Source organism: Winogradskyella sp. ABM4_392, from assembly GCF_056160445.1.
Map to the genome: position 1 here is coordinate 1 of NZ_JBSWXE010000010.1, position 57,671 is coordinate 57,671.

Annotated in this window: 51 protein-coding genes and 2 tRNA genes (1 of these 53 running past the window's edge); 31 read left to right on the forward strand and 22 right to left on the reverse strand. The window is 33.1% G+C overall.

Features of this window, described 5'->3' with window-relative positions:
- Positions 1–116: 116 nt before the first annotated feature.
- The gene (locus tag ACXAFS_RS14895) at positions 117–1,130 is read left to right on the forward strand and encodes a PorP/SprF family type IX secretion system membrane protein (protein ID WP_475307954.1); all 1,014 of its coding nucleotides are present in this window, start codon (positions 117–119) and stop codon (positions 1,128–1,130) included.
- Between the two features lie 44 nt (positions 1,131–1,174).
- Here the strand turns inward: ACXAFS_RS14895 and ACXAFS_RS14900 are convergent, their stop codons facing one another.
- Both ACXAFS_RS14900 and ACXAFS_RS14905 read right to left on the reverse strand, forming a co-directional pair.
- Positions 1,175–2,341, reverse strand: coding sequence for a vWA domain-containing protein (locus ACXAFS_RS14900; protein WP_475307955.1), 1,167 nt, complete (start codon positions 2,339–2,341; stop codon positions 1,175–1,177).
- Positions 2,342–2,346: 5 nt separating this feature from the next.
- Positions 2,347–3,378, reverse strand: coding sequence for an SIMPL domain-containing protein (locus ACXAFS_RS14905; RefSeq protein WP_475307957.1), 1,032 nt, complete (start codon positions 3,376–3,378; stop codon positions 2,347–2,349).
- Between the two features lie 213 nt (positions 3,379–3,591).
- Here ACXAFS_RS14905 and ACXAFS_RS14910 point away from each other — a divergent pair, with 213 nt between their 5' ends.
- The 3 genes from ACXAFS_RS14910 to ACXAFS_RS14920 all read left to right on the forward strand — a co-directional run bounded on the left by ACXAFS_RS14910 (position 3,592) and on the right by ACXAFS_RS14920 (position 7,229).
- Positions 3,592–5,763: a histidine kinase gene (locus ACXAFS_RS14910; RefSeq protein WP_475307958.1), complete on the forward strand. Its 2,172-nt coding sequence runs from the start codon at positions 3,592–3,594 to the stop codon at positions 5,761–5,763.
- Positions 5,764–5,838: 75 nt separating this feature from the next.
- Entirely contained in the window at positions 5,839–6,573 is a 735-nt protein-coding gene (locus ACXAFS_RS14915) for a LytR/AlgR family response regulator transcription factor (RefSeq protein WP_475307960.1), read from the forward strand.
- The gene (locus ACXAFS_RS14920; RefSeq protein ID WP_475307961.1) at positions 6,573–7,229 is read left to right on the forward strand and encodes a class I SAM-dependent methyltransferase; all 657 of its coding nucleotides are present in this window, start codon (positions 6,573–6,575) and stop codon (positions 7,227–7,229) included. Before ACXAFS_RS14915 ends, ACXAFS_RS14920 begins: the two co-directional genes overlap by 1 nt.
- 45 nt (positions 7,230–7,274) lie before the next feature.
- On the opposite strand, the gene folK is transcribed toward ACXAFS_RS14920, so the two are convergent.
- The gene (folK, locus tag ACXAFS_RS14925; protein WP_475307962.1) at positions 7,275–8,402 is read right to left on the reverse strand and encodes a 2-amino-4-hydroxy-6-hydroxymethyldihydropteridine diphosphokinase; all 1,128 of its coding nucleotides are present in this window, start codon (positions 8,400–8,402) and stop codon (positions 7,275–7,277) included.
- Between the two features lie 71 nt (positions 8,403–8,473).
- Here folK and ACXAFS_RS14930 point away from each other — a divergent pair, with 71 nt between their 5' ends.
- From ACXAFS_RS14930 to rpsU, 4 genes are all read left to right on the forward strand, one after another.
- Positions 8,474–9,178 carry a queuosine precursor transporter gene (locus ACXAFS_RS14930; RefSeq protein ID WP_475307964.1) on the forward strand — a complete coding sequence of 235 codons (705 nt, stop codon included), beginning with the start codon at positions 8,474–8,476 and terminating at the stop codon, positions 9,176–9,178.
- A 96-nt stretch (positions 9,179–9,274) separates the two neighbouring features.
- Positions 9,275–11,935 (forward strand): AsmA family protein, encoded by a 2,661-nt coding sequence (locus ACXAFS_RS14935; protein WP_475307965.1) that lies wholly within the window; start codon positions 9,275–9,277, stop codon positions 11,933–11,935.
- Between the two features lie 114 nt (positions 11,936–12,049).
- Positions 12,050–12,913 carry a sigma-70 family RNA polymerase sigma factor gene (locus ACXAFS_RS14940; protein ID WP_426431534.1) on the forward strand — a complete coding sequence of 288 codons (864 nt, stop codon included), beginning with the start codon at positions 12,050–12,052 and terminating at the stop codon, positions 12,911–12,913.
- A 149-nt stretch (positions 12,914–13,062) separates the two neighbouring features.
- Positions 13,063–13,257 carry a 30S ribosomal protein S21 gene (gene rpsU, locus ACXAFS_RS14945; protein ID WP_076619898.1) on the forward strand — a complete coding sequence of 65 codons (195 nt, stop codon included), beginning with the start codon at positions 13,063–13,065 and terminating at the stop codon, positions 13,255–13,257.
- An 82-nt stretch (positions 13,258–13,339) separates the two neighbouring features.
- Here rpsU and ACXAFS_RS14950 read toward each other — a convergent pair whose 3' ends face one another.
- Positions 13,340–13,591 carry a hypothetical protein gene (locus tag ACXAFS_RS14950; protein WP_475307966.1) on the reverse strand — a complete coding sequence of 84 codons (252 nt, stop codon included), beginning with the start codon at positions 13,589–13,591 and terminating at the stop codon, positions 13,340–13,342.
- A gap of 71 nt (positions 13,592–13,662) precedes the next feature.
- Positions 13,663–14,457: a DUF2797 domain-containing protein gene (locus ACXAFS_RS14955; protein WP_475307968.1), complete on the reverse strand. Its 795-nt coding sequence runs from the start codon at positions 14,455–14,457 to the stop codon at positions 13,663–13,665.
- A 103-nt stretch (positions 14,458–14,560) separates the two neighbouring features.
- On the opposite strand from ACXAFS_RS14955, the gene ACXAFS_RS14960 reads away from it, so the two are divergent.
- On the forward strand, positions 14,561–16,078 hold the full coding sequence (locus ACXAFS_RS14960; protein WP_475307969.1) for a GH3 auxin-responsive promoter family protein: 1,518 nt from the start codon (positions 14,561–14,563) through the stop codon (positions 16,076–16,078).
- A gap of 144 nt (positions 16,079–16,222) precedes the next feature.
- Positions 16,223–17,413, forward strand: a complete 1,191-nt coding sequence (locus ACXAFS_RS14965; RefSeq protein WP_475307970.1) for a hypothetical protein — start codon at positions 16,223–16,225, stop codon at positions 17,411–17,413.
- A 265-nt stretch (positions 17,414–17,678) separates the two neighbouring features.
- On the opposite strand, the gene clpX is transcribed toward ACXAFS_RS14965, so the two are convergent.
- The 6 genes from clpX to ACXAFS_RS14995 all read right to left on the reverse strand — a co-directional run bounded on the left by clpX (position 17,679) and on the right by ACXAFS_RS14995 (position 23,025).
- Positions 17,679–18,908, reverse strand: a complete 1,230-nt coding sequence (gene clpX / locus ACXAFS_RS14970) for an ATP-dependent Clp protease ATP-binding subunit ClpX (protein WP_475307971.1) — start codon at positions 18,906–18,908, stop codon at positions 17,679–17,681.
- A 49-nt stretch (positions 18,909–18,957) separates the two neighbouring features.
- Positions 18,958–19,632, reverse strand: a complete 675-nt coding sequence (gene clpP / locus ACXAFS_RS14975; RefSeq protein WP_475307973.1) for an ATP-dependent Clp endopeptidase proteolytic subunit ClpP — start codon at positions 19,630–19,632, stop codon at positions 18,958–18,960.
- Positions 19,633–19,777: 145 nt separating this feature from the next.
- Positions 19,778–21,100: a trigger factor gene (gene tig / locus ACXAFS_RS14980; RefSeq protein ID WP_475307974.1), complete on the reverse strand. Its 1,323-nt coding sequence runs from the start codon at positions 21,098–21,100 to the stop codon at positions 19,778–19,780.
- Positions 21,101–21,176: 76 nt separating this feature from the next.
- Positions 21,177–21,527, reverse strand: coding sequence for a phage holin family protein (locus tag ACXAFS_RS14985; protein ID WP_475307975.1), 351 nt, complete (start codon positions 21,525–21,527; stop codon positions 21,177–21,179).
- 23 nt (positions 21,528–21,550) lie between these two features.
- A complete protein-coding gene (locus ACXAFS_RS14990) occupies positions 21,551–22,315 on the reverse strand; it encodes an alpha/beta fold hydrolase (protein WP_475307977.1) in 765 nt (254 codons plus the stop codon).
- Positions 22,312–23,025, reverse strand: a complete 714-nt coding sequence (locus ACXAFS_RS14995; protein WP_475307978.1) for a pyridoxine 5'-phosphate synthase — start codon at positions 23,023–23,025, stop codon at positions 22,312–22,314. Before ACXAFS_RS14995 ends, ACXAFS_RS14990 begins: the two co-directional genes overlap by 4 nt.
- Positions 23,026–23,117: 92 nt before the next feature.
- Here ACXAFS_RS14995 and ACXAFS_RS15000 point away from each other — a divergent pair, with 92 nt between their 5' ends.
- The 8 genes from ACXAFS_RS15000 (at position 23,118) to murI (ending at position 31,370) form a co-directional block, all read left to right on the forward strand.
- Positions 23,118–23,774 (forward strand): CBS domain-containing protein, encoded by a 657-nt coding sequence (locus ACXAFS_RS15000; RefSeq protein WP_475307979.1) that lies wholly within the window; start codon positions 23,118–23,120, stop codon positions 23,772–23,774.
- A gap of 2 nt (positions 23,775–23,776) precedes the next feature.
- Positions 23,777–24,655, forward strand: coding sequence for an NAD kinase (locus ACXAFS_RS15005; protein ID WP_475308019.1), 879 nt, complete (start codon positions 23,777–23,779; stop codon positions 24,653–24,655).
- 112 nt (positions 24,656–24,767) lie between these two features.
- Positions 24,768–25,457: a type IX secretion system protein PorG gene (porG, locus tag ACXAFS_RS15010; RefSeq protein WP_475307981.1), complete on the forward strand. Its 690-nt coding sequence runs from the start codon at positions 24,768–24,770 to the stop codon at positions 25,455–25,457.
- Positions 25,458–26,201, forward strand: coding sequence for an isoprenyl transferase (locus tag ACXAFS_RS15015; RefSeq protein ID WP_475307982.1), 744 nt, complete (start codon positions 25,458–25,460; stop codon positions 26,199–26,201).
- Entirely contained in the window at positions 26,170–28,749 is a 2,580-nt protein-coding gene (gene bamA, locus ACXAFS_RS15020) for an outer membrane protein assembly factor BamA (protein WP_475307983.1), read from the forward strand. The genes ACXAFS_RS15015 and bamA overlap by 32 nt, the downstream gene beginning before the upstream one ends.
- 152 nt (positions 28,750–28,901) lie before the next feature.
- On the forward strand, positions 28,902–29,993 hold the full coding sequence (locus ACXAFS_RS15025; RefSeq protein WP_475307985.1) for an OmpH/Skp family outer membrane protein: 1,092 nt from the start codon (positions 28,902–28,904) through the stop codon (positions 29,991–29,993).
- A gap of 32 nt (positions 29,994–30,025) precedes the next feature.
- Positions 30,026–30,526 carry an OmpH/Skp family outer membrane protein gene (locus ACXAFS_RS15030; protein WP_475307986.1) on the forward strand — a complete coding sequence of 167 codons (501 nt, stop codon included), beginning with the start codon at positions 30,026–30,028 and terminating at the stop codon, positions 30,524–30,526.
- A gap of 64 nt (positions 30,527–30,590) precedes the next feature.
- Positions 30,591–31,370, forward strand: a complete 780-nt coding sequence (murI, locus tag ACXAFS_RS15035; RefSeq protein ID WP_475307987.1) for a glutamate racemase — start codon at positions 30,591–30,593, stop codon at positions 31,368–31,370.
- Positions 31,371–31,373: 3 nt separating this feature from the next.
- Here murI and ACXAFS_RS15040 read toward each other — a convergent pair whose 3' ends face one another.
- Both ACXAFS_RS15040 and ACXAFS_RS15045 read right to left on the reverse strand, forming a co-directional pair.
- On the reverse strand, positions 31,374–31,889 hold the full coding sequence (locus ACXAFS_RS15040) for a gamma carbonic anhydrase family protein (RefSeq protein WP_475307989.1): 516 nt from the start codon (positions 31,887–31,889) through the stop codon (positions 31,374–31,376).
- 26 nt (positions 31,890–31,915) lie between these two features.
- Positions 31,916–32,449, reverse strand: a complete 534-nt coding sequence (locus ACXAFS_RS15045; RefSeq protein ID WP_475307990.1) for an RNA methyltransferase — start codon at positions 32,447–32,449, stop codon at positions 31,916–31,918.
- Between the two features lie 134 nt (positions 32,450–32,583).
- Between ACXAFS_RS15045 and mutS the strand changes: the two genes are divergently transcribed.
- The 3 genes from mutS to ACXAFS_RS15060 all read left to right on the forward strand — a co-directional run bounded on the left by mutS (position 32,584) and on the right by ACXAFS_RS15060 (position 35,491).
- Entirely contained in the window at positions 32,584–35,196 is a 2,613-nt protein-coding gene (gene mutS, locus ACXAFS_RS15050; RefSeq protein WP_475308021.1) for a DNA mismatch repair protein MutS, read from the forward strand.
- A 94-nt stretch (positions 35,197–35,290) separates the two neighbouring features.
- Positions 35,291–35,362: transfer RNA gene (locus ACXAFS_RS15055), tRNA-Gly, on the forward strand.
- Between the two features lie 44 nt (positions 35,363–35,406).
- Positions 35,407–35,491 (forward strand) — tRNA-Leu (locus ACXAFS_RS15060).
- Here ACXAFS_RS15060 and ACXAFS_RS15065 read toward each other — a convergent pair.
- Both ACXAFS_RS15065 and ACXAFS_RS15070 read right to left on the reverse strand, forming a co-directional pair.
- A complete protein-coding gene (locus ACXAFS_RS15065; RefSeq protein WP_475307992.1) occupies positions 35,457–36,998 on the reverse strand; it encodes a recombinase family protein in 1,542 nt (513 codons plus the stop codon). The two genes, ACXAFS_RS15060 and ACXAFS_RS15065, sit on opposite strands and share 35 nt — an antisense overlap.
- Positions 36,999–37,238: 240 nt before the next feature.
- Positions 37,239–38,162, reverse strand: coding sequence for a hypothetical protein (locus tag ACXAFS_RS15070; protein WP_475307993.1), 924 nt, complete (start codon positions 38,160–38,162; stop codon positions 37,239–37,241).
- Between the two features lie 199 nt (positions 38,163–38,361).
- Here ACXAFS_RS15070 and ACXAFS_RS15075 point away from each other — a divergent pair, with 199 nt between their 5' ends.
- The gene (locus ACXAFS_RS15075; RefSeq protein WP_475307995.1) at positions 38,362–38,871 is read left to right on the forward strand and encodes a hypothetical protein; all 510 of its coding nucleotides are present in this window, start codon (positions 38,362–38,364) and stop codon (positions 38,869–38,871) included.
- A 112-nt stretch (positions 38,872–38,983) separates the two neighbouring features.
- Here ACXAFS_RS15075 and ACXAFS_RS15080 read toward each other — a convergent pair whose 3' ends face one another.
- Positions 38,984–39,325 (reverse strand): hypothetical protein, encoded by a 342-nt coding sequence (locus tag ACXAFS_RS15080; RefSeq protein ID WP_475307997.1) that lies wholly within the window; start codon positions 39,323–39,325, stop codon positions 38,984–38,986.
- A 423-nt stretch (positions 39,326–39,748) separates the two neighbouring features.
- On the opposite strand from ACXAFS_RS15080, the gene ACXAFS_RS15085 reads away from it, so the two are divergent.
- The 4 genes from ACXAFS_RS15085 (at position 39,749) to ACXAFS_RS15100 (ending at position 44,259) form a co-directional block, all read left to right on the forward strand.
- A complete protein-coding gene (locus tag ACXAFS_RS15085; RefSeq protein WP_475307999.1) occupies positions 39,749–40,939 on the forward strand; it encodes a hypothetical protein in 1,191 nt (396 codons plus the stop codon).
- A complete protein-coding gene (locus ACXAFS_RS15090) occupies positions 40,936–41,643 on the forward strand; it encodes a hypothetical protein (RefSeq protein ID WP_475308001.1) in 708 nt (235 codons plus the stop codon). The genes ACXAFS_RS15085 and ACXAFS_RS15090 overlap by 4 nt, the downstream gene beginning before the upstream one ends.
- Positions 41,630–43,960: an AAA family ATPase gene (locus tag ACXAFS_RS15095; RefSeq protein ID WP_475308002.1), complete on the forward strand. Its 2,331-nt coding sequence runs from the start codon at positions 41,630–41,632 to the stop codon at positions 43,958–43,960. Before ACXAFS_RS15090 ends, ACXAFS_RS15095 begins: the two co-directional genes overlap by 14 nt.
- Positions 43,961–44,046: 86 nt before the next feature.
- Positions 44,047–44,259 (forward strand): DUF7830 domain-containing protein, encoded by a 213-nt coding sequence (locus tag ACXAFS_RS15100; RefSeq protein WP_475308004.1) that lies wholly within the window; start codon positions 44,047–44,049, stop codon positions 44,257–44,259.
- A 221-nt stretch (positions 44,260–44,480) separates the two neighbouring features.
- On the opposite strand, the gene ACXAFS_RS15105 is transcribed toward ACXAFS_RS15100, so the two are convergent.
- The 4 genes from ACXAFS_RS15105 to ACXAFS_RS15120 are packed head-to-tail and all read right to left on the reverse strand — an operon-like array spanning position 44,481 to position 49,799.
- Positions 44,481–44,993: a hypothetical protein gene (locus tag ACXAFS_RS15105; protein ID WP_475308005.1), complete on the reverse strand. Its 513-nt coding sequence runs from the start codon at positions 44,991–44,993 to the stop codon at positions 44,481–44,483.
- The gene (locus ACXAFS_RS15110) at positions 44,983–46,176 is read right to left on the reverse strand and encodes a hypothetical protein (protein ID WP_475308006.1); all 1,194 of its coding nucleotides are present in this window, start codon (positions 46,174–46,176) and stop codon (positions 44,983–44,985) included. The genes ACXAFS_RS15105 and ACXAFS_RS15110 overlap by 11 nt, the downstream gene beginning before the upstream one ends.
- Entirely contained in the window at positions 46,176–48,359 is a 2,184-nt protein-coding gene (locus ACXAFS_RS15115) for a type II secretion system protein GspD (RefSeq protein WP_475308008.1), read from the reverse strand. The genes ACXAFS_RS15110 and ACXAFS_RS15115 overlap by 1 nt, the downstream gene beginning before the upstream one ends.
- A gap of 9 nt (positions 48,360–48,368) precedes the next feature.
- On the reverse strand, positions 48,369–49,799 hold the full coding sequence (locus ACXAFS_RS15120) for a GspE/PulE family protein (RefSeq protein WP_475308022.1): 1,431 nt from the start codon (positions 49,797–49,799) through the stop codon (positions 48,369–48,371).
- A gap of 138 nt (positions 49,800–49,937) precedes the next feature.
- On the opposite strand from ACXAFS_RS15120, the gene ACXAFS_RS15125 reads away from it, so the two are divergent.
- Positions 49,938–50,153 (forward strand): hypothetical protein, encoded by a 216-nt coding sequence (locus tag ACXAFS_RS15125; RefSeq protein ID WP_475308009.1) that lies wholly within the window; start codon positions 49,938–49,940, stop codon positions 50,151–50,153.
- A 121-nt stretch (positions 50,154–50,274) separates the two neighbouring features.
- Here ACXAFS_RS15125 and ACXAFS_RS15130 read toward each other — a convergent pair whose 3' ends face one another.
- A complete protein-coding gene (locus tag ACXAFS_RS15130; RefSeq protein ID WP_475308010.1) occupies positions 50,275–50,667 on the reverse strand; it encodes a prepilin-type N-terminal cleavage/methylation domain-containing protein in 393 nt (130 codons plus the stop codon).
- Positions 50,668–50,772: 105 nt separating this feature from the next.
- Complete coding sequence (locus tag ACXAFS_RS15135; protein WP_475308012.1) at positions 50,773–51,447, reverse strand: response regulator transcription factor; 675 nt, start codon at positions 51,445–51,447, stop codon at positions 50,773–50,775.
- A 191-nt stretch (positions 51,448–51,638) separates the two neighbouring features.
- Between ACXAFS_RS15135 and ACXAFS_RS15140 the strand changes: the two genes are divergently transcribed.
- The 4 genes in view from ACXAFS_RS15140 to ACXAFS_RS15155 are tightly spaced (at most 53 nt apart) and all read left to right on the forward strand, a layout consistent with a single transcriptional unit that may run on beyond the window.
- Positions 51,639–52,175: an OmpH/Skp family outer membrane protein gene (locus ACXAFS_RS15140; protein ID WP_475308013.1), complete on the forward strand. Its 537-nt coding sequence runs from the start codon at positions 51,639–51,641 to the stop codon at positions 52,173–52,175.
- A 31-nt stretch (positions 52,176–52,206) separates the two neighbouring features.
- Positions 52,207–52,791, forward strand: a complete 585-nt coding sequence (locus tag ACXAFS_RS15145) for a hypothetical protein (protein WP_475308014.1) — start codon at positions 52,207–52,209, stop codon at positions 52,789–52,791.
- A 53-nt stretch (positions 52,792–52,844) separates the two neighbouring features.
- Positions 52,845–53,393 carry an outer membrane beta-barrel protein gene (locus ACXAFS_RS15150; protein ID WP_475308015.1) on the forward strand — a complete coding sequence of 183 codons (549 nt, stop codon included), beginning with the start codon at positions 52,845–52,847 and terminating at the stop codon, positions 53,391–53,393.
- Between the two features lie 10 nt (positions 53,394–53,403).
- Positions 53,404–57,671, forward strand: partial view of a hypothetical protein gene (locus ACXAFS_RS15155; protein ID WP_475308017.1) — the 5' portion only. The gene runs 2,008 nt beyond the window's last position; only the first 4,268 of its 6,276 coding nucleotides appear in the window; its start codon is at positions 53,404–53,406; its stop codon lies off the right edge, out of view.

Consider the following 57,671-nt stretch of genomic DNA (forward strand, 5'->3'; position numbering starts at 1 on the left):
AACGGCAACAACATGCCATCGAGCGACTATTGGTTCACCGTAGAGTACCTGGAGCCCCTTACCAACCAAACAAAAGAGTTTAAAGCCCATTTTACCTTGAAACGATAAAAGAAATTATGAAATTAAAAAAGTTTTGTTTAGTAGCATTTACAGTCTTAACTGCAAATTTTAGTTTTGCTCAAGAAGGTGTTCCGATTTATTCAGATTATTTAACAGATAATTATTATCTAATACATCCTTCAATGGCTGGTGTTGCAAATTGTGCTAAAGTTAGATTAACTGCCAGGCAGCAATGGTTTGGAGTAGATGACGCTCCTAGTTTACAAACATTGAGTATTAATGGTAGAGTTGGGGATACACCTGTAGGAATTGGTGGGATTGTATTCAATGATTCTAATGGTTATCATTCTACGTTAGGTGGATATGCTAGTTTTGCATATCATTTAATGTTTTCTAGAAATGAGATAGATCTTAATATGTTATCATTTGGGATAAATGCAGGCTTTTTACAGTATAAAGTAGATGCAAGCACATGGTTAGGGCCTGGTGATGAATTTGATCCATTAGCAACAAGCTCTACAGCTACGAATTTTAATATAGATGCTGGCTTTTCTTATCATTTCTTAGATTTTTATGCGCATTTTACAGCAAAGAATATCTTAGAAAATGATGGTATCAACTGGAATCGTAATGGTGATCAATGGGAATTTAGAAACTTAAGAACATACTTGTTTTCTACTGGTTATACATTTAGTAAGTATGGAAGTGACTGGAGCTATGAGCCTTCTATAATGTACATGTACAGAGATGCTACAGAAGAGTCTTCAATAGATATAAATGCTAAGGTTTATCGCGAAATGGATTTTGGTAAAGTTTGGGGTGGATTATCTTACAGACGTAGTTTAGATGGTGCTGAGTTTGTAGATGGGTCTGGAGTGAGTAGTCAAAAACTACAATATTTCACACCTTTTGTCGGTGTAGATTATAACAATTTTGTGTTTGCTTACACATATTCATATCAAGCAAATACAGTTAACTTTAATAAAGGTGGTTTCCATCAAATAACTTTAGGTTACAACTTTAATTGTAAAAGAGAGAAGTTTGAGTGTAATTGTCCTGCAATTAACTAAAACAAAAAAGGCTCGATTTTTAATCGAGCCTTTTTTGTTATTGCCTATTCCCAGACATAGTTTTTGTTTTTAGCTTGGGTTTTTATTGCATTAACCATAGCATTTTCTAATCCGTTAGTTTCTTCATTAGATTTTTTAGCGATATATGATTTTCGTTTTATGTTGAGTTCGGCAATTTCTTTTTGAAGCTTTTCGCGCTCAACTCTTTTCTTTTCAACATAAGATTTTATTTCATCTTTAGATTTTCCTTTTAATTCTTCAGGTAATTGTTTTTCATCTAAATCTTCATAAGAAAAATCAGCTTCTTTTTCTGCGTCAACTAAATCCCAAGAACTATTCATATAAAGTCTAGAGCTTTTACTCACAGTTCTACTTACTGCATTAGCTTTGTTATAACTCATAGCATTAATGTCTTGTTCTGCTTGCATTTCCATTTTTTGTCTTCCTAAGTATCCATAAGCAACATACGTTTTGTTTAGTTTCTCATTGAGTTCTAAAATCTTATCGTCATAAGGAGATGCTATGTGAACAGTGGCTTTGTTTTGATTAATAGCCATGTAATCTCCGTGTGTAAGATCTGCTCCATCTTTCCAAAAACCTGATATTCCTTGGTTATAGTCTCCACAAAAAATAGTGTTTACCGTAACGTCTTTTTGATGTGCAAGTTTAGAGGCTTCCTTGTAACTAACTGTACCTTGGGTATAAGGCTCATTTCCTGCGATAAAAATTAATTTTAAGTCATCTTCTTTATCTCCCCAATTAAGTTGATCTAAAGCTGTTTTTACAACTTTACCACAGTATTCATTACCACCTTTTGTAGTTAAAGAGAAAAGGGATTTAGAGATTTCGTCCAAATCATCACTAAAGGCAAGTACTTGTCTTAAATACCCTTCATCTGCATTAAGATTATCATTGCCATATTCATAAAGCGCAATTTTAAGATTAGGGTTTTGCTCCTCACATTTGGCATAAGAAAGTTCATTTACAATTTCCCATAATTGCGCCTTAGCTTGGTCGATTAGACCATCCATACTATTACTCGTATCTAGTAATAATGCGACTTTAATTTCAGGTTTATCGGTTTTTAAATTCGTTTCAATCACTGTTTGATTGATGGCAAGGTCTTGCTGATTTTGTTTTGTGTTTGCATTGCAAGTAGTAAGTGATAGTATTCCCATCATTACTACAAATGGTTTTGTTATTGCTTTCATGTTTGTTAATTTTTTGTGTTTAATTCTTTTACATCTATAGTACCATTAGGCGAAATGACATAGTATTTATGATCAATTTCGGTTTTTGTAACTGTTTGTGGCTTTTGCTCTTTAGGCTTTGGTGTGTAGAAAAGTTTTATGTTCATTCCTATTTGAACAACAGGTTCTAATATTGATGGATTTACCACAATATCATACTGTTCATAAGTCAGTGGTTGGTAGTAATAAGACGTTTGCTTTTTTGCACTGGTGACACCTTTGTTAGTTTTTAAAGCTTCAAAAGAAACACTGTTGTAAGCCTGGTAACTTTGGTAGAAATCTTTTGGGAAATAACAGTACTTATCATCTGCAATTTTAACATCATAGTTAGCCATGTCAAAGCCTAGTGTTGTATAGTATGCTTTTTTCTCAGCAATGAGTTTCAATAATTGATCTTGAAGATTTTTATAAACTTCCTGAATGTTTTCAATAAAATAATCAACCTTAACTAAGTTGTAAACTTCACTTTTGGCACAAGCTTCCAGAATGCCTTCAAATTGACTGGTTTTAGTAAATTGGATATGAATGTTCTGTTGCAATTCAAAACCTTTTGGTACTTCAGTGTATGTTTTGCTGAATAGTTTTTTTGTAACTTCTACCTCGTACACAGGTACGAAGGAAATAACATCAATAGCAAAGTCTTTTTCGGTAATTCCGAGAGCGTTTAATCTGGTTTTAATGTTGTCTATTCGCTCTTTCATAAGCGCATTAGTAGATTCTGCAGTTTCACCAATTTGAGACAAATTGAAAATAGCTGTGTACGTTGAAGCGCTCACATTTTGTAATGCTTTTACATCTATGGTAAGCACATCACTCGGATGGAGCGTTTTGTTCATCTGATGTTGAACTGTTGGGTTGTAAATGTTGGCATTTCCTGAAGTTAAAATGTTCTGTCTAGAAATGTCTTGTGTAATTTGGTTGTAATTGCCTTTGTGCTGCGCAATTATAGTATTAGCACATAAAAAAAGAAGTAAAAATGCCAGATTGATTTTTTTCATTTTGAATTTATATTATTGATTAATGAACAGTAAAACTCTGCTGAAAAAAGAGAAATAAAAATCCAGAATGAGTGAAGAAGGCTAGTTAATGAGTGAAGTAAAATCTTAAATGAGTTAACTCTAATATTTTTCTACTTAAATGACTATAAAATTGAAGTGCCCATTTTTCGATACCAAATAAAGTATGTAAGTTAGTCCTGTTAATACCTTATTTTGATAAAAATTAAACACACATATAGCCTTATATTTTTCTTCCTATTTACACTTTTAAGTTTTGGGCAAAGCAATAACACCAAAACTAAAAAGGAAGAAGCATTTTTTACAGTACGAGGTTCGGTCTATCTAAAAGACACACGAGAGCCAATAGACAATGTAAGCATACAAGTAAATGATGGTAGATATACACGTACAGACGTTTTTGGAAAGTTTGTTGTAAAGGCAAGAGTAGGAGATGAACTTACCATAATGCACAACGATTTTGAAACCGTGCATTACACTGTTTTAAGTGATGAGCGAATTACAATATTGGTAGAAGAACAAAACAAAGGACGTTATAGAAGTGTTGGGTCAGATGATGTTATAAGGCAATTTAACCAAATGATAGATTCGGCTGACGCGTACTTAAAAAAAGATGCGGCAAAGAGTATAAAATTTGTTGGAGATGCGCTTAATTATGATGTGTCGTCAAGGCAAAGCGCAGAAGCACACGAGCTTTTGGGAGATGTTTACGTTTACTGGAAGCAATATGACCTTGCTATATCTGCCTACAAAGTTAGTCTTCAAAATTTTGAAATGGCCTCGTCTAAACTGAAATTGGCAGATGCTTATACCAAGAATGAAGAGTATCAAAAAAGTATTGATTCATATAAAAGTCTTAATGAGAAGGATCTGTCTAATTACGAAAAAACGGTGTTGTACGAAGGTCTGGGTGATGCTTACTTAAAACTAAAAAACACACAACAAGCTATAAGTTCTTATGAAAAGGGATTAGAGATTTCCAAGAAACATTTAATAGCACCAAAGGTTACCGATTTAAACTCTAAAATAGCCGAAGCCTATAATCTAAAAGGTGAAGTGGCAAAGGCAAAAGGCTACTACAATAATTCACTAAAATTAGCGCAACAAGAGAACAAGAAACGTGCTGTAGAAGAGCAGGTAAAAGTTGCTGAATTCAATAGTTTAAATAGAGAATACGATAGTGAAATTGAGCTCAGAAAAGATGTTTTGGAAACACTTGAAGACATAGAAAAAGATTCTGTATTACCTAATGAAAGTCCTTTAACACCACAAAAGCAAAATTATAAATTGGGTAATGCTTATTTGCTAAATAATGATTTGGATAATGCCATTCCATCATTTAAAAAGAGTATTGAAGAAGCTGATAAAAAGGAAGACTTGGATGTAAAAAAAGATGCGACCAGAAAACTGTCTGAAGCTTTAATTGATGCTGGTGATGCAGAAGAAGGGCTTAAATGGCTAAATGAATATAAAAATACTGTTGATGAATTGTATGCCAAGAAGGTTCAAGAAATATCTCAAGCAGCTCGTTTTAGCCGAAATATTGCCGAACAACAAAATAGAATTACATCCTTAGAAAGTGATAGAGCCTTATCCAAAAGCAAGTATGAGCTTACTCAAGAGCGCAACAAGCGTCAGCAACTTATTATTTATTCTCTGCTTGGCGGATTGTTATTGCTTTTAATTACAGGATTTTTAATGTACAAATACATAAAGCAACAACGATTAGCTAATAATCTCTTGGCATTAAAATCTTTGAGAAGCCAGATGAATCCACACTTTATTTTCAACGCCTTAAACTCGGTAAATAGTTTTATTGCAACTAACGATGAGCGTACAGCAAACAAATATTTATCTGATTTTTCGCTGTTAATGCGTGCTGTTTTAGAGAATAGTGAAGAAGATTTTATTCCACTAAAAAAAGAAATCGAATTGCTTCAATTGTACACTAAACTAGAACATTTTAGATTTCAAGATAAGTTTGAGTATTCTATAGGTGTAGACGAAAGTGTAAATGTTGATGAATTTCAAATTCCACCAATGCTGCTGCAGCCTTATATCGAAAATGCAGTATGGCATGGTCTGCGTTACAAAAAAGAAAAAGGACATCTAAATATAGCTATAAAACCAAAATCAAAAGACGAAATTACAATTACCATTTCAGATGATGGAATTGGTAGAACACGCTCTAAACAAATGAAGACTGAGAATCAGAAAAAGCAGAATTCTAAAGGGATGAACAACATCAAGAAGCGTGTTGCAATTTTAAACGAAATGTATAAAGACAAGGTAGATGTAACGATTGAAGATTTTCAACAAACTGAAGATGTAGGTACCAAAGTTGTGGTGACTTTAAAGAAGGATTAATAAAGTTTGAAGCTAGACGTAAGAAGTTAGAAGTAACTTCGTGCTTCTTTCTTCTTACTTCCAACTCAGAAAAACATGAAACTAAACGCAATACTAGTAGAAGACGAAGAAACCAGTAGAGCTATTCTACGAAATTATCTCAGTAAATACTGTCCAAATATTTCAATTGTAGGCGAAGCTTCTAATGTTGAAGAAGCTTTGGTACTGATTAGGAATAACGATTTAGACGTAGTCTTTTTAGATGTAGAAATGCCATATGGTAATGCGTTCGATTTGTTAGATAAAGTTGGTCATATAGATTTTGAAACCATTTTTGTTACAGCTTATAATCATTATGCTATTGAAGCTTTAAATGCACATGCATCGTACTACTTAATGAAGCCAATTTCTATAGACGAACTTATAAAAGCGGTTGACTATGTCACAGAAATAAAATCTAAAGAAGAAGCACTGCAAGACCAAGTTTTAGTACCAAAAACCAATGCTGTTAATGGAAAAATAACCTTACCACAACAAGATGGTTTTGAAGTTATAGAAACAGCAGACATTATGTATTGCAAAGCTGACGATAACTACACCGAAATCTACCTAAATAACAATAAGAAAAAGCTGGTAAGTAAGACTTTAAAATATATTGAAGAAAGTTTAAAAGACGGCAATTTCGCCAGAGTCCATAAGAGTTATTTAGTTAATGTAAATGAAGTGGTAAAGTATGTAAAAGGAAAAGGTGGAAGCGTCATTCTAAGTAACGGTAAGGAAATTATGGTGTCTGCATCTAAAAAGGCTGAATTGTTGGCTTATTTTAAATAATGACCTATAAAAAACATAAAACACCATGGCCAACCAAAGCGGTTATGGAGCAGATTTATGAGCAGCATTTTTGGGGAGGAAACGATTCAGATTTCTACTCAGGTGAAGGCTCTCACGATTCCAAAATTATTCAACCTTATATTGATAGTGTAACCGATTTTTTAAAATCATATAAAGGTCAACTAACGGTTTGTGATTTGGGTTGTGGGGATTTTAATATTGGTAAAGCCCTCGTTCCATTTACAAAAGCATATGTCGCTATAGATATCGTAGAAGTTTTAATAGAAAGAAACCAGCGATTATTTAAAGCAGACCATTTAACCTTCAAATGTATGGATATTGCTAAAGATGATTTGCCAAAAGCAGACTGTGTGATTATTAGGCAAGTACTTCAGCATTTATCTAATCAAGAGATTCAACAAATTTTAGAGAAACTAACTGCATATAAATATCTCATACTAACAGAGCATATTCCTGTTGGAGAATTTAAACCAAACATAGATATTATTGCCAATAGCCAAAACCGACTAAAACATAACAGTGGAGTAGATGTGTTGGTGGAGCCTTTTAGTTTAAAGGTTAAAGGAAGCGATGTTTTGAGTGAGGTTATTTTAGATAATGAAAGTCGAATAACCACAACTTTATTTACCTTATAAAATTATATAGGCTAAATATTGAAACGAGTTTGGGAACACAGAACATTAAGCACTAATTTCTCTTAGTAGCCACATGTAGTCTTCTCTGTTTTTTACAAAATCCTTATCAGAAATATCAATAATTTTTACGTTCAGCTCGGTTTGGTTTCTTAAGAAGTTGAGATAACCTGCATTTATTTTTTCGAGATAGTCGTCTTGTATTTCCTTTTCGTATTTACGACCTCTTTTTTTAATGTTGGCTTGTAATCGTTCTGTATTTTGGTAGAGATAAACGTATAAATCTGGTCTGGCAATATCTTTATAGACTTGGTAAAACAATTTTCTGTACAATCTAAACTCATCTTCAGCTAAGGTGACTTTAGAAAATATCAGTGATTTATGCACGTCGTAATCGCTTACCATAAAATCTTTAAAGAGATCTAGCTGCGATAAATCGTCACTAATTTGTTGGTAGCGATCTGCTAAAAAGGACATTTCTAGCGTAAAGGCATAACGCTCTGGCTCTTTGTAAAATTTTGGTAAAAACGGATTGTCAGCAAAACGCTCTAAAATCAATTTAGCATTAAAATCTTCTGCTATTTTATGAGATAAACTGGTTTTGCCTGCACCAATATTACCTTCAATAGCTATAAAATTATAGTTTCCAAAATCAAAGCGCTTCATTGGGTTTTTAAGCCAGATTTTTATAGGTTCAATTTTAGATTCATCTTTACAGTCATCTAGCAATTCACTAACTGTTTTCTGAAAAACAGGATGCTTGATGTCTTTGGCAATATTAGATAATGGAACTAAAACAAACTTACGCAGGTGTAGGGCAGGGTGTGGTATTAACAGAGACTTTTCATTGATGACTTCATCTTCGTAAAACAAGATATCTAAATCAATCTCACGAGACTCATAGGTGTCAGACTTTTTGGTAGTTCTGCCTAAATCAGCTTCAATTTGCTTAAGTACTCTTAGTAGTTTTTTAGGTTTTAATTCGGTTTCAATCTTAATGCAAGCATTGTAAAAATTATCACCTTCAAAACCTAAAGCAGGAGTTTCATAAACTTTAGAGATTTTATGAACTGCACCAACTTTTTCAAAGATAGCGTCTATGGCCAATTGCAAGTATTCTAACTTATTACCTTTGTTACTTCCTAATGCTATGTAAACGGATTTGCCTGCTGTCATGGAATTAGCAAAATAACTAAAACAAAAATTAATAGTTTATCTTTACTACAACAATTTATTAACCATTTTAAATGTCATTAAAAGACAAACTTTTAGCCCAACGCATCTATCTTTTACTCGGAAGTCTTTTTATAACCTCTTTGGTGGTTTCTAATCTTATTTTTCAGAAGTTTTTTTATTGGTATCCTGTAGATGTTGAAGTTTTTGGTAGCAAATTATTCGAAATTTCGGTAGGTATTCTGCCTTATCCAATTACATTTTTAATTACTGATTTAATCAGTGAGATTTACGGTAAAAAACGTGCTAATGATGTTGTCGTAGCAGGTATTTTTGCATCCTTATTCTCGGTTGGTATTATTTTGGTGGCAGATAGCGTGCCTGCATTAGATGACTCTCCATTAAATGATGAAACCTTCAAATTTGTGTTTAGTAAAACCATAATTGCTGTGGGTTCTAGTATGTTTGCCTATTTGTTTGCTCAGTTTATAGATATTCGGATTTATCACTTCTGGAAAAACCTGACAAAAGGAAAACATCTCTGGTTGCGTAATAATTTTTCTACCTGGATCTCACAGTTTGTAGATACATTGTCTATAATAAGTCTGTTGTGCTATTTTGAAGTTTTACCATGGTCTAGCTTTAAAGGATTATTGATTAGCGGATTTTTATTTAAAGTTTTAGTTGCCTTTTTTGATACTCCATTTTTGTATTTGGGAGTGTACCTCTTTAGAAGAAGATTTAAACTCAAGGTTAACGAAGAGATTGATCTCACCTAACTGTTATTAAATCATTAAAGTCTTGCTAAAGTTTCTTAAAAGCACAACTATTCTCCGCAACTTTGCGTATAATAAGTAAAGCTATACACTACAACCATGAAGAAATTTTTAAAGATTATCGGAATCATCTTACTAATATTTATTGCCGTTCTTATAGCAGTACCATTTGTTTTAGAGTCTAAAATAGATGCTATTGTTCAGAATTATGCAGACAAAAATTTAGATGCTGATCTAAGTTTTGATGATGTTAGTTTAAGCCTAATTTCTAGTTTTCCTAGTGCCGAAGTTAGTGTAGAGAATCTTAAAATTGTAAACAGAGCTCCGTTTAAAGGTGAAACGTTAGCGACAGCAAGAGCATTGTCTTTTGAAATGCCAATTGGCGAATTGTTTAAAGGTTCAGATGAACCGTTGATGGTTAACGAAATTATAGCAGATGAGTTATTGTTAACGCTAAAAACCAATAAAAACGGAACCACAAACTACGATATCGTAAAACAAGATGAAGACGCTTCAACAGTATCTAAATCTGAAGAACAATCTTCTGGTTTTAGTTTCGATATTCAAAACTATGAACTGAATAATAGTGCTTTTACTTACATAGACGAAGAATCTAATACCAGCTTATACGCAACAGAAGTTAATCATAATGGTAAGGGCGTTTTTTCTGGGGAAACCTCAGAATTAGATACCAAAACAGAAGCAAAAATTAGCATGTCTGTGGATAGCACGCAATATTTGAGTAATAATAGCATAAAATTAGATGCTTTAATCGGAATGGATTTAGAGCAAAATAAATACACCTTTAAAGAAAATAAAGGCTTTATTAATGCATTGCCATTAGAGTTTGAAGGGTTTGTGCAAATGGTTGAAGAAGGGCAGCAAATTGATATTACGTTTAAGAATCCAGAATCATCATTTAAAGATTTTTTAGCGGTAATACCAGAAGCTTATGCTAAGAATATTGAAAACGTAAATACCACAGGAAATTTTACAGTTAATGGTGTTATAAAAGGTTTAGTGTCTGAAGAAACTATACCAAAATTAGACATTAATATGAAGTCTGATAACGCATCATTTAAATATCCAGATTTACCAAAAAGTGTTAGAAACATCATGATAAATGCTTCTGTGAAGAACACAACAGGAAATGCAGATGATACCTATGTAGACTTAAATCAGTTAGATTTTAAAATAGATGAAGATGTTTTTAAGTCCGAAGCTCACATAAAAAACCTAACAGGTAATATGTTGGTGAATGCTAACTTAGATGGTGTTTTAAATTTGGCGAATATAACAAAAGCCTATCCTGTAGAGTTAGAAAATCAGTTGAGCGGAATTTTAAAAGGAAAGCTCAACACATCTTTTGATATGGATGCTATTGAAACCAACGCGTATCAGAGAATAAAGAATAATGGTAGCGTGTCTGTTTCCGATTTTGTGTTTTCTTCGGAAGATATTGTAAATCCTATTCAAATAAATAAAGCTAACCTTACTTTTAAACCTGGTACTGTAAGTCTTAACAGCTTTGATGCACAGACAGGTAAAAGTGATTTTTCGGCAACAGGTACTATTAATAACCTTCTTGGGTTTTTGTTGAGTGATAAAAAGCTTCAAGGAAACTTTAATGTAAATTCTAATACGTTTGCTATTGCGGACTTTATGGTAGAAGATGAATCTGCTTCAGAAACATCAAATAAAACAACTTCAGATTCAGAATCGCTTAAGATTCCAGACTTTTTAGACTGTACCATAACAGCAAATGCTAAAACTGTTATTTATGATAACTTAAACTTAAAGAACGTCAAAGGTCAATTATCTATCAAAGACCAGAATGCCAATTTAAGCAATATGACCACAGATTTATTCAATGGTCAGTTGGGTATTTCAGGTAATGTAAATACAAAAGAAGCAAAGCCAAAATTTGATATGAAACTGGCAATGCAGCAGTTTGATATTTCACAATCATTCAAAGATTTGGAGATGCTTCAGGCTTTGGCACCAATAGCGAAAGTAGTGCAAGGAAAATTGAATTCTACTATTGATGTGAGTGGTCTTTTAGATGAAAATTTTTCTCCAGATTTAGCCACGATTTCAGGTAATGCCTTGGCAGAAATATTAACCTCTAATGTAGATGTTAGTAAAAGTCCTTTATTGTCTGGCTTAGATAGTAAATTAGATTTTATAGACTTTAATCAGCTTCAAAAAGATATTAAAACCAAATTGAGTTTTGAAAACGGACAGGTTAGCGTAAAACCATTCACCCTAAAATATAAAGACATTCCAATTGAGGTTTCGGGTTCGCATAGTTTTTCAAATGCAATGAATTATAGTGCTGTGTTGCAAGTGCCGGCCAAATATTTGGGTAGCGATGTTAATCGATTAATTGGACAAATTAATGATGATGAGGTTAATAAAATTTCAATTCCTGTTACTGCAAATATTGGAGGTACATTTTCTAACCCAGCAATTACAACGGATTTAACAAGTGGTGTTTCTAACTTAACTAAACAGTTAGTAGAAATTCAAAAGCAAAAATTGATTGGTAAGGGTAAGGATAAAATCAACGATCTTCTAGGTAATGTTTTAGGTGGAAATAATAGTACAAAAACAGATTCAACCACTGTTAAAACAGATAGCACTAAGAAAGACCCTAAAGATGCCATAAAAGAAGGTGTTGGAAATGTATTAGGAAATATTCTAGGTGGAAAAAAGAACCGAAAAGACAAAAAAGTCCAAGATTCTACAAAAAATGATTGATTCTTATGAAGAATTGGTTCATTTCCGCTTTAGTTCTGTTAATTATTCCTCAAAATACTTGTTTATCTAGATTATTTGATTATAATATAGGTTCACAAAATTTCAGAAAACTACATGAGGCAACTTAAGATTACCAAGCAGGTAACTAACAGAGAAGACAAATCCCTAGACAAGTATTTACAAGACATAAGCAAAATTCCTTTAATTACGGCAGATGAAGAGGTGGAGTTGGCACAGCGTATAAAAAAAGGAGATCAAGAAGCTTTAGATAAGTTAACTACGGCTAATCTAAGATTTGTGGTTTCGGTAGCTAAGCAATATCAGAATCAAGGATTAAAGCTTCCAGATTTAATAAATGAAGGTAATGCAGGTTTAGTAAAAGCAGCAAAACGTTTTGATGAAACCAGAGGTTTTAAATTTATTTCTTATGCGGTTTGGTGGATTAGACAAGCTATTTTGCAAGCTTTGGCAGAGCAATCTCGTATTGTACGTTTACCGTTAAACAAGATTGGTACAATAAATAAAATTAACAAGACCTATTCGCACTTAGAGCAAATACATCAGAGACCACCAAATGCTGAAGAAATAGCAAGAGAGTTGGATATAAGTACACGAGAGGTAAAACAATCTATGAAAAATTCTGGTCGTCATTTATCTATGGATGCACCACTCAAAGAAGGCGAAACCTTTAGTCTTTATGATGTGGTAAGTGAGAGCGAATCTCCAAGACCAGACAAAGATTTAATGCAGGCATCTCTTAATACAGAAATTGAGCGTGCTTTAGATACATTGACTCAAAAAGAGAGTGATGTTATTCGTCTAAACTTTGGTATTGGCAATCAACCACCAATGACTTTAGAAGAGATAGGAAGTATCTATGACCTTACAAGAGAACGCGTAAGACAAATTAGAGAAAAAGGAATAAGAAGATTACGCCATGCAAGTAAGAGTAAAATCTTAAAGACTTATTTAGGATAATCTAGCATATTATTGTTTTGTGATAATAGCGAAAAAAAATAGATATATAAAAATCTTAATTATTGAGAAAAATAATTTTTTATTTTCAAATAGTTAGCCTATATTTGCCGACCATTTGCAAGATATAGATAATAAAAAACTAGCGATAGATGATTAAAATCGAAATTAAAGAAGGAGAGAATATAGAAAGAGCTCTTAAGCGTTATAAGCGTAAGCACAGAAATGTACAGATTATGCAAAACTTAAGAGAGTCTCGTTATTTCACTAAACCATCTGTTAAGAGAAGAAGAGAGATTCAAAAAGCAGAATATATTCAGAGTTTAAGAGACGCAGAAAACATCTAGGTCTCTAGCTTTTTATTTTACAATATTAAAAGAGCAACAATTTGTTGCTCTTTTTTCATTTCCGATAATCAAATAAAAGAGATTATCTAAAATTTTCATTTTCTGCTCTAACTTCCAAAGGTTCTATTGGGTGATCTTCATAAAAATGCTCAAAAGTTTTGTCTGTAGAGTAGTTATCTGTCAATACTTTATACACCATAATAACGACTAAAATTTGTCCAATAACCGTAAGGTAAAATACCCAATTAAAAGGAAAATTCATTGAACACATTATAGTGATAGTTATTAATAGTAGTGTAGTAATTGCAATGTAAAGGAATGGTGACTGCTTCATCTTCTTTTTGTTTAAATTTAGCTATTTTAAACTAAACAAAATAAATTTTAACGCAATCCTAACAATCTGTTTTATAGGACGTTTAAGTTTACAACGAGACCTTCATTTGCTCTAATATTAAATACGGTATCATCTTCAAAAATGAGGTATTGTCCTTTGATACCAACAAGTTTTCCAGAGTAAGTAACTTGCTTTTGTATATTTAAACTTTTAGGTTTTTCAGGATAGTGTTCTACTGGAAAATTAAGATGTGTTTCAGCATTATTTTCTATAAAGTAATCTTTAACTTCATCAGGAATGTAAGTTTTTAAGCGTTGTCTCCATTCGGTTAAATCCTCATCTACATTATCATTTCTTAGCATTTTTCGCCAATTAGTTTTATCTGCAACATGATCTTTTAAAGCAACTTCGGTAATACCTGCTAGATAACGATTGGGAACTTCAACAATTTCAATAGCTTCATGAGCGCCTTGATCTATCCAACGTGTAGGAACTTGGCTTTTTCTGGTAACACCAACCTTAACATTGCTAGAGTTAGCAAGGTATACGATATGTGGCTGTAGCTGAACCTTTTTTTCATATTCTAAGTCTCTATCTTCTTTTCCTAAATGTGCTGTACTTAGTTCAGGTCGCATTATCCAATCACCAGCAATAGGTTTATCAAAAAAACAACTCTTACAAAATCCCTGTCTGTAAATAGGTTTGTCTAGTCCACAGCTCAAACATTGATGTCCAACATGTTTAATTTCAAGAGTTTTGTTAATGAGTTGATTCATGTGAATAAAATCATTCTCAAATACCAAATAATATTGAATTGGTTCTAAAAATTCAGTCTGCATTTTAGTGAGGACACCTGTATAAATCATAAAAGAAATTTATTAAATTTAGCTTTTGGATTTTCAAGAAATTAAATCTGAAAATAAACTTATAATAGCTTAATACCGTTTAACGGTTAAAGATAACCAATCCATGCCAATTCCTATCGTAAATTCTATTGCTTCGTGGTTTTTAAAAAAACGATTTCATCAAATAGATTTGTTTTTAAAGTATCCAAACGAAGTGCAAAACGAATTACTTTTTAGTCTTTTAAAGTTTGCTAAGGATACAGAGATTGGAAAGAAATACGATTTTGCTTCAATAAAAACATATAGGGAGTTTAACGAGCGTTTACCTGTTGTGAGCTATGAAGATGTGCAGCCTATGATAGAGCGTTCTCGCCAAGGAGAGCAAAATATCTTTTGGCCCAGACCAATAAAATGGTTTGCAAAATCTAGTGGTACAACCAACTCAAAGAGTAAATTTATTCCTGTAAGTAATGAGTCTTTGGAAGATTGTCATTATGCAGCGAGTAAAGACTTGCTGTGTATGTATCTTAATAATAATGAAAACGCACAACTCTTTACTGGTAAAAGCCTTCGCTTAGGCGGAAGCAAGGAGCTTTACAAGGAAAATGGAACTGTTTTTGGTGATCTCAGTGCTATCCTAATAGATAATATGCCCTTTTGGGCAGAGTTTAGTAGTACACCTAGTAGTAAAGTGTCTTTAATGAGTGAGTGGGAAGCTAAAATGCAAGCCATTGTAGAGGAAACTATAGAAGAAAATGTAACAAGTTTAGCAGGTGTACCATCATGGATGTTAGTTTTACTTAACAACGTACTAGAAAAAACAGGAAAAGACAATCTCTTTGATGTTTGGCCAAACCTCGAAGTGTACTTTCATGGTGGAGTCAGTTTTAATCCGTACATAGAACAGTATAGAGCAATTTTGCCAAAAAAGGAATTTAAATATTATGAAATTTACAATGCTTCTGAAGGGTTCTTTGCTATACAAGATCAGAACTATTCAGGCGATTTATTGCTGATGCTAGATTATGGTATTTTTTATGAGTTTATTCCTATGGATACTTATGGTACAAAAGATCAAAAAGTGATTTCACTTAGTGAAGTAGAATTAGGAAAAAATTACGCAGTTATTATAACAACCAATGCAGGTCTTTGGCGCTATAAAATTGGTGACACTATTAGATTTGTGAGCTTAAAACCACATAGAATTAAGGTGTCTGGCAGAACAAAACATCACATTAATGCCTTTGGTGAAGAGCTAATCATTGAAAATGCAGAAGATGCCCTTAAGAAGGTGTGTAAAAGAACTGCAGCGGAGATTGTAGATTATACAGCAGCTCCAATATTTATGAAAGGAAAAGAAAAAGGTGCGCATGAGTGGATTATTGAGTTTAAAACACCACCAAAAAACATGTCCTATTTTGAGGAGTTATTCGATAATGCTCTTAAGGCTCTGAACTCTGATTATGAGGCAAAACGCTACAATAACATGACTTTAAATAAGCCAACAATTCATTGTGCTAGAACCAACTTGTTTTATGATTGGTTAAAAGAAAATGATAAGCTTGGAGGTCAGCACAAAGTACCTCGTTTATCAAATTCTAGGGATTATATTGAAGAATTGCTGCGTTTAAATGCTATATAAATTCCTGTTATTTCACCGAAGAAATTGGAATAATTTGAATCATTATCGAAAAAAAGAGGTGCTCGTCTAAAATTTGTAACTAAAATCAGATGCGAATTTTTATAAGCCTAAATTGGTAGGGTAATTAATCCATATCCCTACACTATGAAATCTACACTGCATGTGCTGTTGACAGCATTTATGTTTTGTACATACACTTCGTTTGGCAAAACAGATCCAGAAAAAAAGAAGATTGATAAAGCAAATAAAAGTGGTTATGCCTATGCTGTTGATATTTCAAAAATAAACTCTAAATATTCTGAAATAGCATGTGCCACCTTTAGAAAAAAATTAGTTATCGTTTCATCTAAGAAGATTGGTGGGTTAGGTAATGGAGTTGATCCAATAACTAATGAGCCATTTACAGACTTATTTTGTACAGATATTAAAGCTTATGGAGAATTATCTCAACCATTATTATTTAGTCGTATTCTAAACACAAAAGCAAATGAAGGGCAAGTGTCATTTTCTCCAGATGAGCATACTATTTATTATACAAGAAGCGAGCGAAATAACTCATTAAATTACAAGTTATATAAAGCTGAATTAAAAAAAGATTCATATGGTAAGTGGATTAATGAAATAGAACTAGCTATAAGTAGTGACGATTATTCAGTGGAAAATCCTCATGTTTCTCAAGATGGTAAGTTTTTATATTTTTCGTCTAATATGAAAGGTGGTTTTGGTGGTTTTGATATTTATAAAGCTGAAATTTATGAAGATGGGAGTATTGGTAAGCCAGAGAATTTAGGAAGAATTATCAATACTTCGGAAGACGAAAAATACCCTCATACTGCTAAAAATGGTACTGAATTATTCTTTTCATCAAAAGGACATAATAGTTTTGGAGGTTACGATATCTTTCTATCTACTATAACTAATCATAGTTTCAAAAAACCAAGAAACTTAGGTTATTCTGTAAACTCTGAAAAAGATGAAATTGCCTTTATTTTTATAGATGACAGAAAAGGTGTTTTTTCTTCAAATAAGGATAATAAGAACAATGCGTATAATCTATATAGATTTCAATCTAGAGCAATATATAACGAATTAAAGGGTATTGTAATTTCTGAAGAAGATAAAATTTTACCTCACTCTACAGTGATTCTTTTAGATAGTAGCGGTAATGAAATCGATAGGCAGATTACAAATAAAGACGCCACTTATAATTTTAGAATTAAACCTTATTTAGATTACCAAATTAAAGTGTTGAAGGAAGGTTATGAAGATTATACACTAAGTTTTGTGTCTGAGGAAAGAGAGTTAAATGCCATACTAAAGTTATTGGCTAAATAAATTTAATTCCGTTTTTTGTTTTTTAACGAAAAAAAGTGCTCCAAAATTTCATACAACGAGATTTAAAATGACTTTAACCAAAATGTTGATGAAAAGGTTTTGTCCTTAAAAGATGATACTATATTAGCTGTAAATAAATGTGCTATTAATTAATACCCTAACTATTTTATATAACATATTGTCAGCAATATTTATTAATCGATCCTAACAATAAAAAAACCACAATTTTAAAATTGTGGTTTCTTTTTTTATACGATTTATCCTTTTAGGATACTGCTTTAAGTTTCTTTAAAGTAGATTTGTTTAACCTATCTTCAGCATAAGCCTTAGTTACATTGAGCTTAGATTCTCCAGAGCCAGGTAAATCAAACATGGCTTCGGTTAATATTTCCTCGCAAAGCGAACGTAAACCACGAGCACCTAGCTTGTATTCTATTGCTTTTTCTACAATATATTCTAATGCTCCGTCTGTAATGGAAAATTCTACTTCGTCCATAGCAAACAACTTTTTATATTGCTTGATAATGGCATTTTTAGGTTCTGTTAAAATAGCTCTTAGTGTATTAGCGTCTAGAGGATCCATATGCGTTAATACAGGTAAACGGCCAATAATTTCAGGTATTAATCCAAAGTCTTTTAAATCTTTTGGAATAATATATTGAAGAATGTTGTCGTCATCTACATTATCATCTTTTATAGAGCTATAACCAATGGCTTGCATATTAAGACGCTTAGTAATTACACGCTCTATACCATCAAAAGCACCACCTGCAATAAATAAAATATGCTCTGTATTAACTTCTATAAACTTTTGGTCTGGATGTTTACGGCCACCTTTTGGTGGTACATTAACAACGGTTCCTTCTAAAAGCTTTAAAAGTGCTTGCTGTACACCTTCACCAGATACATCTCTTGTTATTGATGGATTATCACTTTTGCGAGCAATTTTATCAATTTCATCTATAAAAACGATACCACGTTGTGCTTTCTCTAAATTGTAGTCTGCAGCTTGTAGTAAACGTGTTAATATGCTTTCTACATCTTCACCAACATAACCAGCTTCTGTTAATACAGTTGCATCAACAATAGCTAGCGGTACATTAAGCATACGAGCAACGGTTTTTGCCATTAATGTTTTACCAGTACCAGTTTGGCCTACCATAATGATATTACTCTTTTGTATTTCGATATCATCATCAGAAGGTGGCTGTAATAAACGTTTGTAATGGTTGTAAACAGCTACGGACATAACACGTTTGGTGTATTCTTGTCCAATAATATACTCATCTAAGAACGCTTTTATTTCTTTTGGCTTTCTGAGCATCAATTCTGCACTTAACTCAGAATTACCTGATTGTTTAGATTCTTCAACAACAATCCCATATGCTTGCTCAATGCAACGGTCGCAGATGTGTGCATCTAGTCCAGCAATCAGTAAATTGGTTTCTGACTTTTTTCTACCACAGAATGAGCATTCTAATTCTTCTTTTGCCATAATTTTGGTTCTTGTTTAGGGGATTTTAGTCGCAAAATAATTAGTTTATTTACTTGCGTTCTAAAACTTCATCAATCATACCGTACTCTAAAGCTTCACTAGATCGCATCCAGTAATCTCTATCAGAGTCTTTTTCAACTTGTTCGTAAGGCTTTCCTGAGTGTGTAGAGATAATATTATAAAGCTCTTCTTTCACTTTTATTGTCTCACGTACTGCAATTTCCATATCAGATACTTGTCCTTGTGTACCGCTCATTGGTTGATGAATCATTACGCGAGAGTGTTTTAGAGCGGAGCGTTTTCCTTTTTCTCCAGCACATAAGAGTACTGCTGCCATTGATGCCGCTATACCAGTACATATTGTTGCTACATCTGGTTTGACAAATTGCATAGTATCATAAATGCCTAAACCAGCGTATACAGATCCACCTGGTGAGTTAATATATATTTGAATATCTTTTGAAGCATCTGTACTTTGTAAGAATAATAACTGTGCTTGAATAATATTAGCCACCTGATCGTTAACTCCAGTGCCTAGGAATATTATACGATCCATCATTAAACGAGAGAAAACGTCCATAGCAATAGCGTTTAATTGACGTTCTTCAATAATGTTTGGAGTTAAATTAGTAGGATACATACTTGTAATTATTTTCTCGTAATAATTACTATTAATACCTTGATCCTTTATAGCGAACTTTTCAAATTCTTTTCCGTAATTCATTATATTTTCAATTTGTTTTTCGATTAAAAAAAAAGCGTAAAACTTTTCAGTTCTACGCCTTAAAGATACTAATTTATTTTAGCTTCCTGCTTTCGCAGGAATGACAATTTTTGGTTACAAGGCGTAGCCTTGAGAATTTTTATACTTAGCTATAGAATTCTTTTACAAAATTATCGTAAGTGATTTCTTTTGTTTTAAGATTAGCTTCAGTCTTATATAAGTTTAATAATTTTTGACTCATCAATTGCTCAGATAAGCGTTTTACCTCATCTTGGTTAGACATTATACGAGCTGCTATATCTTCTAATTCTTTTTCAGAAGGGTTTAATTGACCAAATTGTGCCATCTGACCTTTAATCATTTCCATAGCATAAGCTTTCAACTCTTCGAATTGAACTTGTAAGTTATGATCTGCAATTAATTTACCTTCTATAAGTTGGTAGCGCATGCTTTTTTCAGACTTCTCGTATTCTTCTTTAGCTTGCTCTTCTGTCATTGGCTCTTCACCAGCTGTTTGCATCCATTTTTGAAGGAATTCAACAGGAAGATCAAACTTTGTACTTTCTAATAAGTATTCAGTGACATCGTTTAATAATTTCTGGTCACCTTGTTGTGCAAATTGCTTTTCTGAATCTTCTTTAATTTTGTCTTTTAACTCAGTTACAGAAGTTACAGCTTTAGGTCCAAAAAGCTTATCGAATAATTCTTGGTCTAAATCTGCAAGTTCTCTTTCGTTAATTTCTGAAACCTCAAAGTTTACTTTAATGTCTAATCCATGAGCATCATCATGAGACACCTTTAAGAACGTCATTAAGTCGTGGTCATCGTTAAAAAGGCCTTTAGTTTTTAGTTCAATAACATCACCAACTTTAGCTCCGATAAATTTTTTAGGGTTTGTTTTTCCTTTTAATTTATCTAAGGTAATGGTTGCAACATTCTCAATACCTTCTTCTTCATTAGTGAATTTTCCAGTAATTTCAGAATCTTTAGTTACTTCGGTTTGAGATACTAACTTGCCATATTGCTTTTGAATATGCTCAACTTGGTTGTTAATCATTTTATCATCTGCAACAATATTGTAATGTGTAATGGCTTTCTTACCTTTTAACTTTACATCAAATTCTGGTGCTAAACCTAATTCGAATTCAAAAGAAAATGCATCAGCATCCCAATCTAAATCATCTTGCGGTTTTGGTAATGGGTTACCTAAAACGTCTAACTTTTCTTCAACTAAGTACTTACCGATAGCATCTTGAAGTAACTTGTTTACCTCATCAACTAATACGGCTTTACCGTATTGTTTTTTCACTAGGCTCATAGGAACATGGCCTTTTCTAAATCCAGGAATGTTAGCAGACTTACGGTAATCTGATAAGATTTTCTCAACTTTATCGCTGTAATCTTCTTTAGCGATATCTACTTTTACAACTGCATTTAATGCGTCGATGTTTTCTCTTGTAATATTCATTATACTTAGTAACTAAAATTGGGCTGCAAAAATACAACATTTTTCACAACCCTACAATAGTTTAAATAATTGGTTTTTAGTCGTTTTTTTGCTCTTTAAAGATAGTGTGTAAGAAAGATTGGAGAATAGATAGTAAAATACTAAAGAGTAAGGCTGTCCAAAAACTATTTACTGCAAATCCATCGATTAATTTGTCGGCTAAAAGAATAATTAAGGCATTAATAACTAAAAGGAATATACCTAAGGTTAAAATTGTTATTGGCAAGGTGAATATTATTAAAACAGGCTTAACAAAAAGATTAAGAATAGCCAATACAAGCGCAACGATAACTGCACCAACATATCCGTTAACAGTAACACCATTAAGGATATGAGCTAAAATAAATACCGCAAGGGCATTAATTAAAAGTCTTATAAGAAGATTCATACGATATTAAGTTTAGTATTTATTTAATATAAGAAATTAATTACTGTATTATAAAAATCTTTGGGATTTTCTGCATGCAACCAATGACCTGCATTTTTAATTGTAACAATTTCTGAATTTGGAAAATGACGATGAATTATCGCTTCATCTTGCTCGCCAATATACTCAGATCGGTCTCCTCGTAGAAACAAGGTGTCTTTATCAAAAGTAGCATGTGTTGGTAATGCCTCTCCAACTTCTGAAACGTTGTCTTTTAAAACTGGTAAATTAATTCTTAAGCCTAATTGCCCTTTTTCTACCCAATACAAATTCTTAAGCAGAAACATACGAGTGCCAGCGTCTTTTACAAAATTGCTCAATGCCTTATCTGCAGCACCACGACTTCTTATTTCGGAAAAGTCTAGACTACTTAAGCCTTCTAAAATTGCATCGTGATGTATGGGGTAATAACGTGGTGAAATATCTGCAACAATAAGTTTACTAACGAGTTCAGGAAATAGGGCAGCAAAAAGCATAGCAGTTTTTCCTCCCATAGAATGTCCTAGTAAAATAATGTCGTTGAGGTTGTGCTCCTTGCAATATGCTTTTAAATCTTCAGCCATTAACTCATAGTCAAAGTCTTCTGAATGAAAACTGCGACCATGGTTGCGTTGGTCTACCAAATGTACTTGGTAATTAGACTCTGAGAATTGTTTGGCTAAGGTTTTCCAGTTATCTCCCATGCCTAAAAAACCATGAAGAATTACAAACGGTTTCCCTTCACCAATAATATTAGAATGTAAAATCATTTTAGTTTGTCTAAATACATTTTAATAACATTTTTAGCTCCCAAATAAAGGCTTTCAGATATAAGTGCATGTCCTATAGAAACTTCTAATAAGCCTGTAATGTTCTCTTTAAAATACTTAATGTTATCTAGCGATAAATCATGGCCAGCATTAATTCCTAATCCAAGTGTATTTGCTAAGCCAGCACATTCCATATAAGGTTTTATACCTTCTTTGTTGCCTAAACTAAACTGATGAGCATAAGCTTCGGTATAAAGTTCGATTCTCTCAGTGCCTGTTTCTTTTGCTCCTTCAATTTGATGGAGATCTGGATCTACAAAAATCGAAGTCCTAATGCCATTATTTTTAAACTCTTTAATAACATCAATTAAAAAATCTTTGTGTTTTATAGTGTCCCAACCTGCATTCGAAGTTATGGCATCTTCAGCATCTGGTACCAAGGTTACTTGTGTTGGTTTTACATTAAGCACCATATCTATAAACTTTGGTATAGGATTACCTTCTATGTTGAATTCCGTAGTTACCTCTGGTTTTAAATCGTAAACATCTTGATAACGAATGTGTCTTTCATCTGGTCTTGGATGAACAGTTATGCCTTCTGCGCCAAAGCGTTGAGCATCTTTTGCAAATTGCACTACATTTGGTGCATCTCCACCTCGACTATTTCTTAGTGTTGCTATCTTGTTAATGTTAACACTTAATTTTGCCATCTTTAATTAATTTTGAACAACAAAAATACAGAACTCATCTTGGGTTTTTGTAGTTATTTTTGATTAATTTGCAAGATATTCAAACTCAAAATATGCAGTTACAGGATTTTGTTATAAACGATATAAAACCACTAAATATCACTGATAAAATAGGTGATTTACAAATGCTGTTTAATCAGCTCACATATTCTCATGTACCAATTCAAAATCAAGGTGTGTATATGGGTTGTATTTCAGAGACTGACGTGCATTGTTTTGATAGTGCTATCGCTATTAGTGATTGTAGCCACACCATTGAAGGGTTTTTTGTAAGGTCAACAACAAATTGGCTTGATGTGCTTGAAGCATTTGCTCAAAATGATTCTAATATAATGCCTGTTTTAGATGAGAAAAATGCCTATTTAGGATATTATGAGTTAAATGATATTATCCACCTATTTAATGAAACACCTTTTTTTTCTGAGCCAGGAGGTATTCTTATTGTAGAAAAAGGAATTCATGATTTTTCATTTAGTGAGATTAGCCAAATCGTTGAGTCTAATGATGCTAAACTTCTTGGTGCATTTATATCGAAAATGGGTTCGGATTTAGCACAGATAACTTTAAAAATTGGTAATACTAGTCTTAATGATATTATTCAAACATTTAGACGATATAGTTATAATATAGTGTCTGGTCACGAAGAAGACTCTTATATTGAAAGCCTCAAAGAACGCTCACAGTACTTAGACAAATACCTGAATATGTAATGATGAAAATTGCAATTTACGGTCAGAATTACTCAAAAGATTCAACTCAAAACGCACTCGAAATTTTAGTAGAGGTATTAGTAAAACATAATGTTGAAATTTTTATTGAACAAGATTTTTTAAGCCAACAACGAGAAGAAATTCAGAATAACACTCAATTAAAAGTATTTTCAGAGTTAAATCAAAGTTATGATTTACTTATAAGTATTGGTGGAGACGGAACCATATTAAGAGCTATAACGTATGTAAGAGATTTGGGTATTCCTATAGTTGGTGTAAATACTGGAAGATTAGGATTCTTAGCTACTATACAAACAGATGAAATAGAATCTGCACTTTCTGAAATTTTTAATGGAGATTATAAAATATCTGAGCGATCATTACTCAGTGTTACAACATTGCCTAACAGCAATGCAATAGGCGAAACTAACTTTGCGCTTAACGAGATAGCTTTAAGTAGAAAAAACACCACTTCAATGATTACTGTAGAAACTCATCTCGATGGTGAGTATTTAACATCATATTGGGCAGATGGTCTTATATTATCCACACCAACAGGTTCAACAGGTTATTCCCTTAGTTGCGGTGGTCCTGTAATAACTCCTGAAGCAAATAATTTTGCATTAACTCCAATTGCACCTCATAATTTAAGTGCAAGACCTTTAATTATACCAGATAAAACAAAAGTTACTTTTAAGGTAGATGGAAGGGAAGATCAATTTTTAATGTCTTTAGATTCAAGGATTGTAACTCTGCCTAATACGACAACTGTAACTGTAGAAAAAGCAAGTTTTGCAATTAAGATGGTGGAGCGGCTAGAAGAAACCTTTTTAGATACGCTTAGGAAAAAGCTACTTTGGGGAGAAGACCGACGTAATTAAGCCTTGTTTTTATACAATAAAAGCTTGTAAATACTGTTTATCACTAAGACAATTTATATCAAATTGTAATAGGCTAATCATAATTGTTATATTTGCAAACTTTGAAAAATTTATGAGGTATTTATTGCTAGTTCTTACAAGTGTATTTTTTCTACAAAACACTAATGCTCAAATCTATGAGGTTGGTGTATTTACTGGTGGGAGTAATTTTATCGGAGATGTAGGAGCTACAAATTACATATCGCCAAATCAGCCTGCTATTGGCGGGATTTTTAAATGGAATAGAAGCCCTAGACATTCATTCAGATTGTCTGTTATATTTTCAGATTTAGAAGGTGTTGATGGTAAATCTGATGATCCTAGAAGAATCCAGAGAGGTTATAAATTTAACACAAGTATTTTAGAAATATCTGCCGGAATGGAATTTACGTTTTGGGATTTCGATTTACACACAACAGGGATAAAGGGTACACCATATTTATACACAGGTATTTCTGTGGCTAATCATGATAACTATTATTTTACTCAAAATGGTCAGTACACATCTGAAGATACTAGCAGTTGGGCTTATGGTATACCAATGGTTCTGGGCTATAAAACTAATATAAGTAATCATTTAGTATTAGCGGCAGAAATAGGTGTTAGATATACATTTTCTGACGAGCTGGATGGGAGTATGCCTGATAATGAATTTAGAGAACAATTTAGTTTTGGTAATACAAATAGTAATGATTGGTATGTTTTTTCAGGAATTACATTAACTTACACCTTTGGAAGAAGACCTTGTTATTGCGGATTTTAAATGAACCTTAAAGAAAAAATAAATAAAGAAAAGTTACCTAACCATGTCGCCATTATTATGGATGGTAACGGTCGTTGGGCAAAGCAGCAAGGGCTAATGCGTGTTATAGGTCATGAAAATGGAACCAAAGCTGTAAGGCAAACAGTGGAAGCAAGTGCAGAATTAGGTATAAAAAACCTAACGCTTTATGCTTTTTCTACAGAGAATTGGAACAGGCCAAAGCTCGAAGTACAAACTTTAATGAAGCTTTTGGTGAAGTCTCTTAAGAAAGAAATTAAGACGCTACAAGACAACAATATTAAGTTGTCTGCTATAGGGTGTCTTCATGATTTACCAAAAAAAGCACATCAAGAGTTGCTAGATGTTATAGAAAAGACAAAAAATAATACGAATATGACATTAACTTTAGCGTTGAGCTACGGTTCTCGTGAAGAAATTGTTAATGTTATTAAAGAATTGTCAGTTAAAGTTAAAAATAATATAATTTCTCCTGAAAGTATTGATGAATCAATTATAAATAAGCATCTTTACACGCAAAATTTACCAGACGTAGACTTGCTCATTCGCACCAGTGGTGAACAACGAATTAGTAATTTCTTACTTTGGCAAATAGCCTATGCAGAATTATATTTTACAGATGTTTTATGGCCAGATTTCAATAAAGAACATTTATACGAAGCGCTCATAAATTATCAAAATAGAGAACGAAGATTTGGAAAAACAAGCGAACAACTTACCTCATAAAAAAGTATCAAAGTCCCTTGCTAAATTAATTGGTGTTGTATTATTTTTTACAATACCTTTTTTAGGTAATGCACAAGCGCAAGATGGTGCTAAATATTTAATCAAAGAGATTACAGTTACTGGGAATACCAATTTTAGCCCACAAACTATCATAGCGTATTCTAAGTTAAGAAAGGATGAAGAAATACAGATTGGAGGAGAAAAAATTGCCAATGCTGTAAAAACACTTTGGAAATCTAATCTCTTTAGTAGTATTGATATTTTTGTAACAGATATAGACGGAAGAACAGCGAATTTAGAGATTCGTCTCATGGACTTACCAGAGCTTAAAGACTTAACAATTGACGGTGTTAAGAAAGGTAAGAAGGATGAGATTATAACCGAAAACAAACTACAACCTGGTGTAAAAGTCACAGAAAACCTTATTGCAACAACAAGAAATTACCTTACTAACAAGTACAAAAAGAAGGGATTTTTAAATGCTAAAGTTAACATTCAGACCACAGAAGTAATTGACTCTGTAGAAAAGGAGCGTGTTAACATGAAAATTAAGATTGATAGAGGTCAAAAAGTAAAAGTGAAATCTATCAACTTCATAGGTAACGAAAAGCTTTCAGATAAAAAGCTTCGTAAGGCAATGAAAAATACAAAGAAAAAAAGTATTAGTCCATTGCGAATTTTTAAGCGCTCAAAGTATATAGAAGAAGATTTTAGAGAAGATTTAATAAGTGTTGTAGACCGTTATAAGGAAAAAGGATACAGAGATGCTAGAATCGTTTCAGATTCAATAATCTACAACAATGACAAAACAATTAGTTTAAATATTGAAGTAGAGGAAGGTGAGAAATATACTTTCGGTAAAATAGATTTTGTTGGTAATACAGTATACAGTGACAAGCAATTGTCGTTATTGTTAGGTATAAAAGAAGGTGATACTTATAATGGTGTAGAGCTCAGAGAACGTATAGATGATCCCAATAATCCAGATGCGCAAAGTTTAGTGAATGCTTATCAAAACACAGGTTACATGTTCTCGACAATAAATCCTGTAGAGGTTAGTGCAGAAGGTAACGTGATTGATATGGAAATTCGTATTTCTGAAGGTAAACCAGCTTACTTTAACAATGTAACTGTTGTTGGAAACGATGTTACTAATGACCATGTTATTTATAGAGAAATAAGAACACGTCCAGGAGAATTATATAGTAAATCTCAAATTATTAGAACCTTAAGAGAGCTTGGGCAATTAGGTTTCTTTGATGCTCAGCAGCTTGTTCCTAATATAAAAAACCCTAACCCAGTAGACGGAACTTTAGATATAGAATACGAAGTTGCAGAACAAGGGTCTAGCCAAATACAACTACAAGGTGGTTATGGAGGTGGTGGCTTCATCGGTACTTTAGGTTTATCTTTCAATAACTTTGCAATCAAAGATATTTTTAAGAAAGAAGCCTACAAACCTGTACCAAGAGGTGATGGTCAGAGTTTAGCCTTAAGGTTGCAGGCTAGTCAGTTTTTTCAAACTTATAGCTTCTCTTTTAGCGAACCTTGGTTAGGAGGAAAAAAGCCATTTCAATTATCTACATCAGTATCATACTCAAGACAATTTTTATTTAATTCTGCAACTCGTAGAGCAGATAAAAGTAGAAGATTCAATATTTTTGGTGTAACTGTAGGAGTTTCTACCAGATTGTCAGAACCAGATGATTATTTCTTATTATCCCAGTCTCTGAGTTTTCAGAATTACGATTTAAAAAATTATAACACTGGTTTATTTACTTTTGGAGACGGTACATCTAATAATCTTTCATATACGATAGGTTTAAGTAGAAATAATTTGTACACAGATCCAATATTCCCAACAGGGGGTTCTAGTTTTACGGCTTCAGCTAAATTCTCTTTTCCATATTCTTTGGTTAATGGTGTAGATTATAAAGCATTAAAGGAAGAGCGTGATGCCTTAGATCCATCAGATGCAGATGATTTTGCTAGAATTGGTGAGATAGATCAAGAGCGTTTTAAGTGGTTAGAATTTTACAAAATTAAGTTTAGAGCAGATTGGTATACAGCATTAACCAAGAAACTGGTTTTAAGACCAAGTGTTGAGTTTGGATTCTTAGGCGCTTACAACAATGACAGAGGAGTTATTCCATTTGAGCGTTTCTTTGTTGGTGGTGACGGTTTAGGAAATTTTGCACTTGACGGTAGGGAGATCATTCAGCTTAGAGGTTACCCAAATCAATCCTTATCAACTACAGATGGTGGATCTATTTACAATAAATTCTCTCTAGAACTTCGACATGCCATAACACTTGGGGCACAAGCTAAGATTTATGCTTTAGGGTTTTTAGAGGGAGGTCAATCGGTTAATAGTTTTAGAGATTTTAATCCTTTCAATGTAAGAAGATCTGCTGGTGTAGGTTTAAGAATTTTTATGCCAGCCTTTGGTTTATTAGGTATAGATTTCGGTCACGCTTTCGACGATTTACCAGATGGAACCTCACCAAGAAAATGGGAAACACACTTCATAATTGGGCAACAATTTTAACTTTGGCACGATATTTTCTAATTGCTAATTGAGTATTTCATTATGGTGTTAAAATTTTTAAGGATATATTTCGTTAAATTTGAAGATTAGTAACACTAAAAACTGACGGAAAGATTGGTAAACAATTTAAAATGTCTCAAAACAAAACAATCATGATGAAATTTAAAGTTCTTTTTTTATTGGCAGTTATAGGTCTAATGAGCTTTAGTAGTAATGCACAAAAAGGTGTTAGAATAGGATATATAGATACAGAATATATTTTACAAAATGTGCCAGAATATCAAGAAGCCTCAACGCAACTAGATAAAAAGGTGCTTCAGTGGAAAAGTGAGATTGAGAAAAAGCTTAGCGGAATTGAACAAAAGAAGAAGGAGCTAGAAAATGAAAGTGTACTTCTTACCAAAGAGCTTTATGAAGAGCGAATGGAAGATATTTCTTTTGAAGAGGCTGAAATATTAGATTATCAGCAAAAACGTTTTGGGCCAAATGGTGATTTAATGATTCAAAAGCGTCAGTTAATAGAGCCAATACAAGATCAAATATTCGCAGCTGTTCAACAAATTGCGGAGACCAAGAAGTTCGATTTTGTTTTTGATAAATCTGCTGATGTTGTGATGCTTTACTCGGCAGAACGTTACGATATTAGTGAACAAGTTTTGAGAACTATTACAAGAACATCAAAACGTAACCAGGTAAAAAGTAAAAAGGAGCGAAAAGAGTTAGAAGACGAGGAGGTTGTTCCTGTGGTAAGTGAAGAGAAAGATGAAAGGCAGAAAGCATTAGAAGAGCGTAAAGCCGCGAGAGAAGCTGAATTAGCAGCGAAACGCGCAGAACGTGAAAAGGCGTTAGAAGCAAGAAGAGCAAGACAAGATTCTATTAGAGCTGCTAAAAAACGTGAAGCTGATGAACGTAGACAAAAAGTGTTAGATGCTAGAAATAAATCTGAAGATGATGTTAAGTCAACTGAAAAAGATAGTACTACACAAGCAAATAAATCAGTTAAAACAGTAGATGGTAAAAAGCAAGATTCAACTACAGTTAAGAAAGATTCCGTGAGCACTAAAAAGCCACCTACAGCTGCAGAGATTAAGGCAAAAGACAGAGAACGTAGGAGAAAAGAATTAGAAGAACGTAAAAAGAAAATATTAGAACAAAGGAAAAAAGCACGTGAAGAACGTGAAAAGCAACTTAAACGAAGAGATTCTATAGCTAAAGCTAAGAAAGAAGAAGGAGAAAATAATTAATAATTATAACACACAAATACAATTTAGAAAAAATGAAACATTTAAAATCATTACTATTTGCAACAGCGCTTTTTATTGGGGCAACAAGTTTTATCTCTGCCCAAAGTAAAATTGCACATATCAATAAGCAGGAATTAGTTAAAGCGATGCCAGCTTATGCAACTGCACAAGCAGAAATCGAAAAGTTAGGTAAAACTTATGAAGCTCAATTTCAAGATTCTTTAAAAGAGATTGAAAGTAAAGTAAAGCAATATAATGCTGAAGCAGGTGCGCAAACTGAAGATGAAAACTTAAAGCGTATGAAAGAAGTTGAAGGTATGAAGCAGGCACTTGCACAATATCAACAACAAATGAATCAAGACTTAAGTAAGAAAGAATACGATTTACTAAAGCCAATTCTTGAAGATGCAGATGAAGCAATCCAGGCGGTAGCAAAAGCTCAAGGATTTCAATATGTATTAGATGCTGGTATGTTACTTGTAGCAGATGGTAAAGACCTTATGGCAGATGTAAAAGCTCACTTAAAAATATAAGTAAGTTTTAAATAAAATCTTTTGAAAGTCGCTTTTAATAAAGCGACTTTTTATTTTTGTACGTATGAGTAATTATCCAATTGGTATTTTTGATTCTGGTGTTGGTGGCACTTCCATTTTTAAGGAAATACATGCCTTGCTCCCAAATGAGAATATAATCTACTTAGCAGATAGCAGAAATGCGCCATACGGTAATAAGACTAAGGAAGAGATAAAGAACCTTTCAATAAAGAATACAGAATATTTACTAAGCAAAGGTTGTAAAATCATTGTGGTTGCATGTAATACAGCGACAACAAATGCGATATCTTATTTAAGAGAATCATACGAAGTACCTTTCATAGGAATAGAACCAGCAATTAAACCAGCAGCTTTAAATACAAAGACTAAAGTGGTTGGAATTTTAGCAACTAAAGGAACGCTTAGCAGTCAACTTTTTCATAAAACATCAGATTTGTATGCTAATGGTATAAAAGTGATAGAACAAATCGGTGAAGGTATTGTGCCTTTAATAGAATCTGGTAAGTTGAGTTCAGATGAAATGAAAGATCTGCTACAACTTTATTTAGAGCCTATGCTAAAGGCTAATATAGACTACCTGGTTTTAGGTTGTACACATTATCCTTACTTAATACCAATGTTAGAGACAATGCTTCCTGGGGGTGTAAAAATCATAGATTCTGGATTGGCAGTCGCCAAGCAAACAAAAGCAGTTTTACAATCTCAAAATTTGTTGAATTTTGGTCATGAAAAACTTTCAGTAAAACTATATTCTAACAGTAACGTTGAGGTCTTAAATACATTAGTAGGTGGTAATTTTGAAACCACATTTTTAGATTTCTAAGACTTATTCTTTAAACCAGCCGGAATATTTCACATAGTTATTGGTAATACGGTCAATTTCTCCAGAGATTAATTCCTCACTAATATCCTTTACTTTTTTAGCTGGTACACCAGCGTATATACTGCCAGATTCTACAATTGTGTTTTTGGTTACTACAGCACCAGCAGCAATAATGCTATTGCTTTCAATAACGCAGTCGTCCATTACAATGCTTCCCATACCAATAAGTACGTTGTCGTGTATTGTGCATCCATGAACAATAGCGTTATGACCAATAGAAACGTTATTACCAATAGTAGTTGGCGATTTTTGATACGTTGCATGGATTACAGCACCATCTTGTATATTCACCTTATTTCCCATCTTTATATAATGCACATCACCTCTAACAACAGCATTAAACCAAATACTACATTGGTTTCCCATAGTAACTTCGCCTACAATAGTGGCATTGTCGGCAACAAAACAATCTTCAGATATTTGAGGGTGTATATTTCTAACGGGTTTAATAATTGGCATAATTATAATTTTTTGAATGAATAATTTTAAATCTTCTTCAATTTGCTAAAAACATCCCATATTACTACACCAGTACTTACGGAAATATTTAAAGAGTGTTTGGTTCCAAATTGTGGTATTTCTATAACTTCATCACTAGCAGTTACAACATCTTGTGCTACACCTTTAACTTCATTACCAAACACAAATGCATATTTAGTATTAGGTTGAGGTTGAAATTTGTCTAACATCGTTGCTTGTTCAGCCTGTTCAATAGCGCAGATTTTTACACCTTCGTTTTTTAAATTGGTAACAACATCTATTGTGTTTTCTGCATATTCCCAATCAACAGTTTCGGTACTTCCTAAAGCCGTTTTACGAATATCATTATGTGGAGGCTGAGCTGTAATGCCGCAGAGGTAAATTTTTTCAATTAAAAAAGCATCACTCGTTCTAAAAACAGATCCGATATTATTCAAACTACGAATATTATCCAAAATGATAATTATAGGTGATTTTTTAGCTTCTTTAAATTCAGAAACATCGAGACGGTCTAATTCGCTATTTTTTAATTTACGCATGTTGAAATGTTGTGTGTTTTGTAAATAACTTATGCTCAAATGGCTTTATATAATAAGGCTATTTGGCTACATTAGCAATCTTACAATTACATATCCTGATGACAATCGGGATGAAGCAAAAATACACATTTCTCTTGGCTAAAAAGGCAAAAAAAGAAACACCATTAATGAAGCAGTACAATGCTATAAAAGCAAAGTATCCTGATGCATTATTGCTGTTTAGAGTTGGGGATTTTTATGAAACCTTTGGAAGTGATGCTGTAAAGGCATCCAAAATACTAGATATTATCTTAACCAAACGAGGTGCAGGTAGCGAAAGCGAAACTGAATTGGCTGGTTTTCCGCATCATTCCTTAAATACCTACTTACCAAAGTTGGTAAAAGCAGGTGAACGTGTGGCAATTTGCGATCAGCTTGAAGATCCTAAGCAAACCAAAACAATCGTTAAGCGAGGAGTTACAGAATTGGTAACGCCTGGTGTGGCATTAAATGATGATATTTTACACTCTAAGTCTAACAACTTTCTGTGTGCTGTTCATTTTGATAAAACCTATATCGGAATTTCGTTTTTAGACATCTCAACAGGTGAGTTTTTAACCTCTCAAGGTGATGCAGAATATATAGATAAGTTACTTCAGAATTTTAATCCTAGTGAAGTGCTTATTTCAAAAAAGTGCAGAAAGTCTTTCAGTGAAACGTTTGGAAATGATTTTCATACTTTTTATCTCGAAGACTGGGTGTTTCAGGCAGATTATGCTAATGAAACATTAACCAAGCATTTTAATACTAAAACCTTAAAAGGATTTGGTGTAGAAGATTTATACGAAGGCATTATTGCTTCAGGGGTTGTGTTGCACTATTTAAGTGAAACAAGGCATAACAAGTTAGAGCATATCGCAACCATTTCTAGAATTGCTACAGACGATTACGTTTGGATGGATAAATTCACCATTAGAAATTTAGAATTATACCATTCTACCAATGCCAATGCGGTAACTTTAATTAACGTTATTGACAAAACAATTTCGGCAATGGGAGGTCGTACCTTAAAGCGTTGGTTAGCCTTGCCTCTAAAACATGCTGAAAAAATAAAACAACGTCATGAGGTTGTTAAGTATTTACTGGAGCATGATGTTGCGCTTCAAAAAATGCAAGGACAAATAAAGCATATTGGAGATATAGAACGTCTTATTTCTAAAATTGCAACCACTAAGGTGAGTCCACGCGAAGTGATTCAGCTTAAAAATTCTTTAGAAGCAATTGTTCCTATAAAATCTATTGCTGAAAGTTGCGAAAATGAAGCCTTAAAAATTATTGGAAGTAGTCTTCATAATTGCGATTTGCTTCGCGAGAAAATAAAGCAAACGCTAAACGAAGAGGCTCCGGTTAATGTCTTAAAAGGGAATACTATCGCTGAAGGTTTTTCTGAAGAATTAGATGAGCTTAGAGGTTTGTCAAAGTCAGGCAAGGATTACCTAGATAAAATGTTAGAGCGCGAAAGTGAGCGCACAGGCATTCCTTCATTGAAAATAGCATCAAATAACGTTTTTGGTTATTACATTGAAGTTAGAAATACGCACAAAGATAAAGTGCCGCAAGAATGGGTGCGTAAGCAAACATTGGTAAGTGCGGAGCGTTATATTACCGAAGAGTTAAAAGAATACGAAGCAAAAATACTAGGTGCCGAAGAACGCATTTTAGCTATAGAGCAACAGTTGTTTGCTGAGTTGGTAAGCTGGATGCATCAATTTATCATTCAGGTGCAGCAAAATGCGCAGTTAGTAGGTCAGTTAGATTGCCTTTGTGGTTTTGCAAGCTTAGCAAAGAGTAATAACTATTCTTATCCTCAAATTGATGATAGTTTTGAGCTAGATATTAAGGAAGGTCGTCATCCTGTTATAGAAAAACAATTACCATTAGGTGAAGCTTATATTGCTAATGATGTTTATCTCGATAGAGAATCGCAGCAGATTATAATGATTACAGGACCAAACATGTCTGGTAAATCAGCAATTTTAAGACAAACGGCATTAATTGTATTACTAGCCCAAATAGGAAGTTTTGTCCCAGCAGAACAAGCCAGAATTGGACTAGTAGATAAGATTTTTACACGAGTAGGTGCCAGCGATAATATCTCTATGGGAGAATCTACGTTTATGGTAGAAATGAATGAAACCGCTTCTATTCTTAATAATATATCTGATCGGAGTTTGGTGCTGTTAGATGAAATAGGACGAGGTACAAGTACCTATGATGGTATTTCTATAGCTTGGGCTATAAGTGAATATTTGCATGAGCATCCTGCAAAACCAAAAACACTTTTTGCAACGCACTATCACGAGCTTAATGAAATGACAGAAACCTTTAACAGGATTAAAAACTTTAATGTATCTGTTAAAGAATTAAAAGACAATGTGCTTTTTGTGAGAAAGCTTGTTGAAGGAGGAAGCGAGCACAGTTTTGGGATTCATGTTGCTAAAATGGCAGGTATGCCACAACAAGTGATAAGACGAGCAAATAAAATTTTAACCAAACTTGAAAAATCGCATTCAAGTGAAGAGCTGACTGATAAGGTAAAATCTTTAAAAGATGATATGCAATTAAGCTTCTTTAATTTGGACGATCCTCTTTTAGAGGAAATTAAAGACGAAATCTTACATACTGATATTGACACTTTGACTCCGGTAGAAGCACTTATGAAGCTCAATGAGATAAAGCGAATGCTCTTAAAGAAAAAACAAGCTTAAATTCATTGTAATTTATTTAAAAAAAGTCTTTGCATTTATAAGATTTATTTTAAATTTGCATCCGCTTTTACAGCGAAATAGTTCTTTAAAAACTGCGAAAGTAGCTCAGGGGTAGAGCATCACCTTGCCAAGGTGAGGGTCGCGGGTTCAAATCCCGTCTTTCGCTCTACAATAATATATACCAATTAAGTTACAGTCTGTAACTTGGATGCTGAAGTGGTGGAATTGGTAGACACGTTGGACTTAAAATCCAATGGCCATTATGGCCGTGCGGGTTCAAGTCCCGCCTTCAGTACTTGCTGGGACAGATCAATTTTTTTTGATTTGTCCCTTTTTTTATTCTCTTCCAAACCCTTATTAATACTAGCAATCTTAAGTAAAATAGGATTAATATCAGCGGTTCGAACTTTGTTATCCCAAAATTGGAACTTTTTGGGAAATATCGAACCTATGAGCTGTCGTTTTTTATCTAAATCACTCATAATAAACTGCTTGTCAAAAGATTCAAGTTTTTTAAGTCCGTTTTTGTAGATGTCCATTACCTCTTTAGATTTTTGAAAAGCCGCTTGAAAATCCTTAAGTTCATTTAGTCTGGATTGGATGCGGTTTTTGGCATTTTGATATTCTGTTGAGCTAAATTCGCCATCTAGATAAAGGTCCTGTAGGCGGATTAATTTTTGTTCAAGAGACTCAACCTCTGTATAATGCTTGGGACTTAACCTTTCGCTTTTCGTTTGTGCATAAATACGTTGCTCAATCAATTTTGTCAACAGTTTCTGTGCGTTCTTGTTTAGTGAAATCTCGCTTAAAAACAAATTGAACCAGTTATTCACGTCCTCTGCTTTATAACGTGTGTTACAAGGTTTATAGCAATGGTAATACGAATAGTAATTTGACCTGCCTTTAGAGGTACTCGCCTTGAGGGGCTTCATACAGTTTGGACAAAGCACAAAACCTTTGAGAGGGAACTTATTATCCAATTTTTTGTGCGAGACTTTATACTGCTTGGATTTACCGTTAATGATATCCTGCACCTTATCAAATAAGCGCTCAGATACTAAGGGTTCGTGTATGGCCTTTATCAACTGTTCGGGTTCATCCTGAAAGGCTTTCAGTATGATGTACCCTTTGTAGATAGGATTTCTAACGATACGTCCAAAAGCGGCTTTGCTGGTTTTAAAACCACTTTTTTTGACCCCGTTCAATACCTCCTGTTGAGAATATATTCCCTTACCGAGGAGTTCAAAAGCTTTCCTTATGAATTTGGCATCTTCATTGGGAATGAGAAGAGGCTTATTCTGTGCGTCCCTTCCCATATTATAACCCTTGGGAGGAGAAACAACATACCTGCCTTCCTTAAATGCGCGTCTCATTCCTGATATGACATTCAATGAGCGTCTGTGATTTTCAACCTCAGGCATGGATAAGTATACTGCAAGCATTAGTCCTTGCTCTGGAATGGATAGGTCCAAGGGCTGTTCAATAGCATTGACAATTACACCAAGTTCATTAAAGAACTTGATCTTATTATAGGATTCGGTAGTATTTCTAGAGAATCGATCCCACTTGGTAAAGAGTAGCCCGTCGACTTGAAATTTTTTCTGCTTTATATGAGCAATGAGTTTTTTAAATTCCGGTCGATTAAAAGACTTTGCCGAATGGTCTTCACGAAATATGCAAACAACGTTAAGGTTGTTCAGCGAGCAATAATTGAGCAGTTTCTGTTCTTGGTCCCTAAGGGAAAACCCCTTATCAGCTTGTTCATCGGTGGATACCCTTGTATAGAGAATAACATTTTTCATATCATTTTGTCTTGTGCAGTAGGTTATGGTAAAATATATCGGCAAGATTGTCCAATAGGGAAATAATCTCTTTTATTTCCGAATCAGAATAGTGCAGTGCAGAATTTTCATTTAAAATTGATTTGGCCTGTTGAAATTGCTTTGAGTTCTGGTCCATCTCTGTTAGGGATAAAACCAGGCTGTGTTTTCAGGGACTGATTGCGTTCTACTGTTCTTTTCATATTACTTTTAATAAGTTGTTTAATTATTCTTTTTAATAAGCGTGATTTTGTAATGGTCATTGGACCTGATATCAATCAAGAGCTTTGAGCCTTTTTTTATTTTGTTCTCAAGAATATATTGAGCAAGCTGCTGCCTGCTCTTATGCTTTTCGGTCACTTCAATAGTCTTAATATTGCCTTCTTCGAAAGCGATCTCAACAATTTTGGGTCTTTTGAATACCACGATATCCCTTATCTGTTTTTCAATTTCGGATAAATACTTAAGGTCCTTTAACTTCCTGTTGTCAAACTCCTGTAACAATACCCTTGAGAGTATGGGAACAATAGGTATACATACCATAGGTTTTTGAAGGTAAACAGAACTTAAGTTCAATGTTAGTTCCAAAGGGTTATAATGGAACATAAAATCGTTGGTCTCTGGCACATATAGAAAGTTGTGTGGTAAGCTGTATCTGTAGAAGGCAGATTTAACGATATCCGTAAAGGGATTGATTATGGTTCTGAAATACTGTTCCATAAGTATCTCATTTCTTAAATTGGACTTAAGCTTATTGATTTCGAAATCGGGCAATCCGTTGGGATTTTCTTTGATATGGTATTCAAAGACTCCATCTGCATAAAGCTCTTCCCTTGGCTTTTGCCAAACCTCATAAGCCAGATCTTGTAGTTTATCCAAGGGAACCTTGAAGTTGTAAAGTTCATTGACGATGGATACCCATACCGCCTGGGCAAGATTGAGCCTGATCCACTTGCCCATGGACTTTTTTTTCTCACTGGTAGAACGTTCCTCAGTTTCAGCGGATTGTTGCACGGGAACAAAGGGTACGATTGCATTTCTGATCCAGTGGTTGATATTTTTTGAACTGACCTTTAAATGTGCTGGGCCAATGTTTCTTTCTTCGTAAATGGCATTGCCGATATCTATTAAGTTTTCTGAGGTCATGAAAAGAAAGTTTAATCAAATATATAAAAAAGAAATAATAACTTATATTTGAATTAATAATATTTCAAACGAAATATTTAAAATATAAACAATTGATATTTAAAATTTTGAATTAATTTATTAGGTATACCTGCGATATACGATGTATATACCAAGTATATACAACAGGTATACCTAAGCAAAAAAAACACAATGAACTATGGAAAACACAAGAGAAACAAAGAGTGTTACCCTAAGCTTTAAGACAACGCCAGAGGAGAAAACAGCACTACAGCAAATAGCAAATGAAAAGAACATTACCAGATCTGAGCTTATAGCTAGTCTTATAAGCGGATATAAGCACCATTACGATTATATATGGAAAGCTTCACCGAGGGAGGCTGAGCTTCAAACAAAATTGGATGAAGTAACTAAACAGAATAGGAAATTGACCTTTACATTGGAGAATGCAGAACACAGAATTGAGATGGAGCAAAAGTCCAACCAAAAGTATGTCAAAGAGCAGTTGCAGTTAGATAAAACGATATTTGATCTTCAAGGAAAACTTAAAAATGCAAATACTGAGATTGCCAACTTAAACGAACAAATAAAATCTATACAAGCCCTGGAAACGAACAACGACAATCCAGTAATTCTATGGAGCTCAATGGGTTCTCTTTTGGTGTCAGGTTTGGCATTGCTCTTTGCACCTAAATTGTTCAATAGTTAAACCTTGGGTTATAACAATAGAGGCTGGATAACATTCAGCCTCCATAACAATTAAAACTGATATGTCACCTCTAAGTCGACCAATATATCATCGGATTGACTGACCACGGTAATTACATCAGGGAAGTTGTTATTCGATGTATAAGCAAAAAAACAAAACTGGTCATAAAGTCATCTTCAGTATTTGGAATAGCAGCATCCCAAAACTCACCATTGTCTGTATTTGGAAATACCTTTAAAATAGCTTTGTTAATGATTACTTTGCTTGGTGTTACTTGATCAGAGCAATTGTTGCCTGTGTAACCTTCAAGACAATCACATTCACAATTCACAAAAGTACCTCCATTTAAGCAAGTAATCGTTTCACAGCCGTCCGAGTCTGAATCAGAGGAACAACTTAAGTAGGTTGCAGTTAAAATTGATAAGATTAGCAATTTGATAATTTGGTTTCTCATAATATTTGAATATTATAATCACCCAGTTCCAAAGTGAAGTTAGTAGAAACAATAAGCGTGGAACTGTAGCTTACTGTAGTTGAAGGTACTGTTGTACCCAATGCACAAATAAACCAAGCCCACGCCATTACGTGAGCGTCTGTCTATTTATCTCGTGCATTTAAAAATTACCAGTTTTTTCGAACAAGATAAAATAGCTAACACTATATTTTATATGTTAAAGCAAATATATAATTTTAGTACTAAGTTTTAGATAAGTTAAAATAGATTAAAGTTTAACCTTATATTTTTAATATATTGCATTATGCTTATTCGAGGAAATACCCCTCTATTAAGTACCCTATCCTCCCTTAAGTTACAATTAATAACAAATTGAACCTGAACAAACTGTTCAGTAGATTCTTTATTTTTAAAATTTAAAACATGTCAGGAGCCCAAGACGCTACGCCTAGTTGGTCAGGATATATATTTCAGGGAGAAGTTGCTTTATGTAAGGCTATTGAAACAGTTAATGAGTTAGGTGAAGATTTAGAGGATAATTATTGCTTAAAACTTGAAGAAGATGAAGATTTCTCATTAACAACAAATGACTTCCAAGTATTTCAAGTTAAGGCTTATACTGCACATCACTATACGAAATATAAGAAGGCATGGAATGATATGATGAATAGATTTCCAGATAATTCAGAAAGGAATTATTTGTATTTACAATTAAATGAAATTGATTTAGAAAAATTTGAGGGTGAACAACATTATGATAAGGTCGCAACGAATATTATTTCAGGAGAATATTCATTGGAGAATATTAATAGTAAGATCGATGATGCAATTAAAACATTTTTTGATGGTCAAGAAATTACAGATGATGATATAGAGATAAAGAGAATTTACTGTTGTCAGATTATATCTAATTATGTAAAAGAAAGACACAGGACTGGTAATATTAGAACAGTTTTGTTTTCTGATATCATAGGTTGGTTAAATAGTGCTCCAGAAGTTTATAATGAAGAAATTGCATGGTATTTCATAATAAAGACTTTTCTTCAACAAGTTGCTCTAGAAGTTGATTTTTTTGATTTAGAGATACAAAGAGAAAAGGAAATGCATGATAAACTTCAAGAATGCTTATCTATTTTACAAACTCTCCCTACAAGTGATTTAAAAAGATTAATAAACGACCACTTAACCCCACACAGTATTTTGGATAATAAAGATTTAAGAGGTTCTTCTTTGATTTTCCTTGATGATACGGCTATTCAAAGTGTTATAGTAAAGGCTATTAAAGAAGTCCAAGCTAAATTAAACCCTAAAACTATGCATTTTATGAAAGTACTAAATGAGGATGTGGTTGAGCATTATCAACTTACAACAAATAGTAAAGAATTTGATTGCGAAATGAGTTCTCAAAAAGTATTGTTACAAAAGCATTGTGAACAAGTTTATAAAAATACCGTCTCAAAGGATACAGATTACTATGTTACTAGACATTTAAATATATCTAAGGAAGAAATTAAAAATGAGTATTTAATTAATGTTACTATTTCTCCAGAAGATGAGAATAACCTATTTGGATTTAAAAGTATTGACCAAACAATTAATGATTTAAATGAATGAAAGAATTGATTAATAATATTGCTTCTAATCTTGCTTTAGAGAGTAAAGAAATCTCATTTAACGAGTTCGATTTTGTATTTGCCAATTATAGTGAAAAAGAGGATTTTTTTCTATTTCAATTTACTGATTATGACAAATTACTCAAACTCTCTGTAGAGGCTGGTAATATTGAGTATCTTCTTAACTCTACAGTAAAGGATTTAAAAAAAGAACCTCTTTTTGAATATAAAGAAAGGTTTATTGATAATAACCTTTCACTTATATTATTGTTAGATATCACGGGTAAAAGTGATAGTGAAATATCACACCTTCATCAAATAGAAGAAAATTACATTTTATCAAAAAAGTATATTCTTACTTATAAACAAGAAGAATTTTTGAATTTAAATCAGATGATTCTAAATCAAAATTCTATTGTTGAGGAACTAAATAGGTTGGCAATTGAACATAGCGAAATACTTAAATCAGATAATAATCATTGGTATCGTTTATTGTTAAAGCTATTTATAAAGATTCCATTTTTAAATTATAACCCACAAAGTACTGATAGACAAAGTTTATATGATTTGAGTGATGCAATTTCAGAAGAGCTAGATGAAGCTCAGTTGAAATTACTGGAAGTTATAAATAAAGAATTTATGGATAGTTCGAATATCGAAAATTTTATAAATCTACATAATCTTATGGAAGATGAGGAACAGTAGAATTTTTAAAATATCAAAGTTAAAAGTAGACAACTTTAAATGTCTAGATTCAGCAGATTTCGACTTTAGTGGGAGAAATTTGATAGTTTTTGACGGACCTAATGGTTATGGTAAAACAACGGCATTTGATGCTATAGAAATACTCTTTACTCAAACACCAAGAAGAATAGAATATGACGAGAATATTAATAAAGGTTATAGTTATTCAAATAGTCCTATTCATAAGGTTGAAGCAAAACCTATTTCTATAGAGTTAACTCTTAATAATGGGGAAGATAGTATTGAGATAAAAAGAATATTTGATTCTGCTATTCAATATAAGTCAAGAGATAATAATATTAGACAAATTTTTAAAACATCAAAACTATATATTAATAATGAAGAAAAAGAAATTTCTGATTTAGAAGAAATTCTTGAATATTCGAATTTATCGAAATTATTTAATGTTCTCAATTATGTTGAACAAGATGAAAATACCTTTTTTCTAAAGAAGAACCCGAAAGAAAAGTATAGAGAATTAGCTTCATTATTAGGGGTGCAAAAAGAGTTGGCACAGAAAGATAAAGTTGATTCTTTCTATCGAAAATTAACCGATTTAATAAACTCTTTAGATAGGCAAAGGAAAAGTATAGAAATAGAAAACCAATCTCAAATTTCTGATAAACCTGAAGAAGTAGATTACTTAAATTTAATTGAGGATAAGGAATTTATCTGGGATAAGAAAAATGTTGAAATTAATAACCTAGATGACAGAAATTCTTGGTTAAACGAAATAGATAGAGTAGGTAATTTATTGAATAACAAAAAAATACTGTCAGATATTCTATTTCTTAGGGTTATTTCAAAATTCAAAGGGAATAACTTTCTTAAAAACTTAATAGATTTTTATTGGTCATTTCAAAATGCGGAATTACTTGAAAAGGAAAATGCTGAAAGGGAAACACTTCGAAGAAAGCTGAATTTAAACCTTGAGATTTTAAAGAGTATTGAAGAATTAAACTATAATTTTTTAATTGAAGAAAACACAATAAAGGTTCTTCAAGAATTAAAGGAATTTGATGGTGACATGGAGTTCTATAAAACCTCGATTACTCTTATCATAAGTTTAAGGGATAACCTTACTATTAAATCTCAAATTTTAGAGACTCTTAAGGAGAAAAGATCCGACTTATCTGAATATACTAAGGAGAATTTAGAATATATAAATTTAAAGGATAGTGAATGTCCAACATGCGGTTATGACTGGGAAACTATAGAAATGCTTTTAGAAAGAACCAATCTAACAGCAGATAAGATTTTTAAAGAGTACAATGAATCAAATAAAACTTTAGAAGAGGCCAAGAAACAGCTAAAACAGAATTTTTTAAATAAAATAAAGGAATACTTAACTGAAGACAATGAAAGAGTTAAGATAGCTATAACTAAATTGATTTCAAGTGAAAGATATGCTTTGATTAGTCAACGTGAGGTTACTTTTAAAAATGAAATTCAGACTTTTTTGTATCTATTTGGCGAAAAAATAAGAGAAAGTATAATTGCTTTAATAAATAAAAAAGAAATCCCAAATGGGGATGAAGTAATTCACGCTATTACAGGGATTATAGAAGAAAATACACCAATCATTGATAGTGACATTAATGTTTCTCAATTAAACGAAGATTTTGACCTCTATTTTGATAGTAAAATCGATAAGATAAAAATCATTGATGATGAGAATATCAATAACAAAAGGAAGTACATCTTATATCAATACTATAATTCAATTAATAAAAGCCTGAAGAATATATCAGATAAACAGATAAAATTAAATGAGTTAAGAAATAAGATTGGCAAAATTAAGGACTCGTTTGATTCTCAAATTAAGAACTACACCAAGAGTATTATTGATAATATTAGTATTCCATTTTATATATATACAGGAAAAATTCTACAAGAACATTCTTTGGGAACAGGTCTTGTGTTTGATTTAGAAACTGATAAGGTCGATTCTCAAGTTCGAATTAGACCAATTGATAAAGACCAAGAAGTTTCATATACTTTAAGTTCAGGGCAATTATCAGCAACAGTGATCTCACTTATGTTAGTTTTAAATAAAGTATATAATACTTCTAAGTTTGGCACTCTATTAATAGATGACCCTCTACAAACTCTTGATGAAATAAATACACATTCTTTAGTTGAAGTATTAAAACATAATTTTTCAGATCAACAGATAATCCTCTCAACACATGAGGATAGGTACTCTAAATTCATAAGATATAAGTATGATAAATTTAGATTAAGCCATGATAATATAAGCATGAAGGATGTTGTTTAAGATTCGATTATAGATTCATAATGGCAATAAAATCTAAAAAAAGAACTATTAAGTCCGTTCTTGACTGAGAGAAAGGAATTGAAATTTTGTCGGATGATTTTTTTTCCAGGCCGGAAAATGAAATTTGGGATTATAGATTAAAGTTACAACAAGTTTTTAAGGGTATAAGAAGTTCAATTTTCTCGTGCTATTTCTGTGGTCAAAATGTAAAAATTAATGAGGGCATTGGAACAAATAAGATTCTTCATTTTGCCCATTATAAGGATATTGAAAATAGTCCGTTTAGAAATATCTCTTGAATGATTTGTTTTAAGTTAAAAGTAATTGTCCTGTTTCTGTGCCATTTTAACTGAAAAGCCCATAAATAAAGTAGGCATACTTTATGTATCCTACTTAATTTTTAACTTCTGTAATCTGAATTTTTCTAGAGAGCTTAAATAAACATAAAAATGAGAATCGAAAAAAATCTATAATGCAAAATTTTTAGGCTAATAAATAGCTAGAATAATTTTCACGAAAATCAACCAAAACTTTTCAATAAAACTCGAGCTTGTAAATAATATCTCCCAGTTCTAAAGTTCTTCTTTTTCTCAAAATGGAGATTAACTATTTCACCAAACTTGGTTTGCTGTTCTAATTGGTATATAAGCTTATTGATGTCATCATATAGACCTTCTAAAGTAAAATCATAGGTTTTGATTGAAAGATCGTTTTGAGAAATTACATGAGGTTCTAAAAAGCTTACAACTTTTAAGTTATTAGCGTCTGCATAAGAATTAATAACCTTTAATAGGTTGTTCTGTATAGACGATCCGTCCAACTGATATTTCGTCAAAAGAGAATCATAATATATCTCCTTTTGTTTGAGCAACGATAATTGCTTAGGTGCGTTTTTGGATAGTACAACTTCTTTTGATAAGGTATTGTATTGCTCTTTTTGCTCAAGTGTTTTACTTACAGCAAGTAGGTGGCAGATGTAAAGAACTGCGATAAATCCAACAAACAATATTATATTTTTCTGCTTATTGTTCATCTTCTAAAACAATTTCAATTTTAAAATAGGAGACTTTTGAAGACGCACTTCCATAAACCAAAACATCAACACGTGCAATCCAATCCTTCTGTTCCAAAACACTCACCCAATCTGAAAATGCCTCACTGTCATTGGATTCACCTGATACTACAATAACATTTTTTTTAAGTTCAATTTCTTTGTTTGATTTAATGCGCTTTGAAAGGGGTTGATAATTAAGCTCTGAGAGTAATATGGATTTTGGTATACTTTGAATAATTCTGTCTGCGTAGTATGAAGTTCTGGAGCCATTACTTTTTAACAGGTCATCCACCATTTTTTGCTTTTTTGAGACCGTCCCATCTAACGTTAAAATCTGGTTTTTAGTGGATTGGTTAACTTCGGAAAGTTGCCTTAATTCATTAACTTGGTTGAAATAATGATTAAAAAAGAAGAAATTAATCAATAGTAGTCCTAGAATAAACAGTCCACCTGCCTTTAAAAACAAATTAAAGAATCGTGTTTGCTTAAAATCACTCACTAGATCCTCACTGCGAATACTATAATTTGTTACGGATTCATTATTTCCCAATACCATCTGTAGAGCACCCAAAAACGATAATAAATACAGACTGGAAACTTCTAAACCATTGATATGATATGTTTTTGATTTTGTTTCTCTCTTTTCAATTTTAATTACATTACCATCTTGGATATCTACTCTTGCATTGGAACTAAAAACATAATCTTGATTAATAAAACCTTTAAGACTACTTATCAATGAATTTCCAAGAGAAAAATTAAGGACAGGAATTTTTACATCCTTATACTTTTTAATTATGTTCTCAACATCATTCTTACGGCATAGTGCTATAAAATGGGTATCAGTTTGGGATAAGACCTCATAAAAGAACTCATCCAAATTGATATTAGGAAAGGCTTTGTAAACTAACTTAAGAGCATCACTTTGATTACTTTCAATGCTCTTTGTCAATATTTTGCTATTGTTTATAACAAGATAAATCGGTTTGTGCTTGGGTAGCTTTGAAACAGAATCATCCTCAAAGCACTCTTCAATCACTAACTCTTTTTTGGATTGCTTTAGTACCGTAACATTAATACAATCTTGTCCATTTTTTGTTGTATGTTCTACACCACAAAAACGGTTTCCAAATTTAACATATGTCTTGAACTTATCGAGCATTAATCATCAATTACGGTTGGCTTGATGAGAACAGTTAACTTAGCTTTTCGACCTTCTCTTACACGTTTGCTAAATAACCATTTTATTAAAGGGATTCTCGCCAAGAAAGGAACCCCAGAACCAGAGTTATTTCTAGATTGTTCTTCCAATCCGCCCAATACCACAATATCTTGGTCTTTAACCCTAATAATGGAACTGAACTCCCTTGAATTGATATCTGGTGGGGCATCCTCAGAAATACGGTTGCCAAAGTTGGACTGTACTACAAAAATATCCAAGGTGACCTGTCCGTCGCCCGAGACCAAAGGTTTTATAGTCAAACCCAACTCAGCATCAATAGGTACGTAGTTGATAGCTGTTTGTGTAACAGGATTATCGGAACCGATGACTGCTTGGTCCGTTATGGTATAGTACGAGGTCTGTCCATTGGAAAACGTCGCACGGTGCCCATTCAATGTTGAAAGTTTTGGTGTGGAACGGATTTTTAAATCCCCATTACTCTCCATGGCTTTTATAGTAGCAAAGAAGTTGGGAACCACCCGACCTATATTAAGAGAGCCAAACCCATCAAAACCACCAATTATCCTATTGACGGTATTGGCACCTAATGTTAAATCGGTCTCAGGATAGATTCCACCTCTTGTTGTAGTCGGTTCATCACCGATACCCCAACTCACACCAGTTTCCACAGTTGATGTTTTATTGACTTCTAATATCATGACCTCGATCAAAACGACGGGAACAGGTTTGTCTATTTTATTAATAAATGATCTGAAGCGTTCAATATTTGAGCTTGGACCATTAACATAAAAGCTATTGAGTTCATAATCCACTTTAATATCCAAATCTTGTTTTATTTCATCGGGTAGGATATTGACCAAAGCTTCGGCTTGGTTGGAATAGGAGTTAAAATTTCCTGTTTGATTGGTGTCCAGCTGACCTCTGTTTCTGTTGGGATTAAAATTATTACCTCCTTGATCAAAATTTCTATTATTAGATGTAGAATTGTTGCTAAATCCAGAATTAAAATTACGTCCAGCACTTCTACTACTGTAACCGCCCTGTGGGTCTGCCAATAGTTCAACAGAACGATGCTGTAAATGGATAATGGCAATTTCTCTTATACTCAATTGATTGTCCGTGCCAAAAAAGTAGATATTGCCTTCCTTTTTAAAACTAAAACGTTTAGAAGTTTGGCTATTTTGAGGATTCCTGCTTTGGTTTGGATTGGTATCGTTGATATTGTTTGATATGGATTGGGATTCAAATAGCTTTGTCAATAATTCATCAAACCCAATCGATTTGGCCTTAAAGGTCGCCGTACCAGCTTCATCCAAAGGTGTTGCGGTAAATATATCGATATTGAGCTCATTGCCTATGTCATTGATGATATCTGCAATAGGTGTGTTTACAAAATCGACTTCCAATAACTGTTTTTCGAGATTTTTGATCCTAAAGAAAAAATTGGAACTACGTCGTCTCAATGGTCGTTGTCCAGAAGTGTTGTTTGTGTTATTGGCGGATGAGGAAAGTGATGGACTGGCATCCTCAAAAACATAAAACCCGTCTTTGGATTGTTCTACAAACAGGTTATTTGCAAACGCTAGATTATCCATGGCAGCATCAAACGGCGTTTGTTGTATGTAGGCCGTTATCAATTTGTTTTCTAGGCCTGGAGAAAATACTAGGTTCTTACCCGATTCATCCATAATGCGCTTAAAGACGTCATAAAGCTTATCTCCCTTGGCATCAATGGATATAGTACTCTCATTTGGATTGTAAACAACTGGGACAATACGCTTTTCAGGCTGTTCAATTACCTTCGTATAACGTTTTACAGACATAATCGTACCGGTAAAATCTATAGTAAGACTATATTCCTTACACAGGAATACCAATAGATCAGAGACAATCACATTCGGAAAACTTGGCGATATGGTTTGATTGTTCAATTCCTGTGATGGGTTGATATTAAGCTTATGGACATCTGCTACAGCCAAAAGAAGATTTGTCAATGTGAGATCGGTGGCGTTGATTTCGGTTTTAAACACATCATTCAAACCTGAAACTTCGGTTGATAGGATTTCTAGTTGGTTCTTTATTTGACTGATGCGTTGTCTTTCGTCATCTTGAGCAAATGAGATGCTGACACTTAATAAAAGTATATATAGTATTTTCTTCATGTTCATTTTTTAGTCCGATAACAGTGCATAGACTTCATCGACTGATGTTACGCCCTGTCTTATGAGTTCAATGGCATTGCTCTTTAAGGTGCCTATTTTATGCTTTTTGATATAGGTATAGATCTCAAGATCGTTTTGTCTGATATGTTCGACAAGGGTTTTTGTTATTGGGATGATTTCATAGATGGCTTTTCTGCCTTGATAACCTGTATGATAACAATTGTTGCACCCAACAGCCTTATAATGTTTGGTTAAGTCCTTTGGAATCTCAAAACTCGAAGGGAAGACATCTTTTGAAATTTTGACTTCCTCTTTACAGTCATCGCACAACTTTCTGACAAGCCTTTGCGCCACGCTAACATTAAGTGTGCTGGCAATTAAAAATGATGGTATGCCCATATCGACCAATCTCGATATCGTTGCCCAAGCTGAATTGGTATGGATAGTGGACAATACTAAGTGGCCTGTGAGCGCAGCCCTAATGGCCATATTAGCGGTTTTGGCATCCCTGATCTCACCGACCATGATAATGTCCGGGTCTTGACGTAAAAATGTACGCAAGGTGCTTGCAAAATCGAGTCCGATATTTTCCTTGAGCTGAACTTGGTTGATGCCTTCCAATGTATACTCTATTGGGTCTTCTATGGTCAGAATATTGGTCTTGTCGTCATTCAACAACTTCAAGGTGGCATATAAAGTTGTGGTCTTCCCAGAACCTGTTGGTCCAGAAATCAAAATAATGCCATTGGGCTTTTTAACGGTCTCCTTGTAAGTCTTCAGTTCGGTTTCCGTAAACCCTAGATCTTCCAGATTGATATGGTTGGCGTCCTTACTCAGGATACGCAGTACCATTTTTTCACCATGTAACGTTGGTAACGATGATACGCGGATATCAAACTCGTCCGTAACTTGCCCTGAGCTTGTCGAAGGGTTAACAGTGATCCTTCCATCCTGGGGCAATCGCTTTTCAGAGATGTCCAGTCCTGCTTTAATTTTAAGTTTATTGACGATAACAGGATATTCCTGCAAGGAAATAATAAACTGCTCTTTAAGTTTACCATCCAATCGGAAACGTACGCGACATTTATGCTCATAGGGTTCAAAGTGGATATCACTACTACCAATATCCTTGGCCGTGAGCAACAATTTCTCTAAAAAATCGCTACTATAATGCAGGTCTTCGGATTGGTTTTTATTTCGTTGCCTAAAATTTACTGATAAATACTGTTGGATGTTATCTCTACTATCCTCGGTAAGTTGGACTTTCTTATTGAGTACGATTTCCAGTTCCTGTTGTAAAGCCTCTGAAACTTGATCGGACTTAAAATGTAATGTGCCGTTTCTTGCCTCTATGGGAACAACCCTATAGTGATAGGCTTGTTCGCTCGAAACAAGCTGTAATAAATCCGTTGGTATGTTAAAGTTGTCTTTCAAGCTTATAGCGTGTAAACGGATTTTATAATACCCAGCCAATATGCCATATAGGTTATTGCAAAGAACATACTGAGATAACCTGCTAATGGAACGTTTTTATGTTCAGACTTGTTTTTTAAGAACAGGTGCATGATCAGGGAAAATATGAGTCCAAAGACAAACACGACTAAAAATGAAATACTTGAAAATGTGAATGCTAATGCCACAAATAATAAACCATCACCTAGACCGAATGTGTCGGAAATGGATGTCCTTAACTTCAGTTTTGAATATGCAAATACTATAAATATCAAGAAGATTACAAAGCATACATTAATAAAGAGAGAGGTTTTAAATAGTTCGGGCATTACATTGTTGTAAAATAATATACCTGAACAAAGGGCGATTATTGGGAACAAAAACCAGTATACCAATCGCTCTTTTATATCTTGATAAAATACCATCAACAAAGCCATAATCAACATGATTTTTACAGTAATCACTAATCCTTTACGATTTGCTTTGGCGCACCGTTTTCATCGATTTCCCAAACATTTAAGATACCATCACCATCAAAATCAGTTACTGCTTCCGCTCTTGCTTTAAAACTGTTATTTGTAGCACTCAGAATTTCATACCTGTAGTTGGCTCTTCCTCCTTCATTAACAGTTTTTGGTGCTTCAAAATCTATTTCGCTCAAATCTAGTGAGTATTTAGAGTACATATACCTGTATGTTGTTTGTGAATTATAGATATGGCTCAATTGTAATTGTGCCTCTGTACTTTTTGCTTTACTGATAAGAGGCATTAGATTTGGCAAAGCCAAAAGCAGCAATATACCAATGATCACCAATACGACTAGAACTTCCTGAAGGTTATAACCAGTTACTTTCATATTCAAAGAAATAAGTAACTAATATAATAATATGTATTAATGACTTCGATCAAAACACCTTACAAAAAGTAAGGTTTAAACTTATTTTTTGTAAGGGAGTGTCTTTTACAAGAATCCATTTTTTATGGCAGAATTTATTAAAGCGTCGTCATCTTGTTTTTGGGTTTTAAAGACCTCTTTTAGATAGCGCTTACGTCTTTCGATTCCAGCTTGCGATAAAGGTACGGTATTTTTAAGATCTTTTGTTTTAGTTCCTTTTGCTATTTCATAAAGCAATAACTTATCGACTTGGTCTAAATTTATATTGCTAGAATAGTGTTTTCGTAGTAACTGTAATATTGTTGAACTATAAAAAGGGATATTATTTAATGTGTTATAAACAACATCACTAATGGTTTCCATACCAACATCACTTTTAAAGAGTAATCCATCAGGATTTAAATTTTGTAAAATCTTATGAAATAAAAGAGCATCATAATGTCCAGAGATTATGACGATCTTAGTTGGTGGGTTTAATTTTTTGAAGTTAATTGCCAACTCTTCTCCAGAAGTTATCTTCGAATTATCAGAAGGCAATCTAATATCTAAAAAAACTAGATCATATGGGCTGGTTGGCATATTTTTTTCAAACTTTGATAGAGCAGAATCTCCGTTTTTTGCATAATCTACCTTGAATTGCAACGCCTTATTTACTTCGCTAAGTTGATCTAAAGAATTTTTATAGGCATCAAGTATGATTAAATGATCATCTACAAGTAATACTTTGATTGTTTGTTTCATTAAATAGTGTAATAATTTAAACTTTCTTTAATGAGCTATTTAGTTTTACGGGATTATAAATATATAAATATTTTTATTACTGTAACCCTTATAAAAAATAAGGCGTTCCCTTATATATTATAAGGTTGTTTTTAATGTGTTTTGGTAAAGTGTTGTATACTTTTATAGGCATATACTTACAATCAATCTTTATGAATAAATTTTCCCTCCCACTAGCAATCATTGCTTTATTTATTTCAGTCTTTACTTTTTTTTACCTACAAACATCTTCTCAGCTAGTTTATGTAGATGTCAATAAGCTTATGGAAGGTTATGATAGAACTAAAGTTGTAAGAACGGAATTTGAGACAAAGTCGAAAACACTTAATGCTAATGTAGATAGTCTAATGGTAAATTGGCAAAATGAACTTAAGCTCTATGAAAAAGAACGTTCTCAGATGACCAAGAAAGAATTAGAACTTAAACAAGAATTATTAGGTAGTAAACAACAGCAAATTAACAATTATCAACAAGCTATACAGAAACAAATCCAAGAGGAAGATAAAAAAGCTACCCAAACGGTCATCAATGATATTAATGACTATGTAAGAGAATATGGTAAAAAACATGGTTATAAAATTATTTTCGGTGCGAGTGGTGGAGGAAATATCATGTATGCTGATGAGGTTACAGACTTAACTGACGAAATTTTAGAAGGATTGAATGCAGAGTTTGGGGGCAAAGAGTAATTACTTGTGGACGATTTTAAGTGTTTCGTCAATGTTTATGTTCTTCTTAAGTTGTAGTCAAAAAAGCTTTGATAGTGAACAGCAACTTCTAGAATTTTTGCAGGATGAAGCTAATGGCTATAAACAGTATAAAACCATAAATGGTGTAGATTTTAGTCTTATGTATAGACCGACAGATTTACTAGTTAAGCAGGAAATAGGAAATAGCAAGATGCCAATTGATAGTGTAATTAAGCTAAGGGAAAAATATAAACATTACATATACTTTAATTTAAGTATGAGTAAGAACGGGCAAGAACTATTGAGTACGGCACCTAAAAACAGAAATGAGTTTGGGGCTATGGTGAATCAATTAGCATTTGGTATGCATGAAAAAGTGCATTTATACACACAAACAAATGATACTTTGGAGATGATAGATTATGTCTATCCAAGGATGTATGGTATGAGTAGGGCAACGACCATGATGTTTGTGTATCCTAGGGAACACGAAAAACTAAAACAACAGGATATCTTAAACTTTACCATTGAAGATTTAGGGCTTAGTACAGGTGAGGTAAAATTTAAAATTAATACAGATAAATTAAATGATGAACCAAAATTAATATTTGAGTAAATATGAAGTATTATATTATAGCTGTAATTACCCTCTTTTCAAGTCTAAAATTGATGTCACAGGATTTAACATATGGTATTGAAGTTGGTACTAGTATGTCACTCATATTAGAATTAAACCCGATAAATAAAGGTTATGGCACTTACTCAGAAGGTCAGCTTGGATTATATGTAGGCGGATTTGTAAACTATAAGATAAGTAATAAATTAGGGATCTATGGTAGTTTAGCATTTGACAATCGTAAATCTAATTTCTCTATAGATGAAAATAATCCACTAATAGTCAATCATAATTATTTAGTTTTAAATCCATCGCTTAAATGGAGTTTTTCCGAATACAACAAAGGGTTCTATCTAAGGCCGGGTCTTAAGTACGCTTTGTTCCTTAGCTCTAAGGAAGAAGAGAATCAATTGGAGATTTTGAACGATTTTAATGGGCTTTTTTCTGTCAATTTAGGTTTTGGATATGATGTTAATAACTTTATAGGTCTTGAGCTATTTCTTGATTATTCTCTTAATGATGTCCTTGCTGATTCCAGCTCAAAACTCATGAGCGGAACGTTTAGAGTCAACATAAACCTTCAACAAATATTAAATAATTAATTTCTTGAATATGCAGTACAAATCGAAGTTTTCGCATAAGGTCATAGCCATATTTTTTATAGTAACTTTTGTTCCGTCATTACTACCCTATAATTATTTATTTGCAAGTAATAATGGGCCAAAAGCCCCAGAAGCAGGGTCTTTTGAACCTGTTGACGCTACGGATATGGTTAGCTTATTAACAGGTGATGTCAATTATGTATTACCGCTTTTAGATGTGCCTTCACCAGAAGGCAACTATCCAATAACTTTGGCATATCATGGCGGAATAGCTTATGATCAAGATGCAACTTGGGTTGGTTTGGGATGGAATTTGAATCCTGGGGTAATCAACAGAACTATTAATGGATATCCGGATGATTGGGCAGGTGGTCTTATCAGAAATAGGAATAAATATGAGTTTGAAGTAAAATCAATTAATATTTCCTTAGGAATTGGTGAAAAAGTTCAAGCAGAAATTGGATTGGGATATTCCTGGGACTCTAATGGATCTCAAAGTGGTTCAGTTAGTCTTTCGATTTCTGATGCTAAAACAGGTATGTCAGCATCTGTTGGGGTTGGCTACAGTAATACAGAGGGATGGAGTGCCAATGCTGGCGTGTCTCTTACTAGAGGCAGTAATACAATTGGAGTTGGAGCAGATACCAATGGAAATGCAAATGTATCACTAAGTTCCAGAAATAAAAATGGCGATTCAGTAGGTGTTTCATTTGGAACTAGTGGTTTATCAATAAATGCTCAAAGTAGTGGAATTGGAAGCGCAAGTTATTCTTCAAACCAATCTGTTTCTCCAGATGTAACAACACTTAATGTAGGTGTTAAAATTCCACTAGCTCCAAAAACTTTCCTAAAGTTAGGATACTCTAAGATTAAGTATTCAAAAAATGAGACTTATTTAAATAAAGTTTGGGGGCCACTTCATTACAACAAGCTTAATGATAATCCTAAAACAGCTGACGATGTAACTTACAGCAATACAATTAGTACAGAGCACCATAGAGACTATTTTATGGATTCTTATGATCAGCCGTTACCTGAGTCTGAGAAAGAAATCATTGATTATGATGATACTTTTGAGAAGTATCAACATTCTTTTTCTAATCCTGCTTATGATAGTTATGTGGTTAATGCTCAGGGGCTTTCAGGTTCAATGAAGCCAAGGTTGTTAGAAAATGCATATTTAATAGGTAAGGGGTATAAATTAGAGTATGATACACATGAAGTTACACCAGAAGGTAATTTTCTTTTAGATATTAAAGATGGCGTTTCAGTTAATCCAGCTTCTCTATTAAGCAATAATCCTGGCCTTCAAGGAGCAGTTGCTATAGAAGGTGATTGGGGTGGATTTATAGCAAATTCTAATATTGTAAAAAAGTATGAAAAATTAAGTGCTGTAGTAAATCATCATTTCAATTCAAGTAGAAGATTTAATAAACGTTTTGGTAACGGTTACAACGATTTACATTTTTATTTTGATCATCAATTACATTCTAATTTATTAATTAATGAAAATACAATAAATACAAATGTTTCTTCATCTGCTAATAATATTAATGATTTCTTTAATGGAAGTCACGATAACCGAATTGGAAGGGTTGAAAACACAAACTTTATAGAAACTTTAACTAATAAGGAAATAAATATTTTAAATAATAATGGTGGATATTTTTTAGAATCCAAAGATTTTAATAGAGTAACCCAAAAGGGAGCTAGGGACCACGGCATAGGTGCTTATAGAATTACCACAGCAGATGGTAAAACCTATCATTATTCTCAACCGGTTTATCATTACGAAGAGTTTTACAGGCAATTGACACCTAAAGCGGATTCTGACCCAGAACATCCTGAAAATTATTCAGAACACAAGTTTTACCATGAGCAAAGAAAAATAGAGCCATATGCAACGCATTGGTTATTAACAGCAATAACAGGTCCAGATTACGTAAAAACAAGTGGTAGTTCAATTAAGTATCCATCTGAAGGAGATTATGGTTATTGGATACGTTTTGACTATGGTGCTTGGACGGATGGTTATGTTTGGAAAAATCCAAATAAAGATGGAAATGTGTATAATAACCTTGTTTATGATAAAACAAATGCTGCCAGAGATTATTCTTGGGGAAGAAAACAATTGGTCTACTTAAATAAAATTGTCACAAGATCGCACACGGCTTTATTTGTTAAGTCAGTCAGGGATGATAATGAAGGCTCACAAATAGGGATACCTAATGCTCATCCTTATCATCCAGATAGATTTCCATCATATGAAGGAGACCATTATGTGTATTATCCTAAACAAAAGTCATTAAAACTCGATGAAATTATTTTAGTGAAAACGGAAAATGATAATGTTCAATTGGATAATAACTATGGAAATTTGGTGTCCAATCCCAATATACCCATAACCGTTGACTGGTATACAATGGATGATATTAGCTATCCTATAAATATGCAAAATAATGTACTAGACAATAAGGATCTACAATTAGGCACAAATGGCTATACAATATATAATGACGCACTAAAAGTTATTAAGCTTAATCAAGATTATAAATTGGCTGAAGATACCACCAATGGTATGCAAGGAAGATTGACTTTAAATGAGGTTGAATTTCTAGGAAGAAATGCTACGTCCTACATGCCTCCTTATGAATTTGAATATATAGGGGAGACAACAAATTACACACCTTGTATGGACTATGAAAACTGTAGTAAAGATGCTTGGGGCTACGATCGTGACAATGTAGATTTATGGAGTATGAACACAATCAAAACACCATTGGGTAGCGAGATTAGAATTGAATACGAAGAAGATGATTATTACACTGAAGCCTTTGCAAGACGTTATTGGACAGAGGGATTAACCTTTAAGGTGGAAAATTATAGTGATACACAGTATATTATTACGGTAAAGAATAGTCCTGACTTTCCAATTTGGCCTGACTTAACAGATTATTTTAACAAAGATGAAAAGGTAGGTTTAGATTTATGGATGGTTAGAAGAAGAACTGAAACCAGCAGTGCAATTGATGATTGTGATAGATTTGGGACTGCCTTTAATTTAAATATAAATCAAATTACAGATGATGATAAGATGCCTCGAGTGTTAGATGTTCAGTCCAATAATTTGGAAATCCTTGTAGACAAAGATTTAGGGTATGGAGGATTGTTTTTTAAACCAAATAGTGGTTGGAAAAATGGAAATATTCTTATAGGGCAAGAATTATGGCAATCTTCCACATGTCCATCGACTTATGATTATCAAGAAAAAGAAAGAGGTGAATTACCTACTAATCCTGGTTGTTCATCATTAGGATCTAGTAACCGTAAGCGACATGTTATGAGTTATGGATTAATTGCGAATAAAATTCCTGTTGCTGATACAGGTGGTGGTGTAAGAGCAAAATCAATAGCTACTTATTCAAGTACTGGGGATTTTTATAAAGTTGAATATGATTATAAGCACCCTTATAAGTATGAAAATTCAGGATTAAACAGATCTTCAGGAATTACATCTTACGCACCCGTTAGAGGATATAAATATGTTACATATCAAGCAGAACTTCCTGGACCTAAAGTAAACTATGAATATGTAACAATGAGTCAAGTTGGTATGAATGGTGAATCTCTAGGAAAAACACAATACCATTTCGATGTTCTAAAGCCTGCAATAAACATTTTCAGTAAGAACTTAACAATTGGTAATCATTTCAAATCTGAAGTCTCTGAATCCAACTTACCACACAGTACTCAAGGGGCTGATGTGAAATTATATGACAATACAGCAATGATAGGTAGTTTGTTAGATCAAACTGAATTTAATTCTGTTGGACATGTAATTTCAAAAAAGAAAAATAATTATAAAAGTTTTGATGCACTTGGTAGCACAAATCAAGGTTCTCTTCAAGAGTCATTTTTGTCTATGAAATCTATTTATGATTTACATGCCAGATATGCTAAGGTTAAATATAATTACAATCTGTTTGGTGATCTTGGAGATGAGGAAAATTCACTACCTATATCAGCTTTTGTCAATTATACTAAAAATTTATACTTGGAAGGAGAATCTTCATTAAACCTAAAGAAACGCTTTGCAAATGTTTCTACAAAAATCACGTATCCTATAATTCAAGAGTCTAGTGAAGTTCTTTCGAACGGACATAATGTGAAAACTGACTATCTATTCCCAGATTCAAAAACAGGAGAGTATTTAATGACTCGTACAACTTTATCAGATGGTACACAAATAACTAATGAAAAAGTACCAGCTTACAAAAA

Bases quoted from the DNA above. Each gene is read 5' to 3' on its own strand.
- ACXAFS_RS14895 (WP_475307954.1), top strand. From the start codon at position 117: ATGAAATTAAAAAAGTTTTGTTTAGTAGCATTTACAGTCTTAACTGCA.
- ACXAFS_RS14900 (WP_475307955.1), bottom strand. From the start codon at position 2,341: ATGAAAGCAATAACAAAACCATTTGTAGTAATGATGGGAATACTATCA.
- ACXAFS_RS14905 (WP_475307957.1), bottom strand. From the start codon at position 3,378: ATGAAAAAAATCAATCTGGCATTTTTACTTCTTTTTTTATGTGCTAAT.
- ACXAFS_RS14915 (WP_475307960.1), top strand. From the start codon at position 5,839: ATGAAACTAAACGCAATACTAGTAGAAGACGAAGAAACCAGTAGAGCT.
- ACXAFS_RS14920 (WP_475307961.1), top strand. From the start codon at position 6,573: ATGACCTATAAAAAACATAAAACACCATGGCCAACCAAAGCGGTTATG.
- folK (WP_475307962.1), bottom strand. From the start codon at position 8,402: ATGACAGCAGGCAAATCCGTTTACATAGCATTAGGAAGTAACAAAGGT.
- ACXAFS_RS14930 (WP_475307964.1), top strand. From the start codon at position 8,474: ATGTCATTAAAAGACAAACTTTTAGCCCAACGCATCTATCTTTTACTC.
- ACXAFS_RS14935 (WP_475307965.1), top strand. From the start codon at position 9,275: ATGAAGAAATTTTTAAAGATTATCGGAATCATCTTACTAATATTTATT.
- ACXAFS_RS14940 (WP_426431534.1), top strand. From the start codon at position 12,050: ATGAGGCAACTTAAGATTACCAAGCAGGTAACTAACAGAGAAGACAAA.
- rpsU (WP_076619898.1), top strand. From the start codon at position 13,063: ATGATTAAAATCGAAATTAAAGAAGGAGAGAATATAGAAAGAGCTCTT.
- ACXAFS_RS14950 (WP_475307966.1), bottom strand. From the start codon at position 13,591: ATGAAGCAGTCACCATTCCTTTACATTGCAATTACTACACTACTATTA.
- ACXAFS_RS14955 (WP_475307968.1), bottom strand. From the start codon at position 14,457: ATGATTTATACAGGTGTCCTCACTAAAATGCAGACTGAATTTTTAGAA.
- ACXAFS_RS14960 (WP_475307969.1), top strand. From the start codon at position 14,561: ATGCCAATTCCTATCGTAAATTCTATTGCTTCGTGGTTTTTAAAAAAA.
- ACXAFS_RS14965 (WP_475307970.1), top strand. From the start codon at position 16,223: ATGAAATCTACACTGCATGTGCTGTTGACAGCATTTATGTTTTGTACA.
- clpX (WP_475307971.1), bottom strand. From the start codon at position 18,908: ATGGCAAAAGAAGAATTAGAATGCTCATTCTGTGGTAGAAAAAAGTCA.
- clpP (WP_475307973.1), bottom strand. From the start codon at position 19,632: ATGAATTACGGAAAAGAATTTGAAAAGTTCGCTATAAAGGATCAAGGT.
- tig (WP_475307974.1), bottom strand. From the start codon at position 21,100: ATGAATATTACAAGAGAAAACATCGACGCATTAAATGCAGTTGTAAAA.
- ACXAFS_RS14985 (WP_475307975.1), bottom strand. From the start codon at position 21,527: ATGAATCTTCTTATAAGACTTTTAATTAATGCCCTTGCGGTATTTATT.
- ACXAFS_RS14990 (WP_475307977.1), bottom strand. From the start codon at position 22,315: ATGATTTTACATTCTAATATTATTGGTGAAGGGAAACCGTTTGTAATT.
- ACXAFS_RS14995 (WP_475307978.1), bottom strand. From the start codon at position 23,025: ATGGCAAAATTAAGTGTTAACATTAACAAGATAGCAACACTAAGAAAT.
- ACXAFS_RS15000 (WP_475307979.1), top strand. From the start codon at position 23,118: ATGCAGTTACAGGATTTTGTTATAAACGATATAAAACCACTAAATATC.
- ACXAFS_RS15005 (WP_475308019.1), top strand. From the start codon at position 23,777: ATGAAAATTGCAATTTACGGTCAGAATTACTCAAAAGATTCAACTCAA.
- porG (WP_475307981.1), top strand. From the start codon at position 24,768: ATGAGGTATTTATTGCTAGTTCTTACAAGTGTATTTTTTCTACAAAAC.
- ACXAFS_RS15015 (WP_475307982.1), top strand. From the start codon at position 25,458: ATGAACCTTAAAGAAAAAATAAATAAAGAAAAGTTACCTAACCATGTC.
- ACXAFS_RS15025 (WP_475307985.1), top strand. From the start codon at position 28,902: ATGATGAAATTTAAAGTTCTTTTTTTATTGGCAGTTATAGGTCTAATG.
- ACXAFS_RS15030 (WP_475307986.1), top strand. From the start codon at position 30,026: ATGAAACATTTAAAATCATTACTATTTGCAACAGCGCTTTTTATTGGG.
- murI (WP_475307987.1), top strand. From the start codon at position 30,591: ATGAGTAATTATCCAATTGGTATTTTTGATTCTGGTGTTGGTGGCACT.
- ACXAFS_RS15040 (WP_475307989.1), bottom strand. From the start codon at position 31,889: ATGCCAATTATTAAACCCGTTAGAAATATACACCCTCAAATATCTGAA.
- ACXAFS_RS15045 (WP_475307990.1), bottom strand. From the start codon at position 32,449: ATGCGTAAATTAAAAAATAGCGAATTAGACCGTCTCGATGTTTCTGAA.
- ACXAFS_RS15065 (WP_475307992.1), bottom strand. From the start codon at position 36,998: ATGAAAAATGTTATTCTCTATACAAGGGTATCCACCGATGAACAAGCT.
- ACXAFS_RS15070 (WP_475307993.1), bottom strand. From the start codon at position 38,162: ATGACCTCAGAAAACTTAATAGATATCGGCAATGCCATTTACGAAGAA.
- ACXAFS_RS15075 (WP_475307995.1), top strand. From the start codon at position 38,362: ATGGAAAACACAAGAGAAACAAAGAGTGTTACCCTAAGCTTTAAGACA.
- ACXAFS_RS15080 (WP_475307997.1), bottom strand. From the start codon at position 39,325: ATGAGAAACCAAATTATCAAATTGCTAATCTTATCAATTTTAACTGCA.
- ACXAFS_RS15085 (WP_475307999.1), top strand. From the start codon at position 39,749: ATGTCAGGAGCCCAAGACGCTACGCCTAGTTGGTCAGGATATATATTT.
- ACXAFS_RS15090 (WP_475308001.1), top strand. From the start codon at position 40,936: ATGAAAGAATTGATTAATAATATTGCTTCTAATCTTGCTTTAGAGAGT.
- ACXAFS_RS15095 (WP_475308002.1), top strand. From the start codon at position 41,630: ATGAGGAACAGTAGAATTTTTAAAATATCAAAGTTAAAAGTAGACAAC.
- ACXAFS_RS15105 (WP_475308005.1), bottom strand. From the start codon at position 44,993: ATGAACAATAAGCAGAAAAATATAATATTGTTTGTTGGATTTATCGCA.
- ACXAFS_RS15110 (WP_475308006.1), bottom strand. From the start codon at position 46,176: ATGCTCGATAAGTTCAAGACATATGTTAAATTTGGAAACCGTTTTTGT.
- ACXAFS_RS15115 (WP_475308008.1), bottom strand. From the start codon at position 48,359: ATGAAGAAAATACTATATATACTTTTATTAAGTGTCAGCATCTCATTT.
- ACXAFS_RS15125 (WP_475308009.1), top strand. From the start codon at position 49,938: ATGAGTCCAAAGACAAACACGACTAAAAATGAAATACTTGAAAATGTG.
- ACXAFS_RS15130 (WP_475308010.1), bottom strand. From the start codon at position 50,667: ATGAAAGTAACTGGTTATAACCTTCAGGAAGTTCTAGTCGTATTGGTG.
- ACXAFS_RS15135 (WP_475308012.1), bottom strand. From the start codon at position 51,447: ATGAAACAAACAATCAAAGTATTACTTGTAGATGATCATTTAATCATA.
- ACXAFS_RS15140 (WP_475308013.1), top strand. From the start codon at position 51,639: ATGAATAAATTTTCCCTCCCACTAGCAATCATTGCTTTATTTATTTCA.
- ACXAFS_RS15145 (WP_475308014.1), top strand. From the start codon at position 52,207: ATGTTTATGTTCTTCTTAAGTTGTAGTCAAAAAAGCTTTGATAGTGAA.
- ACXAFS_RS15150 (WP_475308015.1), top strand. From the start codon at position 52,845: ATGTCACAGGATTTAACATATGGTATTGAAGTTGGTACTAGTATGTCA.